Annotated in this window: 13 protein-coding genes and 6 pseudogenes; 14 read left to right on the forward strand and 5 right to left on the reverse strand. The window is 33.4% G+C overall.

What is annotated here, in order from left to right; genetic code table 11:
• Window positions 1-96: 96 nt before the first annotated feature.
• Together P163_RS16705 and P163_RS16710 are read right to left on the reverse strand one after the other, a co-directional pair.
• Window positions 97-546: a RadC family protein gene (locus P163_RS16705; RefSeq protein ID WP_034894562.1), complete on the reverse strand. Its 450-nt coding sequence runs from the start codon at window positions 544-546 to the stop codon at window positions 97-99.
• Between the two features lie 77 nt (window positions 547-623).
• Window positions 624-980 (reverse strand): single-stranded DNA-binding protein, encoded by a 357-nt coding sequence (locus P163_RS16710; protein ID WP_034893903.1) that lies wholly within the window; start codon window positions 978-980, stop codon window positions 624-626.
• A 677-nt stretch (window positions 981-1,657) separates the two neighbouring features.
• Here P163_RS16710 and P163_RS16715 point away from each other — a divergent pair.
• Window positions 1,658-2,551, forward strand: a pseudogene (locus tag P163_RS16715) (IS1595 family transposase).
• A gap of 77 nt (window positions 2,552-2,628) precedes the next feature.
• Here the strand turns inward: P163_RS16715 and P163_RS16720 are convergent.
• The 3 genes and pseudogenes from P163_RS16720 to P163_RS18755 all read right to left on the reverse strand — a co-directional run bounded on the left by P163_RS16720 (window position 2,629) and on the right by P163_RS18755 (window position 4,634).
• Window positions 2,629-3,824 (reverse strand): annotated as a pseudogene (locus tag P163_RS16720) (IS256 family transposase).
• Between the two features lie 161 nt (window positions 3,825-3,985).
• Window positions 3,986-4,552, reverse strand: coding sequence for an NAD-dependent epimerase/dehydratase family protein (locus P163_RS16725; protein WP_051931281.1), 567 nt, complete (start codon window positions 4,550-4,552; stop codon window positions 3,986-3,988).
• Complete coding sequence (locus P163_RS18755) at window positions 4,527-4,634, reverse strand: NAD-dependent epimerase/dehydratase family protein (protein WP_081891354.1); 108 nt, start codon at window positions 4,632-4,634, stop codon at window positions 4,527-4,529. The genes P163_RS16725 and P163_RS18755 overlap by 26 nt, the downstream gene beginning before the upstream one ends.
• A 424-nt stretch (window positions 4,635-5,058) precedes the next feature.
• On the opposite strand from P163_RS18755, the pseudogene P163_RS16730 reads away from it, so the two are divergent.
• The 13 genes and pseudogenes from P163_RS16730 (at window position 5,059) to P163_RS16785 (ending at window position 47,905) form a co-directional block, all read left to right on the forward strand.
• Window positions 5,059-5,770 (forward strand): annotated as a pseudogene (locus tag P163_RS16730) (glycosyltransferase family 2 protein).
• 2 nt (window positions 5,771-5,772) lie between these two features.
• Window positions 5,773-6,228: pseudogene (locus tag P163_RS16735) on the forward strand (lipid-A-disaccharide synthase N-terminal domain-containing protein).
• Window positions 6,164-6,386: pseudogene (locus P163_RS18780) on the forward strand (lipid-A-disaccharide synthase N-terminal domain-containing protein). The pseudogenes P163_RS16735 and P163_RS18780 overlap by 65 nt, the downstream one beginning before the upstream one ends.
• A gap of 299 nt (window positions 6,387-6,685) precedes the next feature.
• A complete protein-coding gene (locus tag P163_RS16740) occupies window positions 6,686-7,948 on the forward strand; it encodes a MutS-related protein (protein WP_034893906.1) in 1,263 nt (420 codons plus the stop codon).
• Between the two features lie 109 nt (window positions 7,949-8,057).
• Window positions 8,058-8,951: pseudogene (locus P163_RS16745) on the forward strand (IS1595 family transposase).
• 321 nt (window positions 8,952-9,272) lie between these two features.
• Window positions 9,273-10,004, forward strand: a complete 732-nt coding sequence (locus P163_RS16750) for a thioesterase II family protein (RefSeq protein WP_034893909.1) — start codon at window positions 9,273-9,275, stop codon at window positions 10,002-10,004.
• A 4-nt stretch (window positions 10,005-10,008) separates the two neighbouring features.
• Window positions 10,009-18,189 (forward strand): type I polyketide synthase, encoded by an 8,181-nt coding sequence (locus tag P163_RS17995; protein WP_051931282.1) that lies wholly within the window; start codon window positions 10,009-10,011, stop codon window positions 18,187-18,189.
• A 24-nt stretch (window positions 18,190-18,213) separates the two neighbouring features.
• Window positions 18,214-20,091 (forward strand): asparagine synthase (glutamine-hydrolyzing), encoded by a 1,878-nt coding sequence (gene asnB, locus P163_RS16760; protein ID WP_034893912.1) that lies wholly within the window; start codon window positions 18,214-18,216, stop codon window positions 20,089-20,091.
• A 59-nt stretch (window positions 20,092-20,150) separates the two neighbouring features.
• Window positions 20,151-28,340, forward strand: coding sequence for a non-ribosomal peptide synthetase (locus P163_RS16765; protein WP_197055448.1), 8,190 nt, complete (start codon window positions 20,151-20,153; stop codon window positions 28,338-28,340).
• On the forward strand, window positions 28,337-36,286 hold the full coding sequence (locus tag P163_RS16770; protein WP_034893918.1) for a non-ribosomal peptide synthetase: 7,950 nt from the start codon (window positions 28,337-28,339) through the stop codon (window positions 36,284-36,286). The genes P163_RS16765 and P163_RS16770 overlap by 4 nt, the downstream gene beginning before the upstream one ends.
• Window positions 36,287-36,298: 12 nt before the next feature.
• Window positions 36,299-37,930: an MBL fold metallo-hydrolase gene (locus tag P163_RS16775; protein WP_034893921.1), complete on the forward strand. Its 1,632-nt coding sequence runs from the start codon at window positions 36,299-36,301 to the stop codon at window positions 37,928-37,930.
• A gap of 13 nt (window positions 37,931-37,943) precedes the next feature.
• A complete protein-coding gene (locus P163_RS16780) occupies window positions 37,944-45,851 on the forward strand; it encodes a non-ribosomal peptide synthetase (RefSeq protein WP_034893922.1) in 7,908 nt (2,635 codons plus the stop codon).
• 2 nt (window positions 45,852-45,853) lie between these two features.
• Entirely contained in the window at window positions 45,854-47,905 is a 2,052-nt protein-coding gene (locus P163_RS16785) for a non-ribosomal peptide synthetase (RefSeq protein WP_034893924.1), read from the forward strand.
• The last annotated feature ends 12 nt before the right edge of the window (window positions 47,906-47,917 follow it).

The raw sequence follows: 47,917 nt of genomic DNA on the forward strand, positions 1-47,917 counted from the left end.
ATATACAGTTTTTAATATATAAATCGAAAATTTATACCAGAAAAAAGATCCGAACTCGTCAGATCTTTTCAACCTATTTAATTTAAGAAGCTTTCTTTATAAAATCCCCTCATCAGCAAAAGAGAAGTAATCCCCATCTGGAATAATAATGAGATGATCCAATAATTTTATATCTAAAAATTCACCTGCATTTTTAATTTTACTAGTCAGTTGTTTATCTGCTTCACTGGGTTTTAAATTTCCCGATGGATGGTTATGTGCTAAAATTATTGATGTGGAAAGTGACTTTAGTATCACAGCAAAAAGGATACGCACATCTACAAGAGTTCCTGTGATTCCTCCAGAGGAAACTTCAAAAATTCCTTTCACTTTATTTGAATTGTTCAAAAGCATCACCTTAAAGCATTCCTGTAAACCTATGCGGTCTTTATCCCATGATTCAAATAATAGATCTACTGCACTGTTTGAAGAAGTAATTTTAGGAGCCTGTTTCATTTTAAAATTTCCCTGATATTTTATCGAAATTTCATTAACTTTAGTTTTCATATTAATCATGTTTTTAAGGATTGATATTATAAAGAGGGCCCATCTTTGATCGGAACGCCCTCTTTATTTTTATAGCACTATTCGCTAGTGTTATTTCCATTCTTGCTACCCAGTAGCAAGATTTCACTTACTATTACTTCGGTAACATACCTTTTTTCGCCTTCGCTGGTTTCATAGGAGCGAGAAGCCAATTTACCTTCGAGGGCAATTTCCTTTCCTTTGCCTACATAACTTTCAACGATATCTGCGATTTTTCCCCAGGCTACAACATTGTGCCATTGGGTGTCTTGTACTTTTTCGCCTTTTGAATCTTTATAAAATTCATTGGTTGCTAGAGAAAAGCTGGCTACTTTTTTACCGCTTTCAAGGTCTTTGATTTCTGGGGCATTCCCCACATTTCCGATTAACTGAACTTTGTTTCTAAGTGTACTCATGATTGAAAAATTTTAAATGAATTATTATAATTCCTGCTATCACCTACAGGTAGGTTTAAAAAAATTTACTTATTGTATCCTGAGCGTTTTGCTTTTTTGATTTTTTAACTCTTTTTTCGCTTCAGTTTTATGGATTTGATACGATTTCATGATTTCTGTTTTAAAATTTACTTTCCGTAGAGCCTTCACTGTTACCTTTTTTGATGCTTATACATTTTCAGGATTTAGAATTAGGGAGGACTTATAAAAAGGGAACGCAGGGACCGGCTTTATGCAGTCTGGACTAACTTCTAAATCTTGGTATTTTGCATTACAAAAAAGGTAAAGACAGTGGAGGTAGGGGAGTGGGTTTAAATAAACATGAGAAGTACTAAAGGAATTGAAGTGAAAAAAAAGAATACTAAATGGAATTCCGAACTGGCGGACTTAATCCAAAAAATTCTAAATGAAAGGAAGTGTTTCGATTTTATATCAGGTTAGCGAAATGGAATTGTGTAATTTTTGGATTGTGTCCAAGACTTTATGTAGTGAAGCTCTTTGCTCGAAATGAAGCTTTTCGCGGAATGAAGCAGCAATGTGCGGAACGGTTAGGGGAAAGAAATAGCCTATAAAAATAAAAATTAACAGAGGTCAGTATCTAAATTCAGATCTTTAAAGTCAATAAAAATAAGTATAATATGGATATTTTCAAGGGTCGAAACCTTCTAGAGTTCTCTGATCGGTTTAAGACAGACGCAGATTGCAAGAAATACTTAGCTGAAATTAAGTGGAAGGACGGTTTTGAGTTCGTTAAATGTGGGCATAAGAAAGCTCAGACACGAAAGGATTACTCTCGCACTTGTAATATATGTTCTCATCAAGAATCTGCGACTTCTAACACTTTATTCCATAAAGTAAAGTTTGGTGCTCACAAAGCGTTTTTCATCACATTCGAAATGGGAACAAGCACTAAGAGTCTTTCTGCTAGTTATATGGGAGTTCGTTATGGTGTGACAGAAAAGACAGCTCGATTATGGATGCACAAGGTAAGAGAGGCTATGGAATCCAGCGGCAATAATCCAATGCAAGGAGATGTCCACGTAGATGAATTTGTATTGGGTAGACGAGAAAAGGAAAAGGTTGGTAGGAGTTACAACGCCAAGAAAAAGAAAGCCATCACTGCCGTTGAGCTTACAGAAGAAGGCAAAGTAAAAAGAATGTATGCAATTCGTATTGAAGATTTTTCAGCGCAATCCTTACAGTAAATGTTTATAAACCACATAAGTCGAGATGCAAAAGTAACCACTGATAAATGGCGAGGTTATGGGCCTATTACCAAAGCATATAATATAAAACAGATTGAAAGTAACTCTGGCTTAAATTTTAAAGCGTTGCACACAATGATTCATCAAGTAAAATCTTGGATAAGAACAACATATTCTTGGGTCAGCGATTTTAACATAAACAGATATTTTAATAAATTCTATTTTAGGATAAACCGTTCACGAAGCAAGGCAACAATCTTTAATAATCTAATAACTAAAATGGTTAACAAGGAAAAAGCATATCACAATCAAATTATATGCAACTAACTACTGACCTTTAAAAATTTTAGACACTATCCCGTAAAGTGTGTAAGTTTTAAAATACAGGGGTTTGACTTTATTACTTAAAGTCGGACCCTTTCTTCATATATGGTTAAGAACTGATTGAGGATAATGCCCCATTTTCTAACAGGCATTTTCCACTTCTTTGTGGCCTCCCTTACTACCAAATATACAGATTTCATTACAGCATCGTCTGTAGGGAAGGATAATTTATTTTTAGTGTACTTCCTAATCTTCCCGTTCAGGTTCTCAATAAGGTTAGTGGTGTAGATAATACGCCTGATCTCTACAGGGAACCCATAAAAGGCGGTAAGGTCTTCCCAGTTGTCCCTCCAGCTTTTAACAGCATAGGAATATTTATCGTCCCACTTTTGGGCAAAATCTTCTAGGGCAGCTTCTGCGGCCTGTTTGGTAGGGGCGTCGTAAATGAGCTTCATATCCTTGGTAAAAGCTTTCTTGTCTTTCCATACCACATACCTATAGGCGTTCCTGATCTGGTGCACCACACAAATCTGGGTGGTGGATTCTGGGAACACATTTTTTATGGTGTCGGTAAACCCATTAAGGTTGTCGGTAGCGGTGATTAGGATATCTTCCACGCCCCGGGCTTTCATATCGGTCAAAACACTTACCCAGAAGGCTGCCGATTCATTCTTGCCCAGCCACAGTCCCAAGACTTCCTTTTTGCCATCCCGGCGAAGCCCCACGGCTATATAAATTGTTTTTTTTACACTTTGGAGTTCTCACGAACTTTAAATACAATCCCATCCATCCAAACGATCAGGTAAACAGGCTCCAGCGGGCGATTCTGCCAAGCCACGATATCATTGCTGATAAGATCGGTAATCCGAGATATAGTGGTAGTGGAAACATCAAAACCAAATACTTCAGAGATTTGTTCTTCGATATCGCTATTGCTCATTCCTTTGGCATAAAGCGATATGATGACATTCTCAATCCCATCTACCATATTCTGGCGCTTGAGGACAATCATGGGATTGAAAGAGCCCTCGCGGTCTCTAGGAACTTTTATATGATCTTCTCCATAAGAACTACGGACTTTCTTACGGGAATACCCATTTCTACTATTGCCCTGCTTCGACTTCTGGTGTTTCTCAAAATCCAGATGGCCATCAAGTTCACCTTCCAGCATTTTCTCCAAACCACGTTTTTGAAGTTGCTTTAAAAAACCAGTGAGTTCTTCTCCAGATTTAAACTGTTTCAAAAACTCGTCATCAAATAAATCTTCTTTTTTCATTACTGTGTATTAGATTAAAAATTAAACAAAAAATATCGGGGTTTGCAAACCCCGATATTTTCTACTTACACAGTTTTTGAGATAGTCCCCTAAATTAATATTTTCACCTTCGCACTGTTCTTCCTTTCCAATACAGCTCACAATTCCATTAGCAATATTATTTACATGTGTAAAACTACGTTTATGTAAAAGACTATTTTTAACAAAGGAAATGTTTCATTATTTAATCCACATTTAATAAGCTTAGAGAAAAGTTGGTCTGGAGGTTCTCGGGAGCCATATACAGAATATAAACGCAAAGAACAAGCTTTAAAATAACCTGCTCTTGAGTTAGAAAGCACAAGTTGTTCGGCGGCGAGTTTTGTTATACCATAGTTTGAAATAGGCTGTGTTACTTTTTCTTCATTGAAAGAGGCATTCTTACCATATACAGAAGAAGTTCCAATATTTACAAATAGTTTCAAATTCAAAAATTGTCTTGCAAAACCAACAAGGTTTTTAGTGGCAATCACATTATTATTTAAATAACTCTCAAACTTTGAAGTAGTCGTTATACCGGGCTGTGCAGCGCAATGAAAAATATAATCAAAATCTTTTGGTAGCGATATTGCTAGATTTGGTAGCGTCAAGTCATGTTCTATAATCTGAACTCCAAATTTTTTTAGTGTTAACGCATTTATACTTTTTAATGCAATAGAATAGTTAGGTGTTAAAGTTGTCCAATCCAATAGCAGAATGTTTCATGTTTGATAGCTTTTCTGCAAGATGAGAGCCTATAAAACCAGTAGCTCCTGTGACTAATATTTTCAAATTTGAATGGGTTTTATTTTAAAATAAATGTTTTTTATCACCAAAAAATCTGTACACAATTTTAAAATTATACCAACAGTTATAAGCTTTTTTTTTGAATTATCTAGAAATTAGAACGGATTAAGGTATTCCCTTACGCAGATACTCAATAGATTCTTTTGATGAAAATTATAGATTGACTAGTTGTACAGTTATTATTAAACCTTTAAAGTTATATCTTTAATGTACACCATAAAAATTGACATTTTAGGGCGATAGTCTGTAAAGCCTGTTTTGATTCTAAATATTAAAATATTTTAATACAAAAATTAGCAATTTAATTTGCGATAAGTATTTTTTATACTTTATTTGATAATCGCTTAATCCTTAAGGTTTTCTTTAAAGTTGAGCACTATTCTTGTAATTTAAAGCATTATATAGATTGATTACAAATCATAATATAATTATTATAATTCCGGTTTATAATGAGCAAGATAATCTCTTACGTGTACAAAAAGAGATGCAAATTTATATAGACATTGCTAGAATACCCGTAAAAGTTTTGTTTATAAATGATGGTTCGAACGATAATAGCCAGAAGATAATAGAAGAAATTTGTTTTTCAAATTCAGATTTCAATTATATTTTTTTTTGATAAAAATTATGGACTAAGTGCAGCAATTAAAGCTGGGTTTGATCATGTTAAGACAACTTTAATTGGCTATATAGATTCTGATTTGCAAACAACACCTCAAGATTTTAATTTATTATTGGAGTATATATGTGAAAACGAGGTAGTTACTGGAGTAAGGGTTATGCGTAAAGATTCTTTTATTAAAAATATATCTTCGAAAATAGCCAATGGTATACGCCATGTTTTCACTCAAGATGGCATGGATGACACTGGGTGTCCACTCAAAATTATTAAAACAGAATGGGCAAAAAGCATTCCAATGTTTAGGGGACTGCACCGTTTTTTGCCTGCAATGATATTATTACAAAAAGGACGTGTAAAACAAATCTTTGTAAGTCATTTTGAACGTACCCAAAGAAAGTCAAATTTTTCTATTTGGAATCGCCTTTTAGGACCATTAATGGACTGCTTTGCTTTTCTTTGGATGAAGAAGAAATATATTAATTACAAAGTTGAAAATTAAGGATGAGGAATTGGGTTATACTCACCATAGGTTTTACTGCACAATTATTGTTTTCTGGACGTACTATTTTACAATGGATAGTTTCAGAAAAAAAGAAAGTAATTGCTCCATTACTTTTTTGAAAGCTAAGTTTAATTGCCTGGTTTCTTTTATTTATTTATGGCTATTTACGCGATGATTTTGCTATTATGTTAGGACAATCACTAACATATTATATATACACAAGAAACATACAATTACAAAAACAATGGTATCTATTTCCTAAATTTTTGCGATGGTTTTTGATTGTATTTCTAGTCATTGCTTTGTTATTTGCTTATAGTAATTCATTCTACGATTGGCAGTCGCTATTTAGTAGTGAAAATATCCCCCTTATGGTTATTGATATTTGGGGTGGTAGCTCACGTAATTTTTGCATTGCATTTTGTTTATCAATGGTTTTATTCAGAAAGACGTAAACAGTCCTTATTACCTCAAGGGTCTTACAGGATCAATCTTAATTTTAATTTATGCATTACTGCGCAAGGATCTGGTGTTGTTTTCGGCAAATCTAATAGGCATCATTAAATACATGCGTAATATCATTTTGCTTAAAAGACAACGAATGATATTATAGATTTTTTCAAATACAATTGTTTTAGTAAAAAAATATTTTGATGGTAATATTGATATCTTTATTTAAGCCTGTTTAAAAGAGTATACGCAATAATTTCATTGTAATTTATAAAAAATATTAAATTCTAATGAGAGATTCTGGAGAGCCAATAAGTACTTTATAAAGAAAAATAATTAACAAAGAGATATGATTATCATTGAATTTTTTTAAAAAAATAATACTAAATTAAACGCTTTATTAAAGGCTAGTGTATATTTTTAATGCATAAATAAAAAGGAACAACCCTATCATAATATAGAATGGATAATTTAAAAGATTTAGGTATTGAAAAGGAACTTTTGCCATTATATGATTATTCTCTAAATGCATTCGCAAAAAACAAAATTCTTGAAATTTTAAAAAAACCTTTACAATCAATAGACGCAATTGTAGAACGTCAAAATATATTGAAAGGTTTTGCTGCAAATTATAATATTTTAAAAAGTTATTCGTATACCATTTTGTATTTAAACGAAGTATATCTTTTTTTAAATGACGAAAGAAATGAAGATTTGTCTCAAAAGAAATTAAAGTATAGGCTATTTGGTTCTAAACAAGAAAAAGTAACATATATAAGCAAATTTACTCAGTTAATACTTTTTTTTCATCGCTTGCAGTCGAGATATTTTTTACGATTGGATTTAAAACAGTTTCCAGAGGAATACGCATCGAGTATTAAGCGAATTTTAGAGTTTTTCTCGAATTTCGAACTTAACAAATATGAACACATTATTAGAGAAGGTAGGTTGAAGAATCAACACGCGATAGAGTTATCGGAGAAAATTTATGTACTCAAAAAAAAAGGTGATACAAAACTTTTTTGGGAAGATTTGTTTTTGTTTGAGGCTTATTTGTCAATAAATTCTGGAATCATTAAAAACAATTTCACCTTTCCAAATTTCAATAACAATCATATTAAATTAATTGAATTTTATCACCCCCTAATCGATAAACCTGTTAAGAATAATTTTGAAACAACTAATAATGTAATAGTACTTAATGGACCGAATATGTCAGGTAAATCTACATTTCTTAAGGCCATTGGGCTTTGTGTCTATTTTGGACATTTGGGAATTGGGATACCTGCATCTTTTGGAGAAATTCCTTTTTGCAATTATTTCTCTATTGAAATTAATAAAAGAGATGATATTTTAAATGGTTATAGCCATTTTATGTATGAAATTATGAATCTCAAGAATGTTGTTAAAAACGCTTCTAACAGAAAACAATGTTTTGCTATTTTCGATGAGCTTTTTAGTGGAACCAATGTTGAAGATGCTTTTGAGATTTGCAAGAAAACGATAAAAGGATTGAGTAAATTTAAAAATTCTTATTTTTTTATATCAACTCATATACAGGAATTGAAACATGTTGGTAATGAAGATGTTTCAAATTATTATTTGGATTGTGAATTAATAGAAAATACACCTACTTTTAACTATAAATTGAGAAAAGGTTGGTCAGACATTAAAGTTGGAAGGATCTTATTTGATAAAGAAGGATTGAATGATATGTTAAAATAATAATTGCTAAAAAATCAATATTTTATGATTTAATGGGAATTTAAAATAAAAATTAACAGAGGTCAGTATCTAAATTCAGATCTTTAAAGTCAATAAAAATAAGTATAATATGGATATTTTCAAGGGTCGAAACCTTCTAGAGTTCTCTGATCGGTTTAAGACAGACGCAGATTGCAAGAAATACTTAGCTGAAATTAAGTGGAAGGACGGTTTTGAGTTCGTTAAATGTGGGCATAAGAAAGCTCAGACACGAAAGGATTACTCTCGCACTTGTAATATATGTTCTCATCAAGAATCTGCGACTTCTAACACTTTATTCCATAAAGTAAAGTTTGGTGCTCACAAAGCGTTTTTCATCACATTCGAAATGGGAACAAGCACTAAGAGTCTTTCTGCTAGTTATATGGGAGTTCGTTATGGTGTGACAGAAAAGACAGCTCGATTATGGATGCACAAGGTAAGAGAGGCTATGGAATCCAGCGGCAATAATCCAATGCAAGGAGATGTCCACGTAGATGAATTTGTATTGGGTAGACGAGAAAAGGAAAAGGTTGGTAGGAGTTACAACGCCAAGAAAAAGAAAGCCATCACTGCCGTTGAGCTTACAGAAGAAGGCAAAGTAAAAAGAATGTATGCAATTCGTATTGAAGATTTTTCAGCGCAATCCTTACAGTAAATGTTTATAAACCACATAAGTCGAGATGCAAAAGTAACCACTGATAAATGGCGAGGTTATGGGCCTATTACCAAAGCATATAATATAAAACAGATTGAAAGTAACTCTGGCTTAAATTTTAAAGCGTTGCACACAATGATTCATCAAGTAAAATCTTGGATAAGAACAACATATTCTTGGGTCAGCGATTTTAACATAAACAGATATTTTAATAAATTCTATTTTAGGATAAACCGTTCACGAAGCAAGGCAACAATCTTTAATAATCTAATAACTAAAATGGTTAACAAGGAAAAAGCATATCACAATCAAATTTTATGCAACTAACTACTGACCTTTAAAAATAAAAATAGATTAAAAAAAGAATCTTGTTTAAATAGTTTACTTGATAGTCAATGTATATAATTGCTAAGATTGTTTTGTTTTATCTTTTTAATTCATTGAGCGTGATAGTCTTATTACACTAAATGAGTAGCGTTTTTTTAATAATATTTTTTATTAAAATTAAAATTTATAACTATGCGTTTTATATTTACTTAAAAATGTTTTGTTTATATACCCTTTTATTTGATCCAAGAATTAGTATGTTAAATTGCTTATTGGTTTGACATACTTGAAGTTTAGTTGAAAATTTTATAGTTTAATTGTATGAAATATAAAAGAGATAGAGTTTTAATACTATTTCATTTTGCAGGAGGTAATATCTTTAGTCTTAATAAAATTAAAACGTCTTTAACCTTTATTGATGTTAAAGTAGTTGAATTACCAGGAAGAGGAAAGAGAGTAGGTAAAAAATTACTCAATAATATTGATGACATGGTTGAAGATATGTATAACCAAGTTGTTCCTATTATAAAAGATTATGAGTATTATTATTTTTTTGGTCATAGTATGGGAGCTCTTATTAGTTTTTTACTTGGGCACTTAATTAAATCTAAGTTAAACAGATTACCTTCATGCCTTTTTATTTCAGGCAGGGGAGGTCCGTCATATATAAAAGAAAGTGAAAATTTATCCGTTTTACCTTCTTTAGAATTTAGAAAAAAGCTTAAAGAATTAGGAGGATGTCCAGATGAATTATTAGTGAATGAAGATTTAATGAGTTTCTTTGAGCCTATCTTAAGAGCAGATTTTGAGGCTGTTGAGAATTATGAATATAAAGCTTTTAGACCATTAGAAACAAAAATCATTGCTTTATATGGGTTGGATGAAGAAATTGATGAGAATCAGATGTTACACTGGCAAAAAGAATCAACACTACCAATTGAAGTTATAGAGTTACCTGGTGATCATTTTTTTATTTTCAAAAATGTGACTTTAATCTCTAACATTATTAGGCAAAATATTTATAATCTAAGTACAATAAAAAAGATTAATTAATTATATGAGCGAGAAGTTGATTGAAATTAACAAGACAATTGTTGATGTCTTAAGGTTAAGAGCCGAGAAGAATAAAGATAAAGTAGCTTATATATTTTTAGAAGATGGAGAAATTGAGGAAAGCAGGATCACCTATGCGCACTTATATAACAAATCACAAAATATTGCTTTTCAACTTTTAAAAAACGTTAATCCAGGTGAAAGAGTATTATTATTATATTCTTCTGGAACAGATTTTATTGAGGCTTTTTTAGGCTGCCTTTTGGCTGGAGTTATTGCAGTTCCTGTTAATCCTCCTTCTAGCAATCGTCGTTTAGATCGATTAAATAATATTAAAAATGACTGTGCTGCAAAATTAATATTATGTACTTCAAAGTTATATAACAAGATTCATAAATGGTCTGTTTATGATGAAAATTCAAATAAGATGAAGATCTTGTTAACAGATGAAATAAAAAGCACATCTAAAAATATTGAATTTGCTGAAGTAAAACTAGAAGACACAGCATTTTTACAGTACACATCGGGTTCAACGGGAAAACCAAAAGGTGCAATGGTCTCTCATCATAATATTTCTCATAATTGTGAATTAATTATAGATCTGTTGAAATTAAATGAGGAAACAATTTTCGTAGGTTGGTTGCCTATTTTTCATGATATGGGATTAATAGGTAATATTTTAAGTAATATATACATTGGCAGTACTTTAATTTTTATGGCTCCAGTTAGTTTTGTAAGAAAGCCAATTAGATGGTTTCAAGCGATATCTAAATATAAAGCTACAATTACAGGAGGACCTAATTTTGCTTATGACCTATGTGTGGAAAATATTGATTTAAACGAACTAAAAGATGTCGATTTAACATCGTGTAAAATATATTTTAGTGGGGCCGAAACTGTTAGAAAAAAAACACTTTTAGCATTCGTAGAAAAATTCTCAACTTTAGGCGTGAAATTTAGCTATTGGAGACCAGCTTATGGTATGGCAGAGACAACATTAGTGGTATGCGGGAATAATAAACCTATAAAATATAGTTCAAAACCTTTAAATGATAATGCAGGATCTAAAACCACACATGTAAGTAATGGGAAGGCTTTAAACGGAATTGAAATTAAAATAGTAAACCCAAATAATTTTAAACTTTGTGAAGAAAGACAAGAGGGAGAAATATGGGTTAAAGGGGCAAGTGTAACTAAAGGGTATTGGAATAAGCCAGAATTGACTAAAGAAGTTTTTCAGGCTTATTATAATGATAATAATGGGAATCAAACTGGACCTTTTTTAAGAACAGGAGACGTAGGATATTTTGATGAAAGTGAATTATATATAAGTGGTAGATTGAAAGAGATGATGATATTTAATGGAAAGAATTTTTTTCCCCAAGATATTGAGGCATGCTTTCAAAATAAATCGGAGTATTTTACACTAAATGCTGGAGCTGCATTTAGTGTAGAAATAAATAGGCGAGAACAATTAATTATTGCCCAGGAGATTAAGCGTACACACTTGATAGATTTTGATGCTGTTTCATTAATTAGAGATATTAAATCTGCAATATTCCAGGAGTTTAAAATTTTTGTGTTTGATGTGTTGTTACTTAAACCAGCTACCATACCTAAAACTTCTAGTGGAAAGATTAAAAGAAATTTATGTGGTATTTGGTATTCCAATAATGATTTTAAACGAGTACTTTCTCAATCATCATTGATAAATATAGATGATAACAAAAAAACTTTATTAGAGTTAAATTCTCCCTTAAAACGAAAATCTTTAATTGAATGGTTACAACGAAAACTTTCAGATATTTTAAATATCTCAGATTATTCAACAATTGATATAAAAAAGGGGCTATTTGATCTTGGACTTGACTCTTTAGTTTTGGTAGAGTTTACAAAAATGATTTCTTTGGAATTAGAGATTGATTTATCTATTCCAGAAATTGCAACAATACCAGATATAGAAGCTCTATCTGATTATATTTTAGAAAAAATCTTGGAAACAAAATCTTCTCCAATAGAGAAAACATTTTCTAAGAATAAAATAGCTTCTGGTAGAGATTCTATAGCTATTGTTGGATTGTCTTGCCGTTTACCAGGAGATGTGAATGATTTAAAATCTTTAGCAAAACTCTTAAAAGAAGAAAAAAATACTGCTAAAATAATTCCTGAAGATAGGATTGATATTTCTGATTTTTTTAATAGTAATGTAGATGCTAAAGGAAAAATGTATACACGTCATGCATCGTTTATTGAAGGACATGACCAATTTGATGCTAAATTTTTTGGAATTTCTCCTCGTGAAGCAAAAAAAATGGATCCTCAACAAAGACTATTACTAGAGTGTAGTTGGGAAGCATTGGAAAACGGAGGGTTTACAAAAGAAGACCTCGCTCAATTAAATGTAGGAGTATTTATTGGTTTAGGACCAAGCGATTATAGTTTATTGCAAAAAGATAACGATGATCTAGGTTTTTATGATATTACGGGGACCCACAAGAGTTTTTCAGCAGGAAGAATATCTTATTTTTTAGGTGTAAATGGCCCATGTATGACCGTTGATACAGCATGCTCTTCTTCATTAGTAGCATTGGATTTAGCTTGTAAGAGTTTACGGAATGAAGAATCAGACTTGATGATTATTGGGAGTGCTCAAATATTAAGTAGTCCAATTCCATTTATGTATTTGTCTCAGTCAAAATCATTAGCTCCAGATGGTATTTGTAAGCCATTTTCTAATAAAGCTGATGGGTATGGGCGTAGCGAAGGCTCTGTAGTATTGGTATTGAGAAGATTAAGTGATGCTGTAGCAAACAAAGAAACAATTTTAGGGGTTATTAAGGGAGCAGCCATTAATCATGATGGTGCTAGTAGCGGGTTAACAGTTCCAAATCGTATTTCTCAAGAAAAAATGATAAAAAAGGCATTGAGAAATGCGAATACTAATCCTGCAGATGTGAGCTATGTAGAAGCTCATGGCGCTGGAACTAGTATAGGTGATCCAATTGAAATTAATGCCTTAGAGAATGTATATGGCGCCAATATAAAAAGAGAACAACCTCTTTTTGTAGGTAGTATTAAAAGTAATATTGGACATTTAGAAGCAGCTTCTGGTCTTGCGGGTTTGTTAAAAGTTTTAGCAGCTTTTAAGAGCAATGAATTACCTAAAAGTCTATACACAGAAGTGTTAAATGAGTATGTTCCATGGAATGACTATTCTATTTCAATTTTAAAAGCTTCTAAATCTTGGAATAGAGAGAAAAAACCAAGAATAGCAGGAGTAAGTTCTTTTGGCTTAAGCGGAACAAATGCTCATGTAATTCTTGAAGAACCTCCATTAATACGAGAAGAAGCTCCTCAAAATCAAACAAATTTAAAATCCTGCCATTTATTTGTTTTTTCTGGCGTGGTCAAAGAAGCGTGTAATGATCAATTACAACAATTACAGGAACATCTTATAAAAGATGCGAACCTGAATTTAGAAGAAATAGCCTATAATCTTGCTATTCATCGAAATCATTTCCCTATCAGAACTTCATTTATTGCTAATTCCAAAGAAGAATTGATTGAAAAGCTAAAACTTGATTCATCTAGCCTTCATAAAACAAATGAATCTATTAAAAATAAGAAACTAGCTTTTTTATTTACAGGACATGGTTCTCAATATAAAGGAATGTGCAAAACACTTTATAAAGAACAAAAGGTATTTAAAGAGATAATAGACGAGTGTAATAGTTTATTAAAAGCATCTAATGAATTTGATCTTTTAGATGTTTTATTTAAAAAAACTAATAAGTGCTTGGATGATATGGATATCGCCCAACCTGTAATATTTTCGATAGGATATGCTTTGTTTAAATTATGGGAAAGTTGGGGTGTAATTCCAGATATAGTTATTGGTCATAGTTTAGGAGAAATTACAGCAGCTTGTGCGGCAGAGGTTTTTACGCTTGAAGAAGGATTAATGCTGGTTGCAACTCGAGGAAAACTATTACAAAAATCTTCTTCAGTTGGAGCAATGGTTTCGATTGAGTTGGATGCAAACGAAACTAATAAAATACTATCTGGCTATGAAGACAAAGTTTCTATAGCTGCAATTAATGGAGCAAATCAAACAACTATATCTGGAGTAGAAAGTATTATTGATATGTTGTGCGAAAAGCTAACATTTCAAGGGGTGAAAACTAAAAAACTAATGGTGTCAAGAGCTTCTCATTCTCCATTAATGGAACCCGTATTAGAAGCTTTTGAAAAAACATTAAAAAAAATTAAATTTAAATCCCCTAATCTTACATTAATTAGTTGTCTAGATGGTGAGGAAGTAGGAAATAATGTGTGTGATTCTGCTTATTGGATAAACCATTTAAGGAAACCAGTTCAATTCGAAAAAGGAATACTGAAATTAGAATCGTATAATGTTAATATGTATCTCGAGATTGGTACTACTCCTATTTTAAGTGGAATGGCTTCAAAAATATTAGCAGATAAAAATAAAACACTCTGGCTCAATTCTGTTTGGATTCCATCTTTAAGACGAGATTATGATGAATTAGAAACAATTTATAATAGTCTAAGTGAATTATATGCTAATGGAATTAATATCGATTGGAAAACTTTTTATAAGTATAAAAAACAAAAAAGAATTTTTTTACCTACTTATCCTTTTCAAAGGAAAAGATTTTGGGCCTTTGATGCACCAAAATTGACAGTAGATAATGAGATTACAGTTAAGCCAGAAATACAGTTTTCTAATTATATGGATGTAAACAACCCAAAACTGAGCGTAAATCATAAAGAAAAAATAAAAAATAAACTCATTGAAATAATATCACGGACACTCCATTTAGATACCGAAGAGCTTAAGGAAAATGATTCAATAATTGAATTAGGAGCAGATTCTCTTATGCTGATGGAGGTGGTGAAAAAAGTAAAAGTAGAATTTGGTGTATTATTGGAATTCTCAAGTTTATTTGTTGAATTAAATGATATAGATTCTATAGCAAATTTTATTTCAACTAAGACTAAAGACCATATACGAATTCCATCCCCATCCCCATCCCTCCCTACTAACAACTTAACTTCTCCAATTGATACTTTGTCTGAGGTGAAGGCCTTTTCTGCTAATGATAATAAGTCAAGTTTAGGAACATTATTGTCTGTGTTTGAAAAACAAAATGAGATTTTAAGAAATCAAATTCAACAACAGAATGAGTTGTTAACTCAGTATTTTCAAAAAGATGAAAGTGTTGCGAGTTCTAATATTCAACCGGAAATCAATGCGCAGAATGAATATACACCTGATGACAAATCGAAATCTTTATCTTCTAATAAGAATATAGTAAAACCTTTTGAGGGTGTTATAGAGATTAAACGGAAAAAACTCTCAGAAGAGAAGGATGCTTATAAAAACGAGTTAATAAAAGCCTATAATAATCAAACCATTAAATCCAAAGAGTTTACAGGTTTTTATAGAGATATTTTAGCTGATAACCGAGCATCTTCCGGTTTTAGGATTTCAACAAAAGAGTTGTTGTATCCAATAATCAGTGACAGATCTAAAGGCTCTAAAATTTATGATATTGATGGAAATGAATATATAGATGTTACCATGGGATTTGGATCGTGTTTGTTTGGACACCAGCAGGATTTCATTATTGATTCTATTCAAAATCAATTAAATAAGGGAATGCATATTGGCCCTCAATCACATTTAGTAGGGGAAGTTGCAACAATGGTGAAAGATTTAACAGGTTTTGATAGAGTTTGTTTTGCAAACTCAGGCACGGAAGCAGTAATGATAGCCTTAAGATTAGTGAGGTCTATAACTGGAAAAAGTAAGATTGTTGTATTTAATGGCTCTTATCACGGTCATTTTGATGGCACCCTTGGAACTCCGGGAGAAAACTTGTTTTCTACAGACCCAATAGCCGTTGGAGTAAATAAGAGTATTGTTAAAGATTTATTAGTTTTAGATTTTAATTCGACAGAGTCAATAGCATTAATTGATAAGCATTCAGATCAAATTGCAAGTGTGTTAATTGAGCCTGTACGAAGTCGATTTCCAGATGAATTACCAAACAAAGAATGGTTGTCATCTCTGCGTAATATTACTGAAAAACATAATATCCCGTTAATATTTGATGAAATTATTACTGGTTTTAGGATTCTTCCAGGAGGAGCTCAGGAATATTTTGGCGTAAAGGCAGACATTGCTACTTATGGTAAAATAGCAGGAGGAGGAATGCCACTTGGAATAATAGCTGGGAGCTCGAAATACCTTGATGTTGTTGATGGTGGAACATGGCAATATGGAGACGATTCATATCCTTCAACAGAACCTACATTTTTAGCTGGAACTTTTACTAAACATCCACTTACATTATCAGCTTCTAAAGCTGTTTTATCTAAGATTATGTCAACGAGTGTTGATGATTATCATACGTTAAATAAAAAAACCGAATTTTTTGCTACTAGATTAAATGAGTTTTTCAGTACCAATGAGATTCAATTAGAAGTAGTCTGGTTTGGATCATTATTTAAATTCAAATTCAATAAAAACTATGACCTATTTTTCTATGAACTTTTAAATGAAGGTATTTATATTTGGGAAGGTCGAATATGCTATCTTTCATTTGCTCACACCGATGAAGATATAGATTTGTTATATAATAAGATTACGAAGTCTATATTGAAGTATGAAAATATAGACGCGGATTTTTCTCGAGTATTTAGAGCTCCTTACCAAAAGCATTATCCTGTAACCTTAGGACAAAAAAGCCTATGGATTCATGAACAAATGAGTCCAGAATCTCTTACATATAATATGTCTTCAGCTCATTTATTTCAAGGTAAGCTTGATAAATCTGCTTTGAGAAAGTCATTTGAAACGATTATCCTAAGACATGAAAGTTTAAGAACGATTTTTAGCCTAATAAATGGAGAAGTTAGACAAACGATTATTACAGAAAAGGATTTTCCTTTTGATGAGGTATACGAAGAGATAGATATAACGAATGAATCTTTTACAGATAAAAAAACAGATAAGTTTGTAAATCAGAATGTTGAGGTTTTTTTTGATCTCATAAATGGGCCGCTATTTAAGACAAGTTTAATTTTGTTAGATAAGAATAAGGCTATCTTAACCATTAAAATGCATCACATCATTAGTGATGGTTGGTCACTCGGTATAATTTTGAACGAATGGATTAATTTGTATCATGCTTATACTAAAAATGAAGAGCCTGTATTACCAGAATTAAAGATTCAGTATAAAGACTTTGCCGTTTGGTTTCATGCTTATTTAGAGAGTAATAAAATAGCTAAAGACCATGCTTACTGGCAAGAAAAATTATTTAATAATAAATCTGTCTTTGAGCTTAAAACCGATTACCCTAGATCAGAGATGATGTCTTATGCGGGAGATACGAAAACTTTTCCAATAAAACATGACCTATTGCATAAATTGGAAGAATATTCAAAAAAGAACAGAAGTACTGTTTTTATCACACTTTTAGCAATTACAAAAATTCTCTTATATAAAAATAGTGGACAAAATGATATTGTAATTGGAACTCCAGTTGCTACGAGGAATTCATCTGATTTGGATACTCAAATTGGATACCATCTCAATAATTTAATATTGCGAAACTCATTTGAAGAAAATGAGTTATTCATAAATTTTTTAGATCGGGTTAAAAGCAACTGTATTGACGCTTATACTCACCAAGCTTATCCGTATGAAAAATTGGTTGAAGAGTTTATGGGATTACAGGAAAAAGGAAGAAACCCATTTTATGATGTTCTTCTAGTTTTAGACACTTTAGGCAATCAGAATGCCTCTAGGGATGTTAATATTATTTCAAAGGTAATTTCTTCAAAATTAGAAATAGACTCTCATTTAGAAATGATACCTTTTCGACTTAAAAGCACAATTAGTAAATTGGATTTGACATTATTCTTTACTATTGGTGATAGCTTTGAATTAAGTATAGAATATAGAACCAACTTATTCAAGAAAAATACAATAAACAAAATGGGTAGCGATTTTGAGAAAATATTATCCTTAGTTGTAAATAATCCAAACATATCGATAGAACAAATTAGGAAGAAATTAATGACTAAAGATGAATTGAATTACTTTATTAACCTGCAGAAATCTATTTTAGATGATCTGGGGGAGGACTTTTAACTAAAAAATAATTAATATTTATTTATGTGTGGCATAGCAGGGATATTGCATTTTGGAAGAGAAAAAATACAAGAGGAGTTATTAAAGAATATGACAAATACACTCTCACATAGAGGACCGGACGATTCTGGATATTATTTCAATGAAAATATTGGATTTGGCTTTAAAAGACTTTCAATAATTGATTTAACCTCTGGGAATCAGCCAATAACTAATGAGGATGGCTCTTTGATAATGATTTGCAATGGAGAAATATTTAATTATAAAACGCTTAAGAAAGATTTAGTTAAAAATGGACATGTTTTTAAAACTAATACAGATGTAGAAGTAATAGTACACCTTTATGAAGAGCATGGAATTGAATTTCTAAACATGTTAAATGGTCAATTTGCATTTGCTCTCTTTGATAAGAATAAAAAAAGCTTATTCTTAGTACGTGATCATGTTGGAATTGCTCCTCTATTTTACTTTGTCAAGGATTCCATATTTTATTTTGCTTCAGAAATAAAAGGATTGTTGCAAGTGCCTGAAATAAAGCCTATTGTAGACATGAAGGGACTTGATCAAATATTTACTTTTCCTGGCCTTGTTAGCCCTCAAACTATGTTTAAAGATATATTTAGTCTTAAACCAGGAAATTATTTAGAGGTCAGTAAAAATGGCGTTTCTATGAAAGAATACTGGGATATGGATTATCCATTAGAAGAAAATGAAACCCAAAAGTATAATGAGAAAGATTATTTAAATGAATTAGATGAACTTCTTGAAAATGCCGTAAAAGATAGATTGCAAGCTGATGTACCTGTTGGTTTCTATTTGAGCGGAGGGCTCGATTCTTCATTAATAGCTTCGTATATTAAAAAAATAGCACCTAACTCTAAGATGCATTCTTTTTCTATTACTTTCGATGACTTGTTAATTGACGAGAGAAAATATCAAAGATTGATGGCTTTGAAGGTTGGTTCTATTCATCACGAAACTCACTTCAATTCTGATGAAATCATTAAAAGATTAAAAGATGCGGTTTATTATTCAGAAACACCATTAAAAGAAAGTTATAATACTTGTAGTTTAGGTTTATCTCAATTAGCAAAAAGCAATAATATTAAAGTTGTTTTATCTGGAGAAGGAGCAGATGAGTTATTTGGAGGTTATGTGGGTTATAAGTTTGACAAGTATAGAAATTTTCAAGAAAACGATTTGTTTGATTTGGATGAAATAATGGAGTTTGAATATAGAGATAAACTCTGGGGAGATAGAAATTTTTTTTACGAAAATAAGTACTATGAATATGAAGGTTTTAAAAAAGAACTCTATTCTAATAAAGTTACTGAATCGTTTGAAGATTTTAATAGTGTTGTTCCAAATTTAATAGATAAAACAAAGATTAAGGGGAGAAGTCCTCTGCATAAAAGATCTTATATTGATCTTAAACTTCGAATGGCAGATCATTTACTTTCGGGACATGGAGATAGAGTAGGACTTGCCAATTCTGTAGAAATGAGGTATCCTTTTTTAGATATTAACCTGCTTCAGTTTTTGAAAAAAATGCCCTCGAGTATTAAGTTAAAGGATTTAAAAGAAAAATATATACTAAAAAAATGTGCCGAGAGACATTTACCTCAAAAAATTGTGGAAAGAGAAAAATTTAGCTTTGTCGCATCTGGTAGTCCAGAACTAATAAATAAAGATAAAGAATGGATAAATGATATATTATCATATGAAACGATAAAAAGGCAAGGATACTTTAATCCTGACACAGTAGAGCGACTTAAAAAGATCTATAGGTCTGATGATTTTAGAGTCAATCAAACCTTTGAAAGAGACTATCTAATGATAATTCTAACTTTTGGGATTTTTATAGATGTGTTTAAAATACCAGATTTTTGTAGTCAAAATTAAGTGATGATTTACATTTTAAAAATAAAAATAAATGCTAGAGAAGAAGAAATTTGATGCTAATGAAGTTTGACAAGAAAGTAATACATTCCGTAATAGAAGACTTAACTAAAGAGTATTCAGAAAAGATAGCTATACAATCTCATTCTGGGGTGGTTAATTATGCAGAACTATCTCGATACTCTAACTCTATAAAAAATCAGTTTTTATCACTGAATCTTGAGAAAGGTGATGTAGTGGCAACTTTTCTGGAAAGCGATATTTCTTATGTGGTTTCCATTCTTGGAGTGCTGAAGTTTGGAGGAATTTTTCTACCATTGGAATGTTCCCACCCATTGTCTAGGCTATATTACCAATTGGAAGAGGTTACTCCAAAAATCATTATTACTACTGAAGATAAGATAGAAACAATTAAAAAAATAGTTGATGAATTACCCTTCAATATTTTACTGTTATTAATTGATGAAAAATTTCAACTAATCCATCAGTTGTCTCGAAATGAAGTCGTTAAGACGGAAAGAGTAGAGACAAAAGAATCTGAAACTACTACTACTACTACCATCTCTGGAGATAATAGTGTTTATTTAATGTATACTTCTGGATCGACTGGAAAGCCCAAAGGAATAGAGGGCGTTAATAAAAGTTTGAGTCACTTTATTCATTGGCAAAAAAAAGAATTTCAAATTGATCATACTATAAGAATACCCCTTTTAGCTCCTTTATCTTTTGATGTTAGTCTGAGAGATATTTTTTTACCACTTTTATGCGGAGGAACATTGATAATTCCTAGTTTAGAAGAGAAAACCTCTATTAAGAATTTAATTGCCTGGTTAATTGAAAGTAAGGTTAACCTAATGCATTCAGTTCCTTCTGTATTTAGAGTTTTAATGAAAGAAGATTTAGTTAGTGTTAAAACATTACTAAAAAGCTTGAGATATGTATTCTTTGCTGGTGAAGCACTTTATAGTAGAAATATAGAGCATTGGAGTGCTATAACAGAAAATAGTATACAATGGGTAAATTTATATGGACCATCTGAAACAACATTAGCGAAGATATTTTATAGAATTAAACTTGATGATATTAATGATAATCAAATTGTACCATTAGGTAAACCGATATCAAATACCGCAGTCTTTATTTTAAGAGGTCGAAGATTATGCGAAAAAGATGAGATTGGTGAGATTTTCATAAAAACCCCTTTTAGAAGTAAAGGATATTATCTAGATTTTAATTTGACATCAACGAAGTTTATCCAAAACCCTTTGCATAATGATTTTGAAGATATAGTATATGCTACTGGAGACTTAGGAAAGTATAATAAGAAAGAAGAAATAGTATTTATTGGTCGTACCGATAGTCAAATAAAAATACACGGGAATAGAGTTGAGTTATCAGAAGTTGAAAACGAAATTCGTTTTTATAATCGAGATCTAAATTTTGTACTAAAGGTTATAAAAGACACTCTTGAAGACGCATATATTGCCTGTTATTATATAGCCTTAAGTACTTTCAGTGAAAAAGCAATACGAGAATTTCTTTATAGTCGCTTACCTGCTTATATGCATCCACAATATTATGTTGTACTAGACGAATTTCCTTTAGGGTTAAATGGTAAGATAGATAGGAAAGCCCTGCCTAAACCCACTCTCTTATTACAAAGTGATGACAATTTAGAAATGCCACAAACCGAGGTTGAAATTAAATTGGCAAGAATATGGGCTACTTGTTTAAAGCTTAAAAAAGTTGGAATCCAACAGCATTTCTTTGAATTAGGGGGGCATAGCTTAGCGGCTTTTGAAGTGGTCTCTGAAATATATAAAGAATTTGGATTTCAAATTAAGCTTAATGTATTTTTTGATAATGACACCATTAAAAAATTGACTAAACTGTTGACTTTGGAGAAAGAACCAAAGTATACTAAAATAGCACCAGTTGATAGATCTATTAGATTACCTCTGTCATTTCAACAACAGCGATTATGGTTTATAGATAAGTTACAAGGAAGTCAACATTATCATATTCCTATAATAATTGAAATGAAAGGGGAATTGGAGATTGAGTTGCTCAATGAAGCCTTTACTCAATTGGTAAATCGACATGAGGTTTTAAGAACTGTTTTTCTTGAAAAAGAAGTTCTTCAGCAAGAAATACTCTCAGAAAATTTATTTTCTATAAAGATTAAAGAACAGTTGTTTAATGATGAAATTGAAGCCTTTTCAGAATTAGCTCAAGAAGAAATAAATAAGCCATTTGATTTATCTAAAGACCATAAATTAAGGGTGACTTTAATTGCATTGACCGATAAATCATATGTATTAATTGTTGTTTTTCATCACATTGCTTTTGACGGACTATCCTTTCCACTAGTAATAGATGAGTTAAGTGAATTATATAATTCAAAGAAAGAAAATAGACCACCTTCTTTGCCTGTTTTGGATATTCAATATTCAGATTATGCTACATGGCAACGAGAGGTTATGGAAGAGACATTACTTGTGAAATTAGATTATTGGAAAAATAAATTGAATGGATTAAGACCATTAGATCTTCCAGTAGATTTTAAAAAACCAAGTATTCGCAGTGTAAAGGGGGATACAGTTCAATTTAAGCTTAATAATATTATATCCTCTAAGCTAGAAAAATTAGCAAAGCAAGAAGGTGTTACGCTACATTCTATCTTATTGTCAACTTTTTATATTTTATTATTTAAATATTCGAATCAACATGATATTGGTATTGGAATTCCTGTAGCGAACCGTAATGAAGAAGAGACAAAACCCTTAATTGGTTTTTTTGTTAATACGCTGGTGCTTCGTCAAATTATTGATGATCAAATCTCATTTATAGAGTTAGTAAAAGAAGTTCATTTAAATACTTTAGAAGCATTTCAGTATCAAGAAGTTCCTTTTGAGAGCGTTGTTAATGCTTTATCCAAAGAAAGAGATTTAAGTCGAAACCCTCTTTTTCAGACACTATTTGTGATGCATGACGAGAGTGATTTCCCAGTGTTGAATTTGAAAGGTGTTGATTACTCAATATTGCCTTATCATACTAATTACTCTAAGTTTGATGTCGCTTTAACAATACATAAATTAAGAGAGAGCTTAGAGTTTTCAATCAATTATTGTAGTGATATATTTTTGTTAAATACTATCATGCAATTTGGAACTCATTATAAGCAGTTATTAAATTTGTTGTTATTTTCTTCTGATAGTACCTTAGGAGGTATTGATTATTTAGAGGATCAGGAGCGCGAAGAGTTGTTAGATGTATTTAATGCTACAGAAGTGGCTTATCCAGAGGATAAGACCGTTGTAGAATTGTTTGAGGAGCAGGTAAGTAAAACCCCAGAGTCCATAGCGGTTGTTTATGAAGAGGAGCGTCTTAGTTATGAGGAGCTTAATAGGCGCAGTAATCAATTAGCACATTATCTACAAGCACATTATACCATCGAGCCAGATGATTTGGTAGGGATTATGCTACCGCGAAGTTCTTGGATGATTGTGGGGATCTTAGGGATTTTAAAGAGTGGCGGCGCCTATGTTCCAATCGACCCAGATTACCCAGAGAATCGTATCGCATATATGCTTAAAGACAGTAATTGCAAAGTACTTTTAGATGAAGTTTTTCTAGATGAATTTAAGAGTGATTCAAAGGATTATAATACAGGTAATCCATCAAATGATATAGGTTCTAATAATCTGGTATATGTTATTTATACCAGTGGTTCTACAGGGAAGCCCAAAGGAGTAGAAATATCACATAATTCTTTAATTAATTATAACCATTGGCTAACAAACACTTATGATATAGGAATTAATGATAGTAGTTTAGTTACTTCGGGTATTTCTTTTGATGGGATTCTAACAAGTATTTATGGTTGTATTTTAAATGGAGGTACTCTCCATTTACTTGACAAATTTAGATTAAAAGATCCCCTATCTGTAATTGAGTATATAGAAAGCACGTCTATAAGTTATTTGAAGGTTACACCAACATATTTAAATCTGCTATTGCAAGGAGATGAAAATAATTCTTTATTAAAAATAAAGACTCTTCGTTTAATATTTACAGGAGGGGAGCGAGCAAATATATCAGATATAGCTAAGATAATTGAAGGTAGTAGTATTAGGTTAGTGAACCATTATGGCCCAACGGAGAGTACTATAGGATCATGTGTATATGATATTACTAATACAAACCTTGATGATTTTCTTAATCGACCAAGAATCGGCGCTCCAATTTCCAACACAGAGATTTACATATTAAATAGGGAGGGCTTATTACAGCCAATAGGCGTTACAGGAGAGCTTTATATAGGAGGAGCTGGATTGGCTCGAGGCTATTTAAATAATGAGGAGTTAACGGCAGAGCGATTTGTCTCAAATCCCTTTAAAGAAGGTACTCGTATGTACAAGACGGGAGATTTGGGCAGATGGAATAGTGATGGCACGATTACGTTTTTAGGGAGAGAGGATGCTCAGGTTAAGATCCGAGGGTATCGCATAGAGTTAGGCGAGATCGAGAGTGTATTATTGGGGCATGCAGATATAGATGAGGCTGTAGTTTTGGCCAATGATAATGATGGAGTTAAGGAGTTGGTTGCATATTTTGTAAGCAGCTTGGATCATGACAGCGCATCACTGCGCAGTTATTTAAAGGGCTTTTTACCCGATTATATGCTACCAAGTTACTATGTTTCGATGGAAGGTTTACCCTTAACACCTAATGGCAAGATAGATAGGCGCTCGTTACCCTCACCAGAGGGGTTAGAGATTAGTCATGGAGTAGAATATGTAGCCCCAGAGACAGATACAGAGAAGCAGTTAGTAGTTATATGGGAAGATATTTTAGGCAAAGAGAATATAGGTGTGAAGGATGATTTCTTTGAACTAGGAGGCCATAGTTTAAAGGCTACACGTCTTTTATCAAAGCTTCATAAAACCTTTGAGGTAAAGTTAGCTTTGAAAGACTTGTTTGTTCACACAGTATTGGAGACACAGGTTTCTTTATTAGAGGAAGCTACAAAGTCTGAGTATAGTAGTATAGAATTATTAGCAGAGCAACCTTATTATGATTTATCTCCTTCTCAACAACGATTGTGGTTAGTGGATAAGATAGGGTATAATAAGTCCGCTTATAATATGTATTTTTCTCGTGAATTTGGAAGTGATCTTGATATTGATGTCTTTAGGAGTACTATAGATTTGTTAATCTCGCGTCATGAAATTTTAAGAACCGTATTTATAGAAGTAAAAGGTCTCCCTAAACAAAAGATATTGGATGCTTCAACGCTGAGATATGAAATTCTATTATTAGAGCCATCCTTGGAGCTTGAGCATGAGATTTCTCATCATGTATTTGATTTGGAACAATGGCCATTGATTAAAATAGTTTTGGTAAAGGAAGCTCAAGGATATCGGTTATTGTGTAACATGCATCACATCATTAGTGATGGTTGGTCTATGGATTTGTTTCAGCGAGATTTTTCAGTTATTTATGAATCAAAACAATCTGGGCAAGAGATTTCATTACCTAAATTACGAGTTCAATATAAAGATTATGCTTTTTGGCAAAATAGTCTATTGTCAAAGTCTACATTTAGCAACCATAAGTTGTATTGGGAGTCAAAATTGTCAGGCAGATTACCAGTTTTACAACTACCTAGGGATTATTATGGTAATGAATTGATATCAGATACACGTAAGTCAGGTTATTATAGTTTTGCTATAGGCACAGAGTTAAAGAGAGATATATCAGAGTTTTTGCTTAATAATAAGGTTAGTTTGTTTGCATTTTTTCTTTCTTGTTACAAAATTTTATTGCATCGATTAACGGGAGAGAATGATATTATAGTAGGAGTGCCTTCAGCCAATAGGAATCATGAGGATATCAAGGATTTGATAGGTTTTTTCTTAAACACATTAATGTTACGAGATGTATTAGATCAAGAAGAGAGATTCATTGATTTTTTAGATGGCGTGCATACTACTTTAATAGAAGGGTTAGCACATCAAGAGTATCCTTTTGAAGAGATTTTAGATGGTTTAGATATATCTAGAGACTATCATCAATTTCCAATAAGTTCAGTTTTTTTAAATATGCTAGACTTTGATTCAACAAACGAAGATGTTCTTGTAGATTTTGAGGATAGTCAAGGAGATTTATCAAGCACAGCAAAGTTAGATTTGGAGTGTTATATTAAGAGTTATAAGAACGGAATCTCGGTGTATTGTGTATATCGTAATGATCTTTTTAAACCAGAAACAATACGTTACTGGATGGAAGCATTCAATTCAATATTACAACAAGTAATTCAAGATTCAGAGATTTCGATAGCTAATCTAGAGGTGTTTTCAAGTAGACTACCTGTAATTGATTCTCCTGAGGCAATAAATTCTTTTCTTTATTTTGAAGAAGAAATGGTAGCTCAAACAATTGTTTCACGTTTCGAATCTCAGGTGGATTTATACCCTGATCGTATTTCGATTTATCAAGGAGGTAACTTTATTAATTATAAGGATTTAAATTCTAAAGCAAATAAATTAGCTCTTAAGATTCGATCAATAATAGGTGTTAAACAAGGTCAGCATATCTCTTTGTTGTTGTCTCATGGAGAAGATGTCGTTGTGGGGATGTTAGGCGTTTTAAAATCAGGTAACGTATATGTTCCATTAGATCCTGAGTATCCTATAGATCGATTAGGCTATATGTTGGAGGATTCGAGGAGTCGTTTAATTGTTATAAGTGAAGAAACCTTAGTCCTTTCAGAAACGCTATTAGAGAAATTGGAAGCTATAGATATTTTAGCTATTGAATCGAGTATAACTGGTTCAGTAGCTAATTTAAATATATCTATTGATTTAGATTCAGCAGCATATATTTTGTATACTTCTGGTTCTACGGGAGAACCTAAGGGAGTTGTTCAAAGCCATCGAGGAGTTCTTCATTTTATACGAGTGTATACAAATAATCTTCATATTGATAAGGGAGATGTTCTAGGTTTGTTATCGAGTTATAGTTTTGATTCTGCTGTTATGGATATTTATGGAGCTCTTTTTAATGGGGCATCGTTATGTTCATATAATATTAAGAGAGCAGGGTTTGATGATCTTTCAGAATGGATTTCTACGAATCAGGTTTCTATCTTACATATCGTACCTACGATGTATCGTTATTTTATAACAGGGTTAAATGGAGATGAGATTTTCACAAGAGTTCGTTTGGTTGTTTTGGGAGGAGAGGCTGTTTATAAGAGTGATTTTGAGAGTTTCAAAAAGCACTTTAGAGAAGGGGCTTTATTTGTTAATGGATATGGTTCAACAGAATCAACAATTACACTACAGAAGTTTTTAGATCATGACTCAGAGGTAGCTTCAAGTGTTTTACCTTTAGGGCCTGCAGTTGCTTCTACTCGTCTTTACTTACTTGATGAGAATGATAAAGAGGTAGGGGTTTATCAAGAAGGAGAACTAGTTTATGGGAGTGCTTATTTGGCTCAAGGATACTTAAATAAAAAAGAACAGACAGATAAAGTGTTTACTGATGATCCAATAACTCCTGGTGGTCGTGTTTATCGTTCTGGAGATATAGGAAAGATGTTGCCTAATGGTGAGATAGTTTTTGTAGGTAGGCGAGATAACCAGATTAAGCTTAATGGTCAGCGTATTGAGCTTATGGATATAGAACAACAGTTGCTGAAGATAAAGGAGATAGATGAGGCAATTGTTTTGTTAAAAACTATTGATTCTGGAGATCATTTGTTGGCTTATCTTCGAGTGAATAAGGATGTAGATCAAAGTTTAATAAAATCAAGCTTACAAGAGAGGTTACCAATTTATATGGTACCTCAATTTTATGTAATTATTGACGAATTTCCCTTAACAGCAACAGGCAAGATAGACAGGCGCTCGTTACCCTCACCAGAGGGGTTAGAGATTAGTCATGGAGTAGAATATGTAGCCCCAGAGACAGATACAGAGAAGCAGTTAGTAGTTATATGGGAAGATATTTTAGGCAAAGAGAATATAGGTGTGAAGGATGATTTCTTTGAACTAGGAGGAAATAGTTTAAAAATTATCCAAATAGTTTCAAGAATTAATAGACTCTTTAATATTGAAATTTCGATTAAATCATTTTTTGAAGATTCGACTATAAGAAATGTTACCAAAAGAGTTCAAGCTCAATTATGGGTGGTTTCTTCAAAAACGAGTAGTAATGAAAATAATAGAGAGTATATAGAATTATGAATATAATAGATTTCATTTTAGAATTAAAAGAAAAAGATATTGAAATTTCTCTAGAGAATAATAAACTAAAAATTTATACTCCTGAAGGAAAATTGCCTAGTGCTTTAATTGATCAGATAAAGTTTAATAAAAAAGAACTGATAGCATATTTATCAAATATCCATAATGGATTACAAAAAAATAAAATAGAAATATTACAAGAACAAGCAAATTATAGTTTATCATCATCACAGCGACGTTTATGGGTTTTGAGTCAATTTGAGGGCGGCTCTTCGGCATACAATATGCCTTCACGTATATTTTTAGATGGCAGTTATGATGTAGATTTATTTAAACGTGCCATTTATTCGGTAGTAGACCGTCATGAGATCTTACGTACTGTTTTTAAGGAGAACTCCCAAGGAGAGATTCGTCAGTGGATATTAGAACGAGATGCTTTAGGTTTTGAGATCGGTGAATTGGATCTACAAGGCGAAGCAGATATCGAGTCCTCGGTATTGAATTATCTGGATAACGACCGTATGGTGGAGTTTGATTTAGCCAAAGGTCCACTATTACGCGCTATATTACTACAGGTATCAGAAGACCGTTATGTTTTTTATTACAATATGCATCATATTATTAGTGATGGATGGAGTATGGATGTATTGTCAAGAGATGTATTTAAGTATTATGAGTTTTATAAGAGTGGAGGCGAATTAGACTTACCAGCGTTACGGATTCAATATAAGGATTATGCGAGTTGGCAATTGTCTCAATTGAGTACATCTATTTATCAGGGCCATCGAGATTATTGGACGGGCTTACTGGGAGGAGATCTTCCCGTTTTAGACTTACCAAGTTCAAAGGTACGTCCCGTGATACAGAGTCATCAAGGTCAATTACTTCGCACTTACATATCAAAGGAATCTACTCAGGGGTTAAAGCGATTTAGCCATCAAGAGGGAGGTACCTTGTTTATGGGCTTACTGTCTAGTTTGAAAGCATTGTTGTACCGTTATACGGGTCAAGAGGATTTGGTAGTAGGGACACCCGTTGCAGGGCGAGAGCATTCAGATTTAGAGGACCAGATAGGATTTTATATCAATACGTTAGCATTACGTAATGAAGTTCGTTCAGAGGATAGTTTTGAAGATTTATTTAGACGGGTTCGTCAAAGGACTTTAGATGCTTATGAGCATCAGGGATATCCTTTTGATCGTCTTGTTGAGGATTTAGAACTTCGTAGGGATACGAGTCGAAGTGCTGTATTTGATATGATGTTGGTATTACAAAACACAGGAGATGCTCATCAGGGAATAGGTATAAGTGATTCAGATGTAGAATTGATAACCGATCAGGGGTTTAATTTAAGCAAGTTTGATTTGAGTTTCACTTTTGAGGAGCAAGGTGATTATTTGGCACTGTCGATTAAGTACAACACGGATGTTTATGATAAAGCGATGTTAGAAGGTTTTATCGTTCATTATAAAGAATTTCTTGCCTCGTTACTTAGTTTACCAGAGGCTTCTATAGGAGGTATTGATTATTTAGAGGATCAGGAGCGCGAAGAGTTGTTAGATGTATTTAATGCTACAGAAGTGGCTTATCCAGAGGATAAGACCGTTGTAGAATTGTTTGAGGAGCAGGTAAGTAAAACCCCAGAGGCTATAGCCGTTGTTTATGAAGAGGAGCGTCTTAGTTATGAGGAGCTTAATAGGCGCAGTAATCAATTAGCACATTATCTACAAGCACATTATACCATCGAGCCAGATGATTTGGTAGGGATTATGCTACCGCGAAGTTCTTGGATGATTGTGGGGATCTTAGGGATTTTAAAGAGTGGCGGCGCCTATGTTCCAATCGACCCAGATTACCCAGAGAATCGTATCGCATATATGCTTAAAGACAGTAATTGCAAAGTACTTTTAGATGAAGTTTTTCTAGATGAATTTAAGAGTGATTCAAAGGATTATAATACAGGTAATCCATCAAATGATATAGGTTCTAATAATCTGGTATATGTTATTTATACCAGTGGTTCTACAGGGAAGCCCAAAGGAGTAGAAATATCACATAATTCTTTAATTAATTATAACCATTGGCTAACAAACACTTATGATATAGGAATTAATGATAGTAGTTTAGTTACTTCGGGTATTTCTTTTGATGGGATTCTAACAAGTATTTATGGTTGTATTTTAAATGGAGGTACTCTCCATTTACTTGACAAATTTAGATTAAAAGATCCCCTATCTGTAATTGAGTATATAGAAAGCACGTCTATAAGTTATTTGAAGGTTACACCAACATATTTAAATCTGCTATTGCAAGGAGATGAAAATAATTCTTTATTAAAAATAAAGACTCTTCGTTTAATATTTACAGGAGGGGAGCGAGCAAATATATCAGATATAGCTAAGATAATTGAAGGTAGTAGTATTAGGTTAGTGAACCATTATGGCCCAACGGAGAGTACTATAGGATCATGTGTATATGATATTACTAATACAAACCTTGATGATTTTCTTAATCGACCAAGAATCGGCGCTCCAATTTCCAACACAGAGATTTACATATTAAATAGGGAGGGCTTATTACAGCCAGTAGGTGTAACGGGAGAGCTTTATATAGCAGGATCTGGCTTGGCTCGCGGTTATTTAAACAATGAGTTACTTACTAAAGAGCGATTTGTCTCAAATCCCTTTAAAGAAGGTACTCGTATGTACAAGACGGGAGATTTGGGCAGATGGAATAGTGATGGCACGATTACGTTTTTAGGGAGAGAGGATGCTCAGGTTAAGATCCGAGGGTATCGCATAGAGTTAGGCGAGATCGAGAGTGTATTATTGGGGCATGCAGATATAGATGAGGCTGTAGTTTTGGCCAATGATAATGATGGAGTTAAGGAGTTGGTTGCATATTTTGTAAGCAGCTTGGATCATGACAGCGCATCACTGCGCAGTTATTTAAAGGGCTTTTTACCCGATTATATGCTACCAAGTTACTATGTAGCGATGGAAGGTTTACCCTTAACACCTAATGGCAAGATAGACAGGCGCTCGTTACCCTCACCAGAGGGGTTAGAGATTAGTCATGGGGTTGAGTATGTAGCCCCACGAAATGATATAGAGCATAGTTTGGTAAAAGTTTGGGAAGAAGTTCTCAAGCGAGAAGGCATAGGAGTCAAAGATAATTTTTACAATTTAGGAGGAGATTCTATTAAATCGATTCAGGTTGTGTCTCGATTGAGACAATATGGATATAGTACTAAGGTAGAACATATTTTGCGGAACCCAGTTTTAGAAGATTTAGTTTCTTTTATCACTAAGAATGTCTTGGTTATAGATCAATCAGAGGTTTTAGGTCCTGTAGGTTTAACCCCTATTCAGCTTTCGTTTTTTGAGGATGCTACTATTGTAGCGAATCATCACTACAATCAATCTGTTTTATTGTTTAGGAAAGAGGGTATTGAATCTACTATTTTAGCGTCTATTTTTTCATATTTAGCGGCACATCATGATGCGCTTCGTATGGTTTATAGTGATACAGCAGGATCTTGGGTTCAGCAAAACTTAGGTATTTCAGATTCATCGTTATATGATTTATATGAGTATGATATTTCTTCAGAATTTACAGAAGAACAGATAAAGGCTCAGGTAGATGTACTTCAGTCGAGTATAGATTTATCTACAGGTCCTTTGATTAAGCTTGGATTGTTTCATTGTGAAGATGGAGATCGTCTACTTATAGTGATTCATCATTTAGTAATAGATGGTGTTTCTTGGCGTATATTATTGGAAGATTTTTCAACTTTATACGAACAGTCTTTAGAGGGGTCTTTATTTAGTTTACCTATGAAGACAGATTCTTATCAAGGCTGGTCATCGAGTTTATTAGCATATGGGAATAGCAGGAAGTTATCTAAGGAACGTTCTTATTGGGAACTCCAGATCATTTCATTTGAGTTTGATTTTCCTAATGATGTTATTGAAGAAGGCTCTTATGAGATAGGATCTATAGGTAGTGTTTCCTTTGGATTAAGTCAGCATATTACAGAGTTATTGCAAACCCGTGTTCATGATGTTTATAATACAGAGATCAATGATATTTTATTAACGGGATTGATATTGAGTATCGATGCAGTTTTAAAGACAGATCGTAGTGTTCTTTTAATGGAAGGTCATGGAAGAGAGGATACGGGTAATGAATTGGATTTTAGTCGGACTATAGGTTGGTTCACAAGTACGTATCCTTTTTTATTAGAATTGAAAGGAAGCGGAGATATTTTTAGTAGCCTAGTTTCAGTGAAGGACGATTTACGTCGTTTACCAGATAAAGGATTTGGGTATGGCGTATTAAAGTACTTTGGAGGCGGTTTTTCTTCTCGTGTTTCCCCATCGATTACTTTTAATTATTTAGGTGATTTTGGGTCTTCGGTATCGAGTATGAGTCGTTCAAAGGATAGTGTTGTTTTTGAATATGGATCAGGATATACAGGGAATGATAATTCGGAATTAAATTCAAATTCATCGACCCCTTTAGGTGTTTCTGGTATGATTGTAAAGAACGTATTACAGTTGAGTATTTCATATGATAGGTCTCAATATAAAGAGGGTACTATTAATGCTTTATCAGAGAGTTATCAAAATCATTTAGAATTGTTGATAGAAGGCTTGTCTAAAGAAGATCAGCATTATTTAACCTCTAGTGATTTAACTTTTAAAGGGCTTTCTTCTTTAGAGTTATCGGTTTTGAATAAAGAGGATGATCTTGAGGATGTTTACCGATTGTCACCTTTACAGGAAGGTATTTATTATCACTGGTTATCTGGGGGTATTAATTCATCTGTTTATTTTGAACAGATGTCATATCGATTGGAGGGAGAGCATTTAGATATAGAATCACTTCGATTGAGTTATGATCTTTTAGTTTCTCGTCATGCGATACTTCGCACGAGTTTTAGTAATGATTATGCGGGAGAGAGTTTGCAGATAGTACGGAAGTCTGTATCGAGTAATTTTGTGTATGAAAAGGCAGATGCGTTTAAGAGTAGAGAAGATCAGGAGTCTTATTTACAAGAGTACCGCAAGTTAGATCGAGATCGCGGGTTTGATTTGGGAGCAGGTTCTCAGATGCGTTTAACTATAGTTCAGTTAAGCCCGAGCTCTTATGAATTTATATGGAGTCATCATCATATTTTGATTGATGGTTGGTGTATGAGTATTTTGATCAATGATTTTTATAAGTTATTGTATGGAGTTCAGAACAAACGACCAGTTACTTTATCACCAGTATCATTATATTCAAGTTATATTAGTTGGTTGGAAGGATTAGATAAGGATTCTAGTTTGTCTTATTGGTCAAATTATTTATCAGGCTATGATAGTAAATCAAGTTTACCATTTGTAAATAATAGATTGGAAGGTGATTATTCACAGAAGAAGGAGCATTTATTGCTAGAAGGAGATTTATTGAGATCGATGCAGTTATTATGTCGAGAATTATCGATAACCGAGAATAGTTTTATCCAAGGAGTTTGGGGGTATTTATTATCGCGATATAACAATACACGCGATGTAGTTTTTGGAGCTGTAGTCTCTGGACGACCTGATGCTATACCAGGTATAGAGGATATGGTAGGATTATTTATCAATACGATCCCTGTTCGAATACAATACACAGAAGTAAGTACAGCTAAAGATTTACTAGAAGAGATACAACAAGGCTCGATCGCTAGTTTACCACATCATTATTTAAATTTATCGGAGGTTCAGTCTCAGAGTCCATTAGGAATGGACTTATTGGATCATATTATGATGTATGCTAATTATGCTATTCGCGGAATAGCAAAAGACGAAATTAATAAATCGGTTGAGCAAGATTTTAATATAGCAATAGCCTCTGAAACAAACTTTGACCGTACAAGCTATGATTTCGGAATTCAAACAGGATTATCTGATAATGAGATTTCTATAAAGTTTGTTTATAACGAAGGTAAATATAGAAAGACTGATATTTTGAATGTTAGAGAACATTTTCTAAACGTCTTTAAATCCTATCTTAATAATCCTAATTGCATATTAAGTGAAATTGATTATTTGTCGCGTAATGAAAAACAAGAACTGTTGGTGGATTTTCAAGGGAGGAAGGAGATTTACCCAGCAGATAAGACGGTTGTGGATTTGTTTGAAGAGCAAGTGTTAAGGACACCAGATGCCATAGCCGTTGTTTTTGAAGGAGTTGAGCTTAGTTATAGTGAATTAAATACGAGGTCCAATCAATTGGCTCATTACTTGAGTAAAAAGCATCAACTTTCCTCTGGAGATTTTGTAGGCGTGATGTTAGAACGTAGTGATCTATTTATTATCAGTATTTTAGGAATATTGAAGAATGGAGGAGTCTATGTGCCGATTGATTTAGATTATCCAGAAGATCGCAAGTTATATTTTATATCAGAAACAAGCTTGAAGACATTAATTATTGATTCATCAAGTATGTTAGATGTATTAAACTTTGAGACTAACATTCTAGCAATAGATATAGAACTAGATGAGCTTTTCAAAGAAGAATCAGATACTATAAATCTTTCGAAATCGATAGATTACAATGATTTGGCTTATGTTATTTATACGAGTGGATCTACAGGCGCACCTAAAGGAGTGATGATTGAGCATGGAGGTATTGTGAATACAATAGTATCTCAGATTGATGAATTAGGGTTGGATGGCAGAACTCGAGGATTACAATTTGCCTCATCTTCTTTCGACGCTTCAGTATGGGAGGTATTACTGATGCTGCTATCAGGAGGGGCATTATATATTATAAATTCAGACCAACGGTGGAGTCCAGAACTGATAGAGGATTTTATCATATCTCATTCTATTGATATAGCTACGATCCCACCATCTTATTTGAGTCAATTAAATATTTCTAAGCTATCAGGATTAAGTAAGTTAATAACAGCTGGTGAGGCTGCTATTTATGAAAAGGTTGTGGAGTTTTTAAATTATGGGGGACTTTATTTTAATGCCTATGGTCCTACAGAGTCCAGTATTTGTGCGACTATATTTAAAGTATCAAGTAAAGATGATGTTTTGCCATTAAGGATACCCATCGGTAGTCCTATTTCAAACACGAGTATTTACATATTGGGAGCAGGAGATGTTTTACAGCCCATTGGAGTAGTCGGGGAGATTTGTATAGGCGGAGTAGGATTGGCCCGAGGTTATTTAAATCGTCCAGATTTGACTTTGGAGAAGTTTTTTGATAATCCTTTTAAAGAAGGAGAGCGCTTGTATCGGACCGGAGATTTGGGCAAGTGGCATCGAGATGGAAATATAGAATTTTTGGGGAGAAAGGATGACCAAGTTAAGATCCGTGGATATCGTGTAGAGTTGGGTGAGATCGAGAGTGTCTTGTTGGGACATTCCGAGATAGATGAGGCCGTTGTATTGGCTAAGGATTTAGGAGGGACAACGGAGTTAATTGCCTATTTAGTGAGTGGTATAGAGCAAGATAGCAGTACTTTACGGAGTTATTTAAAGGGCTTTTTGCCAGATTATATGTTGCCTAGTTATTATGTATCGATAGTATCGATGCCATTAACGCCTAATGGTAAAATAGATAAGAAAGGATTACCGTCACCAGAAGGTATAGGTATCGAGAAGGGAGTGGAATATGTAGCACCTCGAACGGAGACAGAGCAGCAATTAGTTTCAATATGGGAAGAGGTTTTGGGTCGAGAAGATATAGGCGTCAAGGATGATTTCTTTGAACTAGGTGGACAAAGTTTAAAAGTAATTAAACTAGTCTCTCTAATTAAAGATAAGTTTGAAGTTGAGATTACAATAAATCAGATTTTTAGTGATTTGAACATTCAAAATTTATCTCAAGAAATTCAAAATATTTTATGGCTTACTAAATCAAATAATAAAACCGATGTAACTAATAAAACTACAATTTAATATTATATAATTATGAAGAAAGATATAGATAATCCAGTGTATTTAAAGCCTAATTTGGTTACTGAAGCACTATATGATAATTGGTATGCTTGGTCACATTTAATATCTCCAGTGACAGCAGCTCTTAATATTAAAGAACGACATCTGAAAATACTAAAATCATTTATTCAAAATCCTCAAATTCATGAAGCGGCTGTAAAAAAGCCAGAAATGAAAGGAGGCCCTTTTATTGACTATCCAAGAACCAGAGTGGATGAAATCAGAAATTTATATGAGAAAACAATTCAAAGTCAAAAAGGAATGTTAGAATTAGCAGATGCCATATCAGAATTGACACGAATGTTAGATAAAGAAGCTACGGGGCATTCTTTACAACCCTTATATGAAAAAATTCCGAATATTCTAAAGGGGTATGTAGAGTTAGTATATGATTTAAATAATAACGCAAATTTTAAAATTTTTGAAGCACTCTTGTATAAGAGTAAATATTATAAGGAATCATCCCAGAGCATTTGCTTGCAGTTGGTCAATTCCGACGAGCAAAGATCATTCGTTTTGAGTACTCCAAGATTGGAAGAGAATAATATTATTCATTGCGATATTGCATATAAGGATTCGGCAATTGATGAATTATTTAAAATGCTTAGAAATCCAAATTCGTTTTCAAGAATATCTAAACTTTTAGAGATTAAAGAATCACAGGTTGAATTATTTAGATCTTTTTTTACAGAAGAAAAACCTAAGCTTTATGAGAAATATATTGGAGAAGGAATACGCACAAGGTATTTTGGTCATGCGTCTATTTTAATTGAAACTAAAGAAATTTCAATACTAGTAGATCCTGTATTAAGTTATGATGGCTATGATTCTGATATTCCTAGATTTACTTCTCACGATTTGCCAGATTCTATAGATTTTGTTTTAATAACACATAATCATCAGGATCACATTTTGTTTGAAACTTTACTTCAAATACGACATAAAGTGAAAACTATTGTAGTTCCTAGAAGTAATAAAGGAAGCCTTCAAGATCCTGATCTTAAATTAATGTTTCAAAATATAGGTTTTAAGAATGTTATTGGATTGGGTGATATGGAATCTTTGGAACTACCTAAATGCTCAATTACAGGTATCCCATTTTTAGGCGAACATGCTGATTTGGATATTGGAAGTAAACTTTGTTACTATGTCGAATTACATAATAAATTCAGAGTTTTTCTGGTCGCAGATTCATGTAATATAGAACCAGAGATATATGTAAAAGTGAGAGAAGTAATGGACGATGTAGACATAATGTTTATAGGTATGGAGTGTGACGGCGCACCATTATCTTGGTTGTATGGTCCTTTACTTCCTGAGAAATTGACAAGAGATAGAGACATAACACGGCGTTTAGCAGGAAGTAATTGCGAACAAGGCTTAAGTTTGATTGATTGCTTTAATCCTAAAGCGGTTTTTGTCTATGCAATGGGACTAGAACCTTGGTTGGAGTTTATTAGTTCAATAAAATATACAGATGAATCAAGACCTATTGTCGAATCTAACAAATTAATTGAGATTTGTACAACTAAAGGTATTATCTCTGAAAGACTTTTTGGTGAAAAAACCATGGAATATTTAAATGAATCCCTAGAGATTAGATGAAGTTAATTTAACTATGGATGAATTAAGATTTTTATTGACTAAACTGAGAGAATCACAAATAAAATTGATTTTAAAAGGTGATAATATTGATATATTATCTTTTAATAATAATTTGTCAGATGAATTATTATCTGAAATAAAAACTCATAAAGAAGCATTAGTTAGTTACCTGAAAAAGAACCTCAATCTTGTCGATTTACAACATTGGAAAATTACATCAATTCCAACAAATACTTCCTATCGTTTATCTTCTTCACAGCGACGTTTATGGGTTTTGAGTCAATTTGAGGGCGGCTCTTCGGCATACAATATGCCTTCACGTATATTTTTAGATGGCAGTTATGATGTAGATTTATTTAAACGTGCTATTTATTCGGTAGTAGACCGTCATGAGATCTTACGTACTGTTTTTAAGGAGAACTCCCAAGGAGAGATTTGTCAGTGGATATTAGAACGAGATGCTTTAGGTTTTGAGATCGGTGAATTGGATCTACAAGGCGAAGCAGATATCGAGTCCTCGGTATTGAATTATCTGGATAACGACCGTATGGTGGAGTTTGATTTAGCCAAAGGTCCACTATTACGCGCTATATTACTACAGGTATCAGAAGACCGTTATGTTTTTTATTACAATATGCATCATATTATTAGTGATGGATGGAGTATGGATGTATTGTCAAGAGATGTATTTAAGTATTATGAGTTTTATAAGAGTGGAGGCGAATTAGACTTACCAGCGTTACGGATTCAATATAAGGATTATGCGAGTTGGCAATTGTCTCAATTGAGTACATCTATTTATCAGGGCCATCGAGATTATTGGACGGGCTTACTGGGAGGAGATCTTCCCGTTTTAGACTTACCAAGTTCAAAGGTACGTCCCGTGATACAGAGTCATCAAGGTCAATTACTTCGCACTTACATATCAAAGGAATCTACTCAGGGGTTAAAGCGATTTAGCCATCAAGAGGGAGGTACCTTGTTTATGGGCTTACTGTCTAGTTTGAAAGCATTGTTGTACCGTTATACGGGTCAAGAGGATTTGGTAGTAGGGACACCCGTTGCAGGGCGAGAGCATTCAGATTTAGAGGACCAGATAGGATTTTATATCAATACGTTAGCATTACGTAATGAAGTTCGTTCAGAGGATAGTTTTGAAGATTTATTTAGACGGGTTCGTCAAAGGACTTTAGATGCTTATGAGCATCAGGGATATCCTTTTGATCGTCTTGTTGAGGATTTAGAACTTCGTAGGGATACGAGTCGAAGTGCTGTATTTGATATGATGTTGGTATTACAAAACACAGGAGATGCTCATCAGGGAATAGGTATAAGTGATTCAGATGTAGAATTGATAACCGATCAGGGGTTTAATTTAAGCAAGTTTGATTTGAGTTTCACTTTTGAGGAGCAAGGTGATTATTTGGCACTGTCGATTAAGTACAACACGGATGTTTATGATAAAGCGATGTTAGAAGGTTTTATCGTTCATTATAAAGAATTTCTTGCCTCGTTACTTAGTTTACCAGAGGCTTCTATAGGAGGTATTGATTATTTAGAGGATCAGGAGCGCGAAGAGTTGTTAGATGTTTTTAATGCGACCGCGTTTGATTACCCGAGAGATAAGACCGTTGTAGAATTGTTTGAGGAGCAGGTAAGTAAAACCCCAGAGGCCATAGCCGTTGTTTATGAAGAGGAGCGTCTTAGTTATGAGGAGCTTAATAGGCGCAGTAATCAATTAGCACATTATCTACAAGCACATTATACCATCGAGCCAGATGATTTGGTAGGGATTATGCTACCGCGAAGTTCTTGGATGATTGTGGGGATCCTGGGGATCTTAAAGAGTGGAGGGGCTTATGTACCAATCGATCCTGATTACCCAGAGGATCGAATAGCTTATATGTTAGAGGATAGTAAGTGTAAAGTGCTTTTGGACGAAGAATTTCTAGATAAATTTAATAATAATAATAAGTCAGACTATTCGACAGATAATTTATCGATAAGTTTATTGCCTTCTAACCTGGCCTATGTTATCTACACGAGTGGCTCTACAGGGAAACCTAAGGGAGTTATGGTAGAGCATAATTCTTTAATTAATTTATGTTATTGGCATATTAAGAACTATGATTTAACAGAGTCAAGTAGAGCCACTTTATTTTCAGGAGTTGGCTTTGATGCTTTAGTTTGGGAGATTTTCCCTTATCTTTTATCAGGAGGGAGCCTTTATCCGATAGAAAATAGTATTCGATCTAATATAGAAGTCTTGATAGATTTCTTGAATACTAATTCAATAACTCACTCATATATTGCAACTTCGCTATATAACATTTTTTCGGAGTATTCATCTTCTTTAGATCATTCAATAAAGGTATATGTTGGAGGCGAAGCTTTATTGGTAACCAGCGAGAGTGAGAATATAGAGTTATATAATAATTATGGTCCAACAGAGAACACGGTAGTTACTAGCTTTTATAAAGTGATAGAATATGGTAATTATCTGGCTCCCATTGGCGTTCCAATTTCCAACACAGAGATTTACATATTAAATAGGGAGGGCTTATTACAGCCAATAGGCGTTACAGGAGAGCTTTATATAGGAGGAGCTGGCTTGGCTCGCGGTTATTTAAACAATGAGTTACTTACTAAAGAGCGATTTGTCTCAAATCCCTTTAAAGAAGGTACTCGTATGTACAAGACGGGAGATTTGGGCAGATGGAATAGTGATGGCACGATTACGTTTTTAGGGAGAGAGGATGCTCAGGTTAAGATCCGAGGGTATCGCATAGAGTTAGGCGAGATCGAGAGTGTATTATTGGGGCATGCAGATATAGATGAGGCTGTAGTTTTGGCCAATGATAATGATGGAGTTAAGGAGTTGGTTGCATATTTTGTAAGCAGCTTGGATCATGACAGCGCATCACTGCGCAGTTATTTAAAGGGCTTTTTACCCGATTATATGCTACCAAGTTACTATGTAGCGATGGAAGGTTTACCCTTAACACCCAATGGCAAGATAGATAGGCGCTCGTTACCCTCACCAGAGGGGTTAGAGATTAGTCATGGGGTTGAGTATGTAGCCCCACGAAATGATATAGAGCATAGTTTGGTAAAAGTTTGGGAAGAAGTTCTCAAGCGAGAAGGCATAGGAGTCAAAGATAATTTTTACAATTTAGGAGGAGATTCTATTAAATCGATTCAGGTTGTGTCTCGATTGAGACAATATGGATATAGTACTAAGGTAGAACATATTTTGCGGAACCCAGTTTTAGAAGATTTAGTTTCTTTTATCACTAAGAATGTCTTGGTTATAGATCAATCAGAGGTTTTAGGTCCTGTAGGTTTAACCCCTATTCAGCTTTCGTTTTTTGAGGATGCTACTATTGTAGCGAATCATCACTACAATCAATCTGTTTTATTGTTTAGGAAAGAGGGTATTGAATCTACTATTTTAGCGTCTATTTTTTCATATTTAGCGGCACATCATGATGCGCTTCGTATGGTTTATAGTGATACAGCAGGATCTTGGGTTCAGCAAAACTTAGGTATTTCAGATTCATCGTTATATGATTTATATGAGTATGATATTTCTTCAGAATTTACAGAAGAACAGATAAAGGCTCAGGTAGATGTACTTCAGTCGAGTATAGATTTATCTACAGGTCCTTTGATTAAGCTTGGATTGTTTCATTGTGAAGATGGAGATCGTCTACTTATAGTGATTCATCATTTAGTAATAGATGGTGTTTCTTGGCGTATATTATTGGAAGATTTTTCAACTTTATACGAACAGTCTTTAGAGGGGTCTTTATTTAGTTTACCTATGAAGACAGATTCTTATCAAGGCTGGTCATCGAGTTTATTAGCATATGGGAATAGCAGGAAGTTATCTAAGGAACGTTCTTATTGGGAACTCCAGATCATTTCATTTGAGTTTGATTTTCCTAATGATGTTATTGAAGAAGGCTCTTATGAGATAGGATCTATAGGTAGTGTTTCCTTTGGATTAAGTCAGCATATTACAGAGTTATTGCAAACCCGTGTTCATGATGTTTATAATACAGAGATCAATGATATTTTATTAACGGGATTGATATTGAGTATCGATGCAGTTTTAAAGACAGATCGTAGTGTTCTTTTAATGGAAGGTCATGGAAGAGAGGATACGGGTAATGAATTGGATTTTAGTCGGACTATAGGTTGGTTCACAAGTACGTATCCTTTTTTATTAGAATTGAAAGGAAGCGGAGATATTTTTAGTAGCCTAGTTTCAGTGAAGGACGATTTACGTCGTTTACCAGATAAAGGATTTGGGTATGGCGTATTAAAGTACTTTGGAGGCGGTTTTTCTTCTCGTGTTTCCCCATCGATTACTTTTAATTATTTAGGTGATTTTGGGTCTTCGGTATCGAGTATGAGTCGTTCAAAGGATAGTGTTGTTTTTGAATATGGATCAGGATATACAGGGAATGATAATTCGGAATTAAATTCAAATTCATCGACCCCTTTAGGTGTTTCTGGTATGATTGTAAAGAACGTATTACAGTTGAGTATTTCATATGATAGGTCTCAATATAAAGAGGGTACTATTAATGCTTTATCAGAGAGTTATCAAAATCATTTAGAATTGTTGATAGAAGGCTTGTCTAAAGAAGATCAGCATTATTTAACCTCTAGTGATTTAACTTTTAAAGGGCTTTCTTCTTTAGAGTTATCGGTTTTGAATAAAGAGGATGATCTTGAGGATGTTTACCGATTGTCACCTTTACAGGAAGGTATTTATTATCACTGGTTATCTGGGGGTATTAATTCATCTGTTTATTTTGAACAGATGTCATATCGATTGGAGGGAGAGCATTTAGATATAGAATCACTTCGATTGAGTTATGATCTTTTAGTTTCTCGTCATGCGATACTTCGCACGAGTTTTAGTAATGATTATGCGGGAGAGAGTTTGCAGATAGTACGGAAGTCTGTATCGAGTAATTTTGTGTATGAAAAGGCAGATGCGTTTAAGAGTAGAGAAGATCAGGAGTCTTATTTACAAGAGTACCGCAAGTTAGATCGAGATCGCGGGTTTGATTTGGGAGCAGGTTCTCAGATGCGTTTAACTATAGTTCAGTTAAGCCCGAGCTCTTATGAATTTATATGGAGTCATCATCATATTTTGATTGATGGTTGGTGTATGAGTATTTTGATCAATGATTTTTATAAGTTATTGTATGGAGTTCAGAACAAACGACCAGTTACTTTATCACCAGTATCATTATATTCAAGTTATATTAGTTGGTTGGAAGGATTAGATAAGGATTCTAGTTTGTCTTATTGGTCAAATTATTTATCAGGCTATGATAGTAAATCAAGTTTACCATTTGTAAATAATAGATTGGAAGGTGATTATTCACAGAAGAAGGAGCATTTATTGCTAGAAGGAGATTTATTGAGATCGATGCAGTTATTATGTCGAGAATTATCGATAACCGAGAATAGTTTTATCCAAGGAGTTTGGGGGTATTTATTATCGCGATATAACAATACACGCGATGTAGTTTTTGGAGCTGTAGTCTCTGGACGACCTGATGCTATACCAGGTATAGAGGATATGGTAGGATTATTTATCAATACGATCCCTGTTCGAATACAATACACAGAAGTAAGTACAGCTAAAGATTTACTAGAAGAGATACAACAAGGCTCGATCGCTAGTTTACCACATCATTATTTAAATTTATCGGAGGTTCAGTCTCAGAGTCCATTAGGAATGGACTTATTGGATCATATTATGGTTTTTGAGAATTATGCGGTCAAGGAGTTGGATGTTCTTCCTAGTGAGGAAGAAGACCATTCGTCTTTTGAGGATTCATCTGTTGTTTCAAGAGAGGTTTATGAGCAAACGAATTATAATTTTACAATTCTGGTAGTTCCTTTTAAAGATCAGCAGTTGCGAGTTGAGTTTGTATATGACCAAGGATGTTTTGAACAAGAGGAAATATTGCGAATGAAGGCTCATTTTATGAACGTATTGAGAAGCTTTGTGAGTGCTCCTGACAGTATATTAGATAGTATTGACTATTTAGATGATAAGGAGCGTGAAGAGTTGTTAGATGTATTTAATGCTACAGAAGTGGCTTATCCAAAGGGTAAGACGGTTGTAGATTTATTTGAGTCTCAGGTCTTAAAGAGACCAGAGGCCATAGCAGTAGTTTATGAAGATGAGCGTCTTAGTTATGGGGAGCTCAATAGACGTAGTAATCAATTGGGGCATTACTTAAAAGAGCGTTATAATATTGAGCCTGATGATTTGGTTGGTATAAAGTTACCGCGTAGTTCTTCGATGATTGTAGGAATCTTAGGGATTTTAAAGAGTGGTGCTACTATAGTTCCAATTGATATTGATTGTACTAAAAATAGATTGAAATTTATTTTAGAAGATAGTAATTGCAAAGTACTTTTTGATGAGACTTTTCTAGATGAATTTAACAGCTCAAGAGAGGTGTCTCAAAAAATAAAAAAGAATAGTAAATTCAAGCAAACGAATATACCTTATGTTATATATACATCAGGAACAACAGGCCGTCCAAAGGGAGTAAGAATTAACAATGATGCTATGTTGAACAGGCTTAATTGGATGTGGGAAGCTTATCCAATTCAAGATGGCGAGGTAATGTGTGTCAAAACGTCCATAGGGTTTGTTGACCATATTTGGGAGCTTTTCGGGCCATTATTAAAAGGTGTAAAAATAGTACTGATAAAACAAAAGCATCTATTAAATGTTGAAGCGTTAGTCAATCAATTGTATATCCATAAAATTAGTAGAATAGTCCTAGTGCCAACATTACTTAAAAGTATTTTAACGGATGAAAAAATGAACGAACAATATTTGAAAACTCTTAAATATTGGACATGTAGCGGAGAGGATTTAGATATTGATTTAGTAAAGCTTTTTTATGAAAAAATAAAAAATGGAATATTAATAAATATTTATGGAGCCACAGAAATTACTGCGGATGCTTCTTTTATCAATTTAAATGAATATGTCAAAACTGATTATAATATTATTCCAATAGGTAAACCAATTTCGAATATGCAGATGTTTATTTTGGACGATAGAAATAATATTCAACCAATTGGTGTTGTTGGTGAGATATGTGTTGGAGGAGTTGGATTAGCAGAGGGATATTTAAACCAACCTGATCTTACAAAGGAAAAATTTATAAAGAGCCCATTTAAGAAAGGGAACTTGTTATATAAGACAGGAGATTTAGGTAAACGATTATCAGATGGGAATTTACAATTTTTAGGAAGAAAAGATGATCAGGTTAAAATACGCGGTCGCCGAATTGAATTAAAAGAAATTGAACAGGTATTGTTAATGAATGATTTTGTTGACGATGTCATAGTGAAAGTGTGGAAATCTAAAGATGGAGATAAGAAGATCGTTGCATATTATATAGCTAGAGAGCTTCAGGTAGGTCGTTCATTAAGAGAGCATTGTTTAAATTTTATACCATCTTATATGTTGCCCTATTATTATGTGCCAATCGATTCAATACCATACACGGCTAGTGGGAAAATTGATATTGCAATACTACCTAATCCTGAAACTGAAAATGTAGGAAATGGATTGGAATATATTGCTCCTCGTAATGAAGTCGAAGAAATTTTGGTGGGAATTTGGGAAGAAGTATTAGGCAAGAAGGGGATAGGAATCAAGGATGATTTTTTTGAACTTGGAGGGCATAGTTTAAACACTGTTACTTTATTAAATTTAATTCATAAAAAGATGAATGTGAGGATCGATATAGATCAATTATTTGAGAAAAGTTCTGTTGAAAAATTGAGTAAAGAAGTAAATAGAATAATTTGGATTAATAAGAATAAAAAAGGATCTAAAAGCGATGATCAAAAATTTATAATCTAATTATGATAGAAGAATTAATAGATAAGTTAATGGCTCATGATATAAGTATTGAGTTGTATGGTTCTGATATTATATTTCATAAAGATATTAAAGAAATCCCTGTTGAACTTTTAAGTGAGATTAAGCTAAGGAAACAGGAATTAATTGTCTATTTAAATAATATTTCAAATATAGAATTTAAGGGGATTACATCAATTCCAACAAATACTTCCTATCGTTTATCATCATCACAGCGACGTTTATGGGTTTTGAGTCAATTTGAGGGCGGCTCTTCGGCCTATAATATGCCTTCTCGTTTAGTTTTAAATGGCAGTTATGATGTAGATTTATTTAAACGTGCCATTTATTCGGTAGTAGACCGTCATGAGATCTTACGTACTGTTTTTAAGGAGAACTCCCAAGGAGAGATTCGTCAGTGGATATTAGAACGAGATGCTTTAGGTTTTGAGATCGGTGAATTGGATCTACAAGGCGAAGCAGATATCGAGTCCTCGGTATTGAATTATCTGGATAACGACCGTATGGTGGAGTTTGATTTAGCCAAAGGTCCACTATTACGCGCTATATTACTACAGGTATCAGAAGACCGTTATGTTTTTTATTACAATATGCATCATATTATTAGTGATGGATGGAGTATGGATGTATTGTCAAGAGATGTATTTAAGTATTATGAGTTTTATAAGAGTGGAGGCGAATTAGACTTACCAGCGTTACGGATTCAATATAAGGATTATGCGAGTTGGCAATTGTCTCAATTGAGTACATCTATTTATCAGGGCCATCGAGATTATTGGACGGGCTTACTGGGAGGAGATCTTCCCGTTTTAGACTTACCAAGTTCAAAGGTACGTCCCGTGATACAGAGTCATCAAGGTCAATTACTTCGCACTTACATATCAAAGGAATCTACTCAGGGGTTAAAGCGATTTAGCCATCAAGAGGGAGGTACCTTGTTTATGGGCTTACTGTCTAGTTTGAAAGCATTGTTGTACCGTTATACGGGTCAAGAGGATTTGGTAGTAGGGACACCCGTTGCAGGGCGAGAGCATTCAGATTTAGAGGACCAGATAGGATTTTATATCAATACGTTAGCATTACGTAATGAAGTTCGTTCAGAGGATAGTTTTGAAGATTTATTTAGACGGGTTCGTCAAAGGACTTTAGATGCTTATGAGCATCAGGGATATCCTTTTGATCGTCTTGTTGAGGATTTAGAACTTCGTAGGGATACGAGTCGAAGTGCTGTATTTGATATGATGTTGGTATTACAAAACACAGGAGATGCTCATCAGGGAATAGGTATAAGTGATTCAGATGTAGAATTGATAACCGATCAGGGGTTTAATTTAAGCAAGTTTGATTTGAGTTTCACTTTTGAGGAACGTGGTGATTATTTGGCATTGCTACTAGAATACAACACAGATGTTTATGAGCAGGAGATGCTAGAAGGCTTTATAGTTCATTATAAAGAGTTTCTAGAGAAGTTACTTAGTAATCCAGAGGCCTTAATAGGGAGTATAGATTATTTGGCAGAAGAAGAGCGAGTGGAGTTACTAGATGTTTTTAATGCGACCGCGTTTGATTACCCGAGAGATAAGACCGTTGTAGAATTGTTTGAGGAGCAGGTAAGTAAAACCCCAGAGGCCATAGCCGTTGTTTATGAAGAGGAGCGTCTTAGTTATGAGGAGCTTAATAGGCGCAGTAATCAATTAGCACATTATCTACAAGCACATTATACCATCGAGCCAGATGATTTGGTAGGGATTATGCTACCGCGAAGTTCTTGGATGATTGTGGGGATCCTGGGGATCTTAAAGAGTGGAGGGGCTTATGTACCAATCGATCCTGATTACCCAGAGGATCGAATAGCTTATATGTTAGAGGATAGTAAGTGTAAAGTGCTTTTGGACGAAGAATTTCTAGATAAATTTAATAATAATAATAAGTCAGACTATTCGACAGATAATTTATCGATAAGTTTATTGCCTTCTAATTTGTTATATGTTATTTACACGAGTGGCTCTACAGGGAAACCTAAAGGGTTATGGTAGAGCATAATTCTT

Source organism: Gillisia sp. Hel_I_29, assembly GCF_000744275.1.
GTDB lineage: Bacteria > Bacteroidota > Bacteroidia > Flavobacteriales > Flavobacteriaceae > Gillisia.

Bases quoted from the DNA above. Each gene is read 5' to 3' on its own strand.
- P163_RS16785 (WP_034893924.1), top strand. From the start codon at position 45,854: ATGATAGAAGAATTAATAGATAAGTTAATGGCTCATGATATAAGTATT.
- P163_RS16770 (WP_034893918.1), top strand. From the start codon at position 28,337: ATGAATATAATAGATTTCATTTTAGAATTAAAAGAAAAAGATATTGAA.
- P163_RS16710 (WP_034893903.1), bottom strand. From the start codon at position 980: ATGAGTACACTTAGAAACAAAGTTCAGTTAATCGGAAATGTGGGGAAT.
- P163_RS16775 (WP_034893921.1), top strand. From the start codon at position 36,299: ATGAAGAAAGATATAGATAATCCAGTGTATTTAAAGCCTAATTTGGTT.
- P163_RS16750 (WP_034893909.1), top strand. From the start codon at position 9,273: ATGAAATATAAAAGAGATAGAGTTTTAATACTATTTCATTTTGCAGGA.
- P163_RS16740 (WP_034893906.1), top strand. From the start codon at position 6,686: ATGGATAATTTAAAAGATTTAGGTATTGAAAAGGAACTTTTGCCATTA.
- P163_RS16780 (WP_034893922.1), top strand. From the start codon at position 37,944: ATGGATGAATTAAGATTTTTATTGACTAAACTGAGAGAATCACAAATA.
- asnB (WP_034893912.1), top strand. From the start codon at position 18,214: ATGTGTGGCATAGCAGGGATATTGCATTTTGGAAGAGAAAAAATACAA.
- P163_RS16765 (WP_197055448.1), top strand. From the start codon at position 20,151: ATGAAGTTTGACAAGAAAGTAATACATTCCGTAATAGAAGACTTAACT.
- P163_RS17995 (WP_051931282.1), top strand. From the start codon at position 10,009: ATGAGCGAGAAGTTGATTGAAATTAACAAGACAATTGTTGATGTCTTA.
- P163_RS16705 (WP_034894562.1), bottom strand. From the start codon at position 546: ATGAAAACTAAAGTTAATGAAATTTCGATAAAATATCAGGGAAATTTT.